General features: G+C 41.3%; 43 protein-coding genes. 32 read left to right on the forward strand and 11 right to left on the reverse strand.

The window, feature by feature from the left end:
- Positions 1 to 171: 171 nt before the first annotated feature.
- Positions 172 to 2043: an NAD(P)H-quinone oxidoreductase subunit F gene (locus PL9214_RS00500; RefSeq protein ID WP_072716900.1), complete on the reverse strand. Its 1872-nt coding sequence runs from the start codon at positions 2041 to 2043 to the stop codon at positions 172 to 174.
- 620 nt (positions 2044 to 2663) lie between these two features.
- On the opposite strand from PL9214_RS00500, the gene PL9214_RS00505 reads away from it, so the two are divergent.
- From PL9214_RS00505 to PL9214_RS00545, 9 genes are all read left to right on the forward strand, one after another.
- The gene (locus PL9214_RS00505) at positions 2664 to 2975 is read left to right on the forward strand and encodes a carbon dioxide-concentrating mechanism protein CcmK (RefSeq protein ID WP_072716901.1); all 312 of its coding nucleotides are present in this window, start codon (positions 2664 to 2666) and stop codon (positions 2973 to 2975) included.
- A gap of 184 nt (positions 2976 to 3159) precedes the next feature.
- Positions 3160 to 3498, forward strand: coding sequence for a carbon dioxide-concentrating mechanism protein CcmK (locus tag PL9214_RS00510; protein WP_072716902.1), 339 nt, complete (start codon positions 3160 to 3162; stop codon positions 3496 to 3498).
- Between the two features lie 87 nt (positions 3499 to 3585).
- On the forward strand, positions 3586 to 3888 hold the full coding sequence (gene ccmL, locus PL9214_RS00515; RefSeq protein WP_072716903.1) for a beta-carboxysome shell vertex protein CcmL: 303 nt from the start codon (positions 3586 to 3588) through the stop codon (positions 3886 to 3888).
- Between the two features lie 250 nt (positions 3889 to 4138).
- Positions 4139 to 5746: a beta-carboxysome scaffolding protein CcmM gene (ccmM, locus tag PL9214_RS00520; protein ID WP_072716904.1), complete on the forward strand. Its 1608-nt coding sequence runs from the start codon at positions 4139 to 4141 to the stop codon at positions 5744 to 5746.
- 40 nt (positions 5747 to 5786) lie between these two features.
- Positions 5787 to 6512, forward strand: a complete 726-nt coding sequence (ccmN, locus tag PL9214_RS00525) for a beta-carboxysome scaffolding protein CcmN (protein WP_072716905.1) — start codon at positions 5787 to 5789, stop codon at positions 6510 to 6512.
- Between the two features lie 83 nt (positions 6513 to 6595).
- A complete protein-coding gene (ccmO, locus tag PL9214_RS00530; RefSeq protein WP_072716906.1) occupies positions 6596 to 7363 on the forward strand; it encodes a beta-carboxysome assembly protein CcmO in 768 nt (255 codons plus the stop codon).
- A gap of 86 nt (positions 7364 to 7449) precedes the next feature.
- Complete coding sequence (locus tag PL9214_RS00535; protein WP_072716907.1) at positions 7450 to 11217, forward strand: response regulator; 3768 nt, start codon at positions 7450 to 7452, stop codon at positions 11215 to 11217.
- A gap of 11 nt (positions 11218 to 11228) precedes the next feature.
- Entirely contained in the window at positions 11229 to 12329 is a 1101-nt protein-coding gene (locus tag PL9214_RS00540; protein WP_072716908.1) for a hybrid sensor histidine kinase/response regulator, read from the forward strand.
- 24 nt (positions 12330 to 12353) lie between these two features.
- Positions 12354 to 14039 (forward strand): NAD+ synthase, encoded by a 1686-nt coding sequence (locus PL9214_RS00545; protein ID WP_072716909.1) that lies wholly within the window; start codon positions 12354 to 12356, stop codon positions 14037 to 14039.
- 79 nt (positions 14040 to 14118) lie between these two features.
- Here PL9214_RS00545 and PL9214_RS00550 read toward each other — a convergent pair whose 3' ends face one another.
- Positions 14119 to 15090 (reverse strand): NAD(P)-dependent alcohol dehydrogenase, encoded by a 972-nt coding sequence (locus PL9214_RS00550; RefSeq protein WP_072716910.1) that lies wholly within the window; start codon positions 15088 to 15090, stop codon positions 14119 to 14121.
- A gap of 326 nt (positions 15091 to 15416) precedes the next feature.
- Here PL9214_RS00550 and remA point away from each other — a divergent pair, with 326 nt between their 5' ends.
- The 3 genes from remA (at position 15417) to PL9214_RS29935 (ending at position 17798) form a co-directional block, all read left to right on the forward strand.
- Positions 15417 to 15683 (forward strand): extracellular matrix/biofilm regulator RemA, encoded by a 267-nt coding sequence (gene remA, locus PL9214_RS00555; RefSeq protein WP_072716911.1) that lies wholly within the window; start codon positions 15417 to 15419, stop codon positions 15681 to 15683.
- A 208-nt stretch (positions 15684 to 15891) separates the two neighbouring features.
- A complete protein-coding gene (gene gmk, locus PL9214_RS00560; RefSeq protein ID WP_072716912.1) occupies positions 15892 to 16449 on the forward strand; it encodes a guanylate kinase in 558 nt (185 codons plus the stop codon).
- An 11-nt stretch (positions 16450 to 16460) separates the two neighbouring features.
- Complete coding sequence (locus PL9214_RS29935) at positions 16461 to 17798, forward strand: GNAT family N-acetyltransferase (protein ID WP_083579836.1); 1338 nt, start codon at positions 16461 to 16463, stop codon at positions 17796 to 17798.
- Between the two features lie 453 nt (positions 17799 to 18251).
- On the opposite strand, the gene PL9214_RS00580 is transcribed toward PL9214_RS29935, so the two are convergent.
- On the reverse strand, positions 18252 to 19349 hold the full coding sequence (locus tag PL9214_RS00580; protein WP_186440271.1) for a trypsin-like serine protease: 1098 nt from the start codon (positions 19347 to 19349) through the stop codon (positions 18252 to 18254).
- Positions 19350 to 19896: 547 nt separating this feature from the next.
- On the opposite strand from PL9214_RS00580, the gene PL9214_RS31040 reads away from it, so the two are divergent.
- Positions 19897 to 20061, forward strand: a complete 165-nt coding sequence (locus PL9214_RS31040) for a hypothetical protein (protein ID WP_186440272.1) — start codon at positions 19897 to 19899, stop codon at positions 20059 to 20061.
- A gap of 175 nt (positions 20062 to 20236) precedes the next feature.
- Entirely contained in the window at positions 20237 to 21655 is a 1419-nt protein-coding gene (locus PL9214_RS00590) for a helix-hairpin-helix domain-containing protein (RefSeq protein WP_072716915.1), read from the forward strand.
- Here PL9214_RS00590 and PL9214_RS00595 read toward each other — a convergent pair.
- Positions 21652 to 24069 carry an ATP-dependent helicase gene (locus PL9214_RS00595; RefSeq protein WP_072716916.1) on the reverse strand — a complete coding sequence of 806 codons (2418 nt, stop codon included), beginning with the start codon at positions 24067 to 24069 and terminating at the stop codon, positions 21652 to 21654. The genes PL9214_RS00590 and PL9214_RS00595 overlap by 4 nt on opposite strands.
- A gap of 151 nt (positions 24070 to 24220) precedes the next feature.
- On the opposite strand from PL9214_RS00595, the gene PL9214_RS00600 reads away from it, so the two are divergent.
- On the forward strand, positions 24221 to 25102 hold the full coding sequence (locus PL9214_RS00600) for a DUF4349 domain-containing protein (RefSeq protein ID WP_083579838.1): 882 nt from the start codon (positions 24221 to 24223) through the stop codon (positions 25100 to 25102).
- Positions 25103 to 25203: 101 nt separating this feature from the next.
- Here the strand turns inward: PL9214_RS00600 and PL9214_RS00605 are convergent, their stop codons facing one another.
- From PL9214_RS00605 to PL9214_RS00620, 4 genes are all read right to left on the reverse strand, one after another.
- Entirely contained in the window at positions 25204 to 26298 is a 1095-nt protein-coding gene (locus PL9214_RS00605) for a RuBisCO accumulation factor 1 (protein ID WP_072716917.1), read from the reverse strand.
- Between the two features lie 145 nt (positions 26299 to 26443).
- Complete coding sequence (locus PL9214_RS00610; RefSeq protein ID WP_072716918.1) at positions 26444 to 27781, reverse strand: hypothetical protein; 1338 nt, start codon at positions 27779 to 27781, stop codon at positions 26444 to 26446.
- A gap of 123 nt (positions 27782 to 27904) precedes the next feature.
- Positions 27905 to 28684, reverse strand: coding sequence for a photosystem II electron transport protein, Sll1252 family (locus PL9214_RS00615; protein WP_072716919.1), 780 nt, complete (start codon positions 28682 to 28684; stop codon positions 27905 to 27907).
- A gap of 159 nt (positions 28685 to 28843) precedes the next feature.
- Positions 28844 to 29362, reverse strand: a complete 519-nt coding sequence (locus PL9214_RS00620; RefSeq protein WP_072716920.1) for a hypothetical protein — start codon at positions 29360 to 29362, stop codon at positions 28844 to 28846.
- Between the two features lie 690 nt (positions 29363 to 30052).
- Here PL9214_RS00620 and serA point away from each other — a divergent pair.
- The gene (gene serA / locus PL9214_RS00630) at positions 30053 to 31636 is read left to right on the forward strand and encodes a phosphoglycerate dehydrogenase (RefSeq protein ID WP_072716922.1); all 1584 of its coding nucleotides are present in this window, start codon (positions 30053 to 30055) and stop codon (positions 31634 to 31636) included.
- Between the two features lie 193 nt (positions 31637 to 31829).
- On the forward strand, positions 31830 to 32720 hold the full coding sequence (gene prmA / locus PL9214_RS00635) for a 50S ribosomal protein L11 methyltransferase (RefSeq protein ID WP_072716923.1): 891 nt from the start codon (positions 31830 to 31832) through the stop codon (positions 32718 to 32720).
- A gap of 75 nt (positions 32721 to 32795) precedes the next feature.
- Here prmA and PL9214_RS00640 read toward each other — a convergent pair whose 3' ends face one another.
- Together PL9214_RS00640 and PL9214_RS00645 are read right to left on the reverse strand one after the other, a co-directional pair.
- Positions 32796 to 33827, reverse strand: coding sequence for a glycerate kinase (locus tag PL9214_RS00640; protein WP_186440273.1), 1032 nt, complete (start codon positions 33825 to 33827; stop codon positions 32796 to 32798).
- A gap of 32 nt (positions 33828 to 33859) precedes the next feature.
- Positions 33860 to 34192 carry a DUF565 domain-containing protein gene (locus tag PL9214_RS00645; RefSeq protein ID WP_072716925.1) on the reverse strand — a complete coding sequence of 111 codons (333 nt, stop codon included), beginning with the start codon at positions 34190 to 34192 and terminating at the stop codon, positions 33860 to 33862.
- A gap of 54 nt (positions 34193 to 34246) precedes the next feature.
- Between PL9214_RS00645 and PL9214_RS00650 the strand changes: the two genes are divergently transcribed.
- Both PL9214_RS00650 and PL9214_RS00655 read left to right on the forward strand, forming a co-directional pair.
- Positions 34247 to 34855, forward strand: a complete 609-nt coding sequence (locus PL9214_RS00650; RefSeq protein WP_072716926.1) for a hypothetical protein — start codon at positions 34247 to 34249, stop codon at positions 34853 to 34855.
- A 114-nt stretch (positions 34856 to 34969) separates the two neighbouring features.
- Complete coding sequence (locus tag PL9214_RS00655; RefSeq protein WP_072716927.1) at positions 34970 to 36883, forward strand: ArnT family glycosyltransferase; 1914 nt, start codon at positions 34970 to 34972, stop codon at positions 36881 to 36883.
- On the opposite strand, the gene PL9214_RS00660 is transcribed toward PL9214_RS00655, so the two are convergent.
- The gene (locus tag PL9214_RS00660) at positions 36884 to 37333 is read right to left on the reverse strand and encodes an SRPBCC family protein (RefSeq protein ID WP_072716928.1); all 450 of its coding nucleotides are present in this window, start codon (positions 37331 to 37333) and stop codon (positions 36884 to 36886) included. It lies immediately after the preceding gene.
- Between the two features lie 84 nt (positions 37334 to 37417).
- Between PL9214_RS00660 and PL9214_RS00665 the strand changes: the two genes are divergently transcribed.
- From PL9214_RS00665 to cpcF, 13 genes are all read left to right on the forward strand, one after another.
- Positions 37418 to 38665 (forward strand): HEAT repeat domain-containing protein, encoded by a 1248-nt coding sequence (locus PL9214_RS00665; RefSeq protein WP_072716929.1) that lies wholly within the window; start codon positions 37418 to 37420, stop codon positions 38663 to 38665.
- Positions 38666 to 38848: 183 nt separating this feature from the next.
- On the forward strand, positions 38849 to 39865 hold the full coding sequence (locus tag PL9214_RS00670) for a LysR family transcriptional regulator (RefSeq protein ID WP_072716930.1): 1017 nt from the start codon (positions 38849 to 38851) through the stop codon (positions 39863 to 39865).
- Between the two features lie 129 nt (positions 39866 to 39994).
- Positions 39995 to 41101 (forward strand): anthranilate phosphoribosyltransferase family protein, encoded by a 1107-nt coding sequence (locus tag PL9214_RS00675; protein WP_072716931.1) that lies wholly within the window; start codon positions 39995 to 39997, stop codon positions 41099 to 41101.
- A 105-nt stretch (positions 41102 to 41206) separates the two neighbouring features.
- A complete protein-coding gene (locus tag PL9214_RS00680) occupies positions 41207 to 41791 on the forward strand; it encodes a molybdenum cofactor guanylyltransferase (RefSeq protein WP_072716932.1) in 585 nt (194 codons plus the stop codon).
- A gap of 202 nt (positions 41792 to 41993) precedes the next feature.
- Complete coding sequence (locus PL9214_RS00685; protein ID WP_072716933.1) at positions 41994 to 42335, forward strand: hypothetical protein; 342 nt, start codon at positions 41994 to 41996, stop codon at positions 42333 to 42335.
- An 82-nt stretch (positions 42336 to 42417) separates the two neighbouring features.
- Complete coding sequence (locus PL9214_RS00690) at positions 42418 to 43443, forward strand: ABC transporter permease (RefSeq protein WP_072716934.1); 1026 nt, start codon at positions 42418 to 42420, stop codon at positions 43441 to 43443.
- A 518-nt stretch (positions 43444 to 43961) separates the two neighbouring features.
- Positions 43962 to 44480, forward strand: coding sequence for a C-phycocyanin subunit beta (cpcB, locus tag PL9214_RS00695; protein ID WP_072716935.1), 519 nt, complete (start codon positions 43962 to 43964; stop codon positions 44478 to 44480).
- Between the two features lie 99 nt (positions 44481 to 44579).
- Positions 44580 to 45068 carry a C-phycocyanin subunit alpha gene (cpcA, locus tag PL9214_RS00700; protein WP_072716936.1) on the forward strand — a complete coding sequence of 163 codons (489 nt, stop codon included), beginning with the start codon at positions 44580 to 44582 and terminating at the stop codon, positions 45066 to 45068.
- Between the two features lie 165 nt (positions 45069 to 45233).
- On the forward strand, positions 45234 to 46049 hold the full coding sequence (locus tag PL9214_RS00705) for a phycobilisome linker polypeptide (RefSeq protein WP_072716937.1): 816 nt from the start codon (positions 45234 to 45236) through the stop codon (positions 46047 to 46049).
- 176 nt (positions 46050 to 46225) lie between these two features.
- Entirely contained in the window at positions 46226 to 47092 is an 867-nt protein-coding gene (locus PL9214_RS00710; RefSeq protein ID WP_072716938.1) for a phycobilisome linker polypeptide, read from the forward strand.
- Between the two features lie 83 nt (positions 47093 to 47175).
- On the forward strand, positions 47176 to 47418 hold the full coding sequence (cpcD, locus tag PL9214_RS00715; RefSeq protein WP_072716939.1) for a rod-capping linker protein CpcD: 243 nt from the start codon (positions 47176 to 47178) through the stop codon (positions 47416 to 47418).
- A gap of 216 nt (positions 47419 to 47634) precedes the next feature.
- Positions 47635 to 48471, forward strand: a complete 837-nt coding sequence (gene cpcE, locus PL9214_RS00720; protein ID WP_072716940.1) for a C-phycocyanin alpha-cysteine-84 phycocyanobilin lyase subunit CpcE — start codon at positions 47635 to 47637, stop codon at positions 48469 to 48471.
- A 49-nt stretch (positions 48472 to 48520) separates the two neighbouring features.
- The gene (gene cpcF / locus PL9214_RS00725; protein ID WP_072716941.1) at positions 48521 to 49144 is read left to right on the forward strand and encodes a C-phycocyanin alpha-cysteine-84 phycocyanobilin lyase subunit CpcF; all 624 of its coding nucleotides are present in this window, start codon (positions 48521 to 48523) and stop codon (positions 49142 to 49144) included.
- The last annotated feature ends 107 nt before the right edge of the window (positions 49145 to 49251 follow it).

Here is a 49251-nt window from a genome sequence, read left to right on the forward strand (position 1 = left end):
CAGTTATCAGTTATCAGTTATCAGTTATCAGTTATCAGTTATCAGTTATCAGTTATCAGTTATCAGTTATCAGTACCATTGCGCGTCTGTACGAGTTAAGAGTTAGCAGTTAATCAACTGTTTACTATTCACTTCTTGATTGATAACTGTTTACTGATAACTGATAACTGATTAAAATAGCCACAACATCAGTCCCACAAGTGCCCCAACACCGAGAGCAATGGTGAGCAGATAAAATTGGGATTGTCCAGAAATACTGTATTTTAAGCCTTCTCCACTAAATAGAGTTGCTAAACCAAACGCATTCACAATCCCATCAATAATATATCGATCAATCCAAGCACTTAAGGCAGAAATACGACTGACCAATAAGACAACGGTAACATTGTAAATTCGATCAATATAGAAATCGTAAGCCAGTAAATCCTGCAATTCTTTCCAAGGGAATTTAAAGGGTTTAGAACCCATTCCATATAAATAAATTGCTCCTCCAATGGCTACACCAATTAATCCCGATAAAATTAACAAAGGAACCGTTAATTGATACACAATTGTGGCAAACCCAGAAGCAGATGTTGCAACTAAGGGACTATTCCAAGTCAGTAATAATTGCCATTTTTGTAACATCAGGGGAACTAATAACGTGACAATAATCATAGCCACCATTGGTACAGCCATCGGCCAAGGAACTTCCGGGGCACGTCTGGTTTTAGGTTGAGGTTTTCCAGCAAAAACTAATCCGAAAACCCGGGTTAAATTCAACGCCGTTAAACAATTTACCAACAGCAACACTAAAATTAACCACAGGGGAACTGTCCAAAATCCATTCACCCAACGACGCATTGTCCAAAAGGTTCCCAAGGGCATTAACGCCACTAAACCTGCTGAACCGACAATAAACGCCATTGTCGTGGCGGGCATTTTTGACCATAAACCGCCCATTTCCGTTAAATCTTGGGTATTCGTGGTGAGAATAATGGAACCCGCACTCATGAAAATTAAAGATTTAGCGATCGCATGGGTGAATAATAATAACAAAGCGATATCAACTTGACTTTCTCCCACCGCAATAAAAACTAACCCTAAATACGCACTGGTGGAATGAGATAAAGCCCGTTTTATATCGATTTGGGCAATGGAAACCAGGGAAGCACCAATGGCTGTGATCGTTCCTAAAACCACTAAGGTTGTAGAGGCAATGGGAGATAACGCTAAAACCGGTTGTAGTTTAATTAATACATAAGCTCCACTGGCGACCACCACCGAATTCCGCAAAATCGAAGCCGGGTTAGGGCCCTCCATCGCTTCATCTAACCACAGGTTTAAAGGAAATTGAGCGCACTTTCCAATGGGGCCAGCAATTAAAGCTAAACCGAGTAACGTTGCTTGTAAAGGCATTAAGGTTGCCGTTTCTGCCCAGTTTTCCAAATCAGAAAAGCTCAAACTTCCCGCGAGGGTTGAAAGATAAACCACCCCCATTAATAGCAACACATCCCCCACCCGTTTTGTCAGAAACGCATCCCTAGCCGCAGTCACCACCAACGGTTGAGCGTACCAAAAGCCCACGAGAAGATAGGTCGAGAGCGTTAACAATTCGAGGAGAATATAACTGAGTAACAAAGAATCACTCAAGGCTAACCCACTAATGGCGGCTTCAAAGAATCCCATCAGGCTAAAAAACCGAGCCAGTGCCCAGTCTTTTTCCATGTATCCCAGGGCGTAACATTGAGCAATTAAACTCAGGCTGGTGACTAATTCCATTGACCCCACACTCACCGGGGAGATTTCCAGGGCAAAGGACAAGTCTAAATCAGTGGTATGTACCCAATGGATGAGGATTTGCTGAATGGGTTCATCCCAAGTGGTACGGAAAATCACCGAACCATGGATAAAGGCCAAAACCGTCATTAACAAATTAAAGTAGGCGGCGGGTCTTGGCCCAGTACGTCGCACCAGTCCCGTTGACCAAGGTAAGGTCAAGATTGCCCCAATTAAGCCATACAAAGGTATCCACCAACTGGTTTGGAGGAGAAAATCCGTCATGTTAAGTTAAATTAGAAAATTCTTATGAATTATCAATTTACTATATCAAGATTTTGCCTTTGGGTTTGTTCTCTGCCTTGAACTCTCCATTTTTATACTTTTTTATAGAGTCAAGTCAATATATGACTCTATTTAATAGAGCTATTATCTTTTTAACACGTTTTTATTTTTTAAAAAACTTAACAAAACTTAATCAAAGTTCAATATCAACAAAAATAATATTAAAAATGAGAAAATATAATGCAGATTAATATTGTCAAGGGTGTCACGATTCTCCTATTCTTAGAGAGGGAGGTTCGTTACTATTTCTGCAAATTGAAATTGTAGGTAATCTAAAGCCGTATTTGACAAAAAATTAAGGTACGGTAAGGCCTGCCGCAACCTTCTGGCTCTCATGAAAGCAGGGCTTATCTTCCATTCCCGCCTAACGGTATGGGGAGTCGCAATAGGAAAATATAACTATTGCCAAATCTAGGGATAAATAAGCCGTAAAATTTGACTTAGAGGCGAACTACAACCTAGAGTGTAGGCCTAAATCCGACGGTTCAATCTGTTGGGAAGTCACATATTGCTTAAAAATACATTGTAGTTTAGTCTGTTCATTAATTAGGAGTTAAACAATGTCAATTGCTGTTGGAATGATTGAAACCCTGGGCTTTCCTGCTGTCGTTGAAGCCGCAGACTCGATGGTGAAAGCTGCTCGTGTCACCTTAGTCGGATACGAGAAAATTGGCAGTGGCCGAGTCACCGTGATTGTGCGGGGGGATGTGTCCGAAGTTCAAGCATCCGTAGCGGCCGGAATTGAATCCGTCAAACGAGTCAATGGCGGTCAAGTGACTTCCACCCACATTATTGCCCGTCCCCATGAGAACCTAGAATATGTGTTACCAATTCGCTACACCGATGCGGTAGAGCAGTTCCGGTCTTACTAAGGCTAAGGACTCACAAATACCCCTTTGAATTGACAAACGTACAAGTTCTTAAAAGCAATTCCTGAACCGTGGCGCTGGCGCAGCACCAAAAGTCAATTTTAAGTTTTATCGGAATTTTGCTGTTGTACGACGGCATTCCGCGTTATTTCCGAACCGTTTTGATTGATTTTAGGAGTCAAATTTAATGGCGATTGCAGTTGGCATGATCGAAACTTTAGGCTTTCCTGCTATTGTTGAAGCCTCGGACTCAATGGTAAAAGCTGCCCGTGTTACCTTAGTGGGTTACGAAAAAATTGGCAGTGGCCGTGTTACCGTGATTGTGCGGGGCGATGTTTCCGAAGTCCAAGCATCCGTAGCGGCGGGAGTTGAATCTGTCAAACGAGTCAAGGGTGGAGAAGTTTTATCGACCCATATTATTGCCCGCCCTCACGAAAATTTAGAATACGTTTTACCCATCCGCTACACCGAAGCGGTGGAACAATTCCGCGAAATGATGGCTGGGCGTCCCATCAACCGTCCTTAATTTCCAGAAGATTTAAACCGTAACGTTTAGTCGGTGTATCCGACCCATTGTTACTGAAAATTTCCCTTTATTCATCCTCCAACTCTTATGCAAATTGCCAAAGTGATTGGCACAGTCGTCGGTAATCAAAAAGAACCCAGTTTACGCGGTTCTAAATTTCTCCTGGTCAGATTTGTGGATGAAAATGGAGAAGATATATCTAATGGATATGAGGTGGCGATTGATGCAGTCGGAGCCGGAGTGAGTGAGTGGGTACTGGTCAGTCGAGGCAGTGCAGCCCGTCAAATCGAAGGGAATGAAAAACGCCCCAGCGATGCGGCTATTGTTGCCATTATTGACACTATCAGCGTAGAAAATCGCTTGATTTACAGCAAAAGAGATCATTATTAACAGGAGAAAAAGTTGGGCAATTGAGAAGCCAGAAGCCGGAAATCTTGAAAAAGAACAAGGCTGAAAGGGTGTTTCCTTATAGGATAATTGAAATTTTGAAAAAAATTGAGATTTTGCACCCGAAATTCCAAAACTTTAGAAGTTCTTAAGTTTTAATTCCATTCCTTCTTAATCACCCATTTTAGCTTCTGAGATAACGAACCCTGAAAACGAACAACAAACAACTATTCGGTTAGGAGCAATTAAGATTATGGCAGTTCGTGGCCTAGCGGCACCTCCAACCCCTTGGTCGAAGAACTTGGCAGAGCCGAAAATCGATCCAACGGCTTATGTACATTCTTTCTCTAATATTATTGGTGACGTTCGCATTGGGGCTCATGTATTAGTCGCCCCCGGCACCTCCATTCGCGCTGATGAAGGTTCACCCTTTGCGATTGGGGAAAATAGCAATATCCAAGACGGTGTAGTGATTCATGGCTTAGAAGAAGGTCGGGTCAAAGGCGATGATGGCCAAAACTACTCCGTGTGGATTGGCAAGAATTCTTCCATTACCCACATGGCCTTAATTCATGGCCCTGCTTATGTGGGAGATAACTGTTTTATCGGGTTCCGCTCTACGGTGTTTAATTCCAGAGTTGGGAATGGTTGCATTGTGATGATGCACGTTTTAATCGAAGACGTGGAAATTCCCCCTGGAAAATACGTTCCCTCTGGTTCCATTATCACCAATCAGCAACAAGCCGATCGCTTACCCAATGTCACGGATGCCGATCTCAGCTTCGCCACTCATGTCATTGGTGTGAACCAATCTCTCAAAGCCGGTTATCAGTGTTCTGAAAACGCTTCTTGTATTAACCCCATCCGTAATGAATCTTCTGGGAATGGCAGTGGTCGCGATCGCTCCTATGCCAATCTCGGCGGTGGGAATTTATCCTCGGAAATCGTTCAGCAAATTGGCGATCTCTTAGCCAAAGGCTTCAAAATTGGCACAGAACACGCCGATGCTCGTCGCTTCCGTACTGGATCTTGGAAGAGTGGATCTCCCATCAATGGGAAGAGTACCGGGGAAGTCGTGGCTGCGTTAGAAGCTTGCCTGAGAGAACACACTGGAGAATATGTCCGTTTGTTAGGCATTGATTCCAAAGCCAAACGCCGTGTAGTTGAAGAAATTATTCAACGTCCCGATGGCCCCGTTGTTGCCAAATCCAGTAATGGTAAAGTCAGTGTTGCCGCCTCTGCTCCTTCCAGTTCTGCTAGTAGTGGCAGTTCTGATTTAGGAGCACAAATTGGAGATCTCTTAGCCAAAGGCTTCAAAATTGGCACAGAATATGCTGATGCCCGTCGCTTCCGTACGGGATCTTGGCGCAGTGGCCCCAGCATTTCGGGTTCAGGAGTAGCCGATGCCCTATCTAAATTAGATGCCATTATCAGTGAGCATCCTGGGGAATATGTGCGCTTGATTGGGATTGACCCCAAAAACAAACGCCGGGTGCTCGAAGAAATTATCCAACGTCCCGATGGCAAAGTGGTTAAAACCGCTTCAACTTCAGCCCCTGCATCCAGCAGTAGCGCCAGTGTAGCCCCGGTTTCCAGTGGCAAACTCGGCAACAACGTCACCGAGCAAGTGCGGGATCTGTTAGCCAAAGGCTACAAAATTGGCACAGAACACGCTGATGCTCGTCGCTTCCGCACCGGATCTTGGAAGAGTTGCTCTCCAATTCAATCGAACAATATCTCTGAAGTGATGAGTGCTTTAAACGGTTGTTTAAACGAACATAGCGGCGAGTATGTCCGGTTGATTGGGATTGACTCAAAAGCCAAACGTCGGGTACTGGAGGAAATTATCCAACGTCCCTAAGATCCAGTTTCCTGTTGAAACGCTAGAGGTTCCAGCAACAATGAACATATCGCCACCGCAACTCCTAAACCCTGACGTTTATGTGAGTGGCGATGTCACCATCGATCCCAGTGCAACCCTTGCACCCGGGGTAATCTTACAAGCGGCAACCGATAGTCAGCTTCGGATTGCTGCGGGAGTTTGTGTGGGCCGGGGAGTTATTATTCAGGCTTATCACGGTATCCTAGAAATAGAGGCAGGTGTTGTGTTGGGGTCGGGGGTGTTAATTGTGGGGGCGGGAACCCTGGGGGAAAACGCCTGTATTGGTTCAGAAACAACGATTTTTGAGAGTTCTATTGCCCCTCAACAAGTCGTTGCCGCGAGATCTGTGATTGGCGATTGCTCTGGTGAATTAGAACCCCAACAGGTATCTGTGCCACCGGAACCTCCGCTCACCCCATCACCGCAAATCCTTTCTGGTTTTGGTGAATTGTCCGATCCTCTGTTAGAGTTAGCTTCTTTTCCTTCAGAACCCCAAATAATTTCGGCTTTGGAGGAAAAGCCGGCTCAACCTTCAGATGTTTTATCGGTTCCTGCTGAACCAGAACCGGCGATTGCTCCTTCCCCCGAAAAATCGGAAGAATCCGCTCTGGTTCCTCAGTCCCCAGAATCGGTGGAACTGTTACCCCAGCCACTCCCTCCGATTATTTATGGCAAGGAACACCTCAGTCAGTTATTGGATACCTTACTTCCCCATCGCAAAGCCTTTAATAATCCCCAGAATTGAAGGGTGTTGGATGTTGGTTGTCGGTTAACCGTCAACACTCAACAGTCAACACCCCTCTTCCCGACCCATCGGAATGATTGAAAATGGACACAAACAGACAAAATTCCGGTTCTTCTGAACGCTCCGTTCAGAACGAATTTAGAGATATGGCTCTGGGTTTAGTTTCGACTCAGAGCTTCCCGGCGATTGTGGGAACGGCTGATATGATGCTCAAGTCCGCCGGAGTTCATTTAGTGGGATATGAGAAAATTGGGGGGGGACATTGTACAGCGATTGTCCGGGGAAAAATTTCTGAGGTACGGTTAGCGGTGGAAACCGGGGCGCAAACCGCTAAACAATTTGGTCAATTTATCTCTACATTAGTGATTCCTCGACCGTTTCCCAATTTAGAAATCGTGCTTCCCATTAGTTCCCGATTATCCCATCTCACTAACGGGGGGGCAAGTCATCGTTTGAGTAATCAGGCGGTAGGATTACTAGAAACACGCGGATTTCCGGCGATGGTAGGGGCGGCGGATGCCATGTTAAAAGCAGCAGATGTGCGTCTGATGTCCTATGAACGCATTGGGGCGGGGTTGTGTACGGCGATTATTCGCGGCCCGGTGTCCGATGTGGCGATGGCCGTTGAAGCGGGAATGTTTGAAGCCGAACGCATTGGCGAGTTAAACGCGGTGATGGTAATTCCGCGACCGTTGGAAGATTTGGATCAAACCTTACCGTTAGCCAGTTGTTGGATCGAACAACGTCAACCGTTGAGAGTACCCATTAATGTGAAGGAACCGGAGAAAGAAGTTGTTCAACTCCCCGATTTACAAAAGTTAGAGGTTCCGGTGGAAGAAGAATATTTTTAACAATCCCAAGACTCCTAAAATAGAGATCTAGGTTTCAAAAAAAAATATATATAATGTTCGGCGATTACTTGCATTTTGTCCACCAGATGCCGGATAGCAGTATCGTCTATCAGGGCGAGTACCATCCAGGATTGGTTATTCTTTCCATCGCCATTGCTATTTTTACCTCCTATACCGCCTTTTTGATGAGCCAGTTTGCTGAACGGGTTAGGGCTCAACACATTCGTAATACCCTGTTTTCCTTAAGTGGAGTGGCAATGGGAATCGGCATCTGGGCTATGCACTTCATTGGAATGCTAGGGTTTCACCTGCCTTGCGGTATCAACTATGATCCTGGGGTGACAGCCCTATCGATGGTTCCGGGTGTAGCTGCCAGCGTCTATGCGATGCACTTCATTACCCGTTCCCGCCCCAGTTTCAAAGTCTTGCTAATTGCAGGGACATTATTTGGGCTTGGCATTGGTACAATGCACTATACAGGCATGGCAGCCATGCGATTGGATGGCTTGATTCGCTACAATGTCTTCCGCTTCACCTTCTCAATTGTAGTCGCGATCATTTTAGCTGTAACCGCGCTGTGGTTCCGCTTCTATATGAGTCAACGGTTTTCAGTAGCAGCGAGTCGCTATACCTTAACCATTTCAGCCGTAATCATGGGACTGGCAACATCGGCTATGCACTATTCTGGAATGACTGCTGCTTATTTCCTGCCAAACTCCGTCAGTCATAACTCTATTACTGGCGTTGAACCCCATATTATTGTCATTACCGTCACCCTAGCCACTACATTACTCACAGGGATTGTGATGCTGGTGGTATTACATGAAACGGCATTGCAACGGGATCAAAGTAAGGCTTTGGCAGAAACGGAAGCCTGGTATCGAGGAATAATTGAATATGCTCCTGATGGGATGCTTGTGATTGACTCCAAGGGGATTATTATCCTGGCTAACACTTCCCTAGCCACCATGTTTGGATATGAGACTCATCAGTTAATCGGTCAGCCAATCCACAGACTGGGACTGGATGAAGTCTGTGCATACCATTTTGACTGTGCAAATTGTAACTCACACCTAGAACCCGCTTGTCAGATCGGCATTCACAATCGAGAAGTGCTGGGTCTGCGTTACGACGGTTCCTCCTTTCCCGTTGAAGTGGGACTTGCCCGTTTGCCGGCCTTGGGAGAACACGATATCAGTATATTTGCCTCAGTCCGCGACATTACAGCCCGTAAACAAGCTGAATTGGAAATTACTCGCCAGCGTGAACACCTTCAGTCCATTCTCGATAAAGCTCCGGTTGGAGTCGCGATCACCGTCGATGGCATTACCCGGTTTGCGAACCAACGTATTGCCGACTTGGTGGATCTCAAGATCGGGGACTCCCCAGCCAAAATCTATGTTGATCCCTCGGTTCGCCCTCAAATGCTGGCGGAACTGCAACGCCAGGGCATCTATGAAGGGGGTTATTTCAAAATGTATAGCCCCACTGGGGAGATTCGCGATATTATGGCCACTTTCATGGTCACGGAATACGAAGGGAAGCCCGGAGTGTTGGGGTGGCTAACGGATATTGGCAAGATTAAAGCCGCTGAGGAGGAAATGCGACGGGCAAAGGAACTCGCTGAGGAAACCAGTCGGGTTAAAGCTGATTTTCTGGCTAATATGAGCCATGAAATTCGCACGCCGATGAATGCTGTTATTGGCATGACTCATTTAGCACTGAAAACGGATCTAACTTCTCGTCAACGGGAATACTTAACTAAAATTCGAACCTCCAGCCAACACTTGTTGGGAATTATTAATGATATTTTAGATTTCTCGAAAATTGAAGCGGGTAAATTAACTATTGAGTCTATTGATTTTGAACTAGAAAAGGTACTGGAAAATGTTTCAACCTTAATTAGTGAAAAAGCCGCCGCTAAGGGTTTAGAACTGATCTTTGATATTGATCGAAATTTACCTCGAAACTTCATTGGCGATCCCTTACGTTTAGGCCAGATTCTGATTAACTATGCCAATAATGCCGTTAAGTTCACGGAAAAGGGTGAAATTGCCATCATCATCAGGCTCAAGGAATACCGTGATACTGATATTGTTCTGTATATTGCCGTCAAAGACACCGGAATTGGTTTGACTCCGCAGCAGTTAGGACAGTTATTCCAAGGTTTCCAACAGGCGGATACTTCCACGACTCGCAAGTTTGGGGGAACTGGACTGGGTTTGGCAATCTGTAAGCGAATTACAGAACTGATGGGAGGGGAAGTCGGTGTCGAAAGTGAATACGGCAAAGGTAGCACCTTTTGGTGTACGGTATGTCTACGCAAGAGCAATGCAACAGCACGGCGCTTAGTGCTGAGTCCTGACCTGGAAGGCAAGCGTGTATTAGTGGTAGATGACAATGAAAACGCCCGACTGGTGTTGATGGATCTACTCGAACAGATGAAATTTAAGGTTGATCAAGCCCGTTCTGGTTCAGAAGCGTTACAGGCTGTGGCGGAAGCTGATGCAGAACGTCGTCCTTACGAGATTGTTTTTCTCGACTGGCAAATGCCCGGTCTGGATGGGCTACAAGTGGTGCGTCGGATGCAAGACCTCCCTTTACAACATAAACCCCATCATTTAATTGTCACCGCCTACGGACGGGAGGAAGTGTTCAAAGCCGCCGAAACCCTGGGCATTGCAGATGTACTTGTTAAACCCGTCAATGCCTCTGTCCTGTTTGATAGTTTAGTGGGATTACTCGGTGGTAATATCGAAAAGGTCAGCACTCCAACCTCTAAAACCTCGACCCTTCTAGTTGACCGCCTCAAACAGATTACCAACGCCAAGATTCTGCTAGTTGAAGATAACGAAATCAATCAGGATGTGGCGATCGGGTTGTTAACCGATGCTGGATTTGTCGTTGATCTAGCCGAAAACGGACGGATCGCCGTAGAAAAGGTTCAGACGGGTGACTATGATATTGTGTTGATGGATATGCAGATGCCAGAAATGGATGGAGTGGAAGCGACTGCTGTGATCCGCAAAGATGCTCGTTACGATAGTTTACCGATTGTGGCAATGACAGCCAGCGTGATGCAGGACGATCGGGATCGATGTTTAGAAGTGGGAATGAACGATCATGTCGCCAAACCCATTGAACCGGAGCAACTCTGGAAAACGCTGTTGAAATGGATTACACCTCGTTCAGGACGAGATCAACATCCAGAACAACCTACCGCTATGCCTTTAAATTCAGAGGATGCCATTGTCATTCCATCCGATATTCTAGGTCTTGATACTTCGGAAGGACTGCGGCGGGTTCTGGGTAACAAGTCACTTTATCTGTCCATGCTCCGAAAATTTGCATCAGGACAGAAAACCGTTGTAGACAAAATCAGCCAAGCACTGGATACCCAGGACAAAACCCAAGCTGAACGGTTGGCTCATACCCTCAAGGGGGTTGCTGGCAACATTGGTGCATTTATAATACAGGAGGCATCTGCCTCCCTCGAAACAGCAATTAAACAAGACTGTTCTCGTTCAGAAGTTGATTCATTATTAGCCACAATTCGTGGCCCTCTGGAAACGTTGATCAACCAACTGGAGATGAAGTTTCCACCCAAAGCTGTTACTCCCCAAATGACCATAGACTTTGTAAAACTCGAACAGATTTGTACTCGACTGTCGGAACTCCTCGTTGAAAATGATGCCGAAGCCGCTGATCTGTTACAAGATCATACCGATTTACTAAGAAATGCCTTCCCTAATCATTACAGTGCCATTGAAGTTGGAGTGAATTCATTTGATTTTGATACAGCCCATACTGCGTTAGGATTGGCTAGGCAAGCTCTGAAACCATCACAGGGGTAATATAAAAGGATATGCACATCTCTCAAGGCCAGAATGAAAAAGCGACCATTTTAGTCGTAGATGATACCCCGGATAACCTGACTTTTATCAGTGGACTGCTGAAGGATGATTATCGGGTCAAGGTTGCTAACAATGGTGAAAAAGCATTGACAATTGCTCAGTCAGCTAATCCCCCTGATTTGATCCTCCTTGATATTATGATGCCTGGTTTGGATGGTTATGAGGTTTGTCGCCAGCTTAAGGCTAACCCACAAACTCAGGATATCCCGATTATCTTTCTGACGGCTAAATCGAGCATTGAGGATGAGCGTAAAGGCTTAGAGTTGGGCGCGACTGACTATATTACAAAACCTGTTAGCCCGCCAATTCTCATGGCTAGGGTTAAAACCCAACTCAGGCTAAAAGCATCTTATGACCATCTTCGAGACTTGCTGAGTTTCCGTGAAGATATGGTTAATATGATGGTTCATGACTTACGAAATCCAATTACCAGTATTCTCTTAGCCGCAGAATTGCTGATGAAATATTCCACCGTACCCCCCGAAAAACTTCAGAAAAAGCTGGATCAGATTTTGAAAGGGGTACGACAGCTGCGATCTTTGGTGGATGAATTACTTTTAAGGGCTAAATTAGAATCGAGTAAATTAGTTCTTGAACGTCAAGAGGTAGACCTGTGTGAACTTTGTACCTCGGCCATTACAGACTTACAAGAAATTGCCACTCAAAATAATTTAAAACTGATTGCCAAAATGCCTCAAGTGAATCACCGTCTGGTGAATATTGATCCCTCTCTATTTCGTCGCACCCTTGACAATTTGCTATCCAATGCGATTAAGTTTTCACCCCATGATAGTGAAATTATCCTCACAGTTGATTACCCAGGTGAACAAGGTGCTAGAGTTCAGGTTGCTGATTTTGGACCAGGGGTGAATGATAATTTACGACAAAGCATTTTTGAAAAATATGAAATTGGAACTCCCATGAAAGGAATTAGCCAAACTGGATTAGGTTTAGCGTTTTGCAAACTTGTGGCGGAGGCTCATGGCGGCAGGATTTCCGTTGTTGATAATACACCTCAAGGTTCAATCTTCATTATTGAAATTGACCATTAAATTTTCCTTTACTTCAGTTTAGTTATGAAAATTGCGATCGCTCAACTTAACCCAACGGTTGGAGACTTAACGCTCAATGCTCAACGAATATTAGACGCAGCAGAAAAAGCGGTTGAAGCGGGATGTCATCTATTATTAACGACAGAATTATCCTTAACAGGATATCCTCCCAGAGATTTATTAATTCGCCCGAGTTTTATTGAGGCGACAGAGAAAAAATTACAGCAATTAGCAATAGATTTACCTCCTAAAATTGCCGTTTTAGTCGGAACAATTCAACAAAATTTAGATTATCAAACAAAAGGTGGCAACCCAATTTTTAATAGTGCTGCATTATTAGAAAAGGGTGAAATTAAACAGTATTTTAAGAAACGATTATTACCAACCTATGATGTTTTTGATGAGGATCGCTATTTTGAACCGGGGTTAGAAAGTGATTTTTTCTATTTAGAAGAAAACTTGAAAATTGGGGTAACAATTTGTGAGGATTTATGGAATGATGAACTATTCTGGGGAAAACGCAATTATCCTTGTAATCCGTTTCAAGATTTAGCGAATTTAGATGTAGATTTAGTCGTTAATTTATCGGCTTCACCTTATCAAGTGGGTAAGCAAAAATTTAGACAATCTTTAATTAGTCATACGGCAAAACGCTATAATCTTCCGATTTTATATGCAAATCAAGTCGGAGGAAATGATGATTTAATTTTTGATGGTTGTAGTTTTGCCTTTAATAAAAATGGCGATAAAATTTTAAGTTTAAAACCCTTTGAGACGGATTTTGCCGTTATAGAATTTGATACCCAAACCCAAGATTTAGTTGCTAATTTTTCTCAAAATCAAGACATAAATTTAATTGAGAATGAAGATCAAGAAATTTGGTCAGCGTTAGTTTTAGGGGTAAAAGATTATGTGCATAAATGTGGATTTTCTAAAGTAGTTTTAGGGTTAAGTGGAGGGATTGATTCTTCTTTAGTTGCAGCGATCGCAACGGAAGCATTAGGCGCAGAAAACGTTTTAGGGGTATTAATGCCATCTCCCTATAGTTCCGATCATTCCATTCAAGATGCTTTAGAATTAGCCAATCATTTAGGGATTCAAACCCAGACTTTACCCATTGGCGATTTAATGCAAACCTTTGATCAAACCTTAGAACCGATGTTTACAGGAACATCCTTTGGACTAGCTGAAGAAAACCTCCAATCTCGCATCCGAGGAACCTTATTAATGGCGGTTTCTAATAAATTTGGGCATTTATTATTAACCACTGGGAATAAATCAGAAATGGCGGTGGGATATTGTACCTTATATGGTGATATGAATGGAGGATTAGCGGTCATTGCAGATGTACCGAAAACCCGTGTTTATTCCTTATGTTCTTGGCTAAATCAATATTATGGAAAAGAAATAATTCCCCATCATGTATTAGTAAAACCGCCGAGTGCAGAACTCAAACCCGGACAGGTGGATCAAGATTCTTTACCTCCTTATGAAATTTTGGATGATATTTTATATCGTTTAGTTGAAAAACATCAATCCTTGACTGAAATTGTGGAAGCAGGACAGGTCGAAACGGTCGTTAAAAAAGTGATTCGATTAGTGATGATTGCTGAATTTAAACGTCGTCAAGCCGCACCCGGATTAAAAATTAGCGATCGCGCTTTTGGAACCGGATGGAGAATGCCCATTGCTAAAGCCCTTAATTGGTAATATATAGCAACGCATTACAGTTGTAGAGACGCGCCATGTAGAGACGCGCCATGGCACGTCTCTACTTACTGTTCCCTAATCAATCAATATTAATGGTTTGTAACCCTTCATTAACCGTAATCACAATTTTGCCAACAGTTCGCCCCATTTCACTATAAGTATGAGCTTCAGCCAAATCACTTAAGGAATAGGTTCGATCAATGATTGTTTTAACTTTACCCGTTGCGATCAAATCTCGTAAAGCATCTAAATCTCGACGGCTGGGTTGAGCTAAGACTAATTTACATTTTTGGTTAGAAAAGAATAACGTTTGTAGGGTCGCTCCCATATTATCAACCGTTGGTAATGTTGAGATATAAATTCCATCCGGTTTTAGAACTTTTTCACAATTAAAAAAGGACTGTTTACCCACCGCATCAAAAATAATATCATATTGAATTTGTTGCTGAGTAAAATCCTCTTGGGTATAGTCAATAACGGTATGGGCTCCTAAACGTTTCACAATCTCAACATTAGCCGTCCCACAAACTCCCGTTACCTCTGCATTCATCACCGCAGCAATTTGCACCGCAAAGGTTCCGACACCACCAGACGCACCATTGATTAATACCCGTTGTCCCGGTCGCAATTGACCTAAATCTAACAACCCCTGTAACGCCGTCAGACCCGCCACCGGAACCCCTGCGGCTTCGCTATAGGTCATATTTTGGGGTTTATAGGTCAAATTGGTAGCATTTACAGCCACATACTCCGCATAAGCCCCTCCAAATAAGGGATTAACGAAGGTATAAACTTGATCTCCAACCCGCCAGCTTGTTGCTTTTTCCCCCACTTCCACCACTTCCCCAGATAAATCACATCCTAAAACTTTGGGGAAATTGTAGCCGGATAAGGGTTGTAATAATCCCTGCCTAATTTTCCAATCTACAGGATTAATACTACTGGCATGAATTTTGACTAAAACTTGATCCGGTTTAATCGTTGGGGTGGGAATATCTTCATAACGAAGCACATCGGGTGCTCCGTATTGATTGATAACAATTGCTTTCATAACCGTTTACATTAATAGGCAGAGAACACCTGTCAGCTTAACACATACTTCTGGAGATGGGGATTCAGGTTCTCTTGATTTTCATTAATATTTTGCTGTTTTTTGAGAGGAAAAATAGGGTTTTTGAATTCTATATTAACGGTTTTGTTCGGTAAAATATTCATTAAAATTAGTGATTTTTCGTATTTTAACTCAACAATAAAGGACAAACTCAAGAGAATAAAATCGGAACTTTTTAACCCATAAACAGTTGTAACTCCCTAAAATTCTCACTATCATGGAATTATGACGCAAAAACCTCGGCAAACCCTATAATTGAGATTTTTATGGATATTCAGTTAATCAATATTGGTTTTGGTAATATTATCTCTGCAAATCGGGTGATTGCCATTGTTAGTCCTGAATCGGCCCCTATTAAGCGTATTATAACCGATGCACGCGATCGCGGACAGTTAGTCGATGCTACCTATGGACGTAGAACCAGAGCCGTGATTATCACCGATTCTAGCCATGTGATTCTCTCTGCCATTCAGCCGGAAACCGTTGCTCATCGGTTCGTGATAGCGAAAGATGGAAATTCTCGCGATGATTAAGAAATTTATAGCAGGGAACAGGGAACAGTGAGTATTGCAACGGTTTTAGGATTTACGAATTGTCAAACACTTTAATGCGTAGCACTATAGTATCAGTCTTTGTTCTCAATACCCCTGGCGGTTGCTATATTTTTGATCTCTTGGTTTCCATCGGCATACCATGAGAAAATGGAAAGATTCCTATTCAGCGTGAATGAGTAAAAATTCTATGAAAAAAGGCCGATTAATTGTAATGACAGGCCCTAGTGGGGTCGGGAAAGGCACCTTGGTTCGTTCCCTGCTCAACTGTCATCCTGACCTGCATTTATCCATTTCCGTAACAACTCGTTCTCCCCGTCCGGGTGAAATTAATGGACAAGACTACTATTTTGTAGATCGACATCGGTTTCAAGAGATGGTAGAACAGGGAGAGTTATTAGAATGGGCTGAATTTGCGGGTAATTGTTATGGAACACCCTTAATCCCGGTTAAAGAACATATTGAAGCGGGAACATCGGTTTTATTAGAAATAGAATTAGAAGGGGCTCGTCAAATTCGGCGCACATTTCCTTCCGCTTTACGAATTTTTATTATGCCTCCTTCCATTGATGAATTAGAACGTCGTTTACGCGGTCGAGGTCAGGATTCTGAAGATGCCATTCGACGGCGTTTAATGCGAGCAAAAGCAGAAATGGACGCGGCGAATGAGTTTGATTTTGAAGTGATTAATGATGATTTGGATTTCGCGTTACAACGATTAGAATCTGTGCTATATACGCCTGTTTAAATTAAGGAAATATGCCAGAGGAAGAGGCTTTAAAACTCAACTTGGTCAATGGGATGGCAACAAATGTCAAGTCAGCTGAAGCTTATGCTAATTTAGGGCGTTTGCAGAGTCAGCAAGAACAATGGCAAGCTGCGATCGCAAATTATTATCATGCCATCGAATTAAATCCCAATTGCTCTTGGTTTTATCATCATTTAGGGGATATTTTCTTAAAACAAGAACAATGGCAAGAGGCGATTAATCATTATCGTCGCGCCATTGAACTGAATCCTAATTTTCCCTGGTCGTATCATAATTTGGGAAATGCTTTATTAAAATTAAAATCCTGGGAAGAAGCAATTCAGGTTTACCGTAAAGCTATTCAGTTAAATGCTCAATTTCATTGGTCTTATTGTAATTTAGGGGATGCGTTAGTTCAGCAAAAAAAGTGGGATTTAGCGATTACTTATTATTGGAATAGTTTGGTTGTTCTTCATCAAACCAATCAAGAACAGGATTTTGTGATTATTGCCACTAAATTAGGAGAAACCCTAGAATCTTGTTTACCGGAAACTGTTGATCTAGTGATCGCTTATTATCAAAACGTGATTCAGAAGAGTCAACAGTATCCTGAGTATCAAAATATTATTAATTTTCTAAATACTAATCTAAAATCATGGATTAAAATAGCAGATTTTTTCATCCATAAACATTGGATGAATGCTGCTTTAATTCTGTATTCAATGGCGATTGAAGTTTATCCTGATGAGCGGTTCATTAAAGAGAAATTAAAAACCATATCTCAGAAAAAGAATGATTTAGAAAAAACGATTGTTTTGTACCATCAAAATATTAGTAAAAATCCAAAAAAATGGTCTAAATATGATGATGCGATCGCTGCTAAACCCACTGTTAATTATTCTTATAATCCTTTAGCTGTGAATCAAAAAAACGGACAATTTATATTAAGTACGGATATCGATTTTGACTTAGACCAATTAGACCAACTCTTTGAAGCAGTGGGTTGGATGACTCGTTCCCATGAACAAATGAAAATTGCCCTAGAACACAGTTTTTTAGCCGTTACTCTTTGGTTTGTCAAAGATACCCAAAAACAATTAATAGGGTTTACACGGGCTGTTTCTGATCATGTTTATAATGCAACGTTGTGGGATGTGGTCATTCATCCCAATTTTCAAAGTCAAGGATTAGGAAAGACCCTAATTCAGTATACGTTAGAAAAACTGCGACAACAAAACATCGAAAATATCACCTTATTTGCAGGTTCAAAAGCGGTTAATTTCTATCATAATTTAGGGTTTATTACCGACCCTAATGGTATTAAAGGAATGTTTTGGGTTTCCCCCTAACTATTTTCAATTCCCAACCCCATCACACAGTTTACGATCTTGTTCCTCCACATCGGAACCATATTTTAAATAATCCCGAATTTGTTCACACACCTGACCCGTAAGGTATTGTTTTCTGCATGGGTCAGAATTAATTTTCTATCTTCGCTAAATGCTGCTGATTGAATTTGAGTTTGATGTCCTTTCAGTTCTGTTAAAATTGACCGTTTCGGTTCCAAACTTGGGCATTTTTATCCTCTGAAGTGGTAATAATAAACTGACTATGTTGCCAACAATTATGTTACTATCAGGGCTAAACTCAAAGTATCATGGCTATGCTTACTACGCAAGAGCTTGGTGCATAAGTTTAATTTGTACGACTCAAATGCTATATCAATGTCTAGGATTGCGTCTTCAGGCAAAAACCGAGTTTCTTAACAACTGTGGGTTAGAAACTCGGTTTCTAATACCTAGTCACGAAGATTGAGTCGTTTTATCTTTTCTTTGCTTGAAACGGGAATGAAGCACAAAAGCACCCAAAGTTAAGATAGTACCAAAGATCATATTTGGTTCGGGAACGGTCTTAGTTGGTTTTATTTTTCCCCCTAAAACATCATCAATATAGCTGGCATAAGTTGACACGCGAGTATCTACACCAAATTCTCCGAAACTAGTATTTAGAAGAATATTATCAATATCAGGAGGACTTGAACAGCTAGTGTAATTATCATTAGCACTACCCAAACAAAAAAACATGGATCCCATTCCTGCAATTAACCCATTAATGAATGTTGGGCCACCTGGGCTTGTTCCTCCATGAACCTCTTGCAAACCTAATCCTAAATCAGGAATACCGATGCTTCCAAATCCATCATTTTCGGGGTTGCCATTATCAAAATCATAGGCTAAAGATGTACCTGGGACGAATTGAGACGGATCTAAACTATTGAAAATTTCTCCCCCACTTTCATATAGATTTTTGCCGAAACGCTTGACTCCAAATGGGAATTTTGTTACGTCAAAACCTTGATTTCCTTGACCCGAAACCCCATATCCTACTTTAACACCAACTTGACCAACTTCATCGGTATTGCGATAAATATCGTATCGTTCGGCAGCTTCCGGTGCCACAGATGCGAGTTCAAGAATAGCGAGATCACCTTCAATTGACTTAAAATCAAAAACATCTTTCCAATTTGGGTGAATATAAATTTTATTAGCCTTGATGCCAATTTGACCTGTCGGTAAGTCAAATAATATCGTTGTATCAGTCGATAAACCAGGGGTAAAAGGGTTATCGAAACACTGGGCTGCTGTCAAAATATGTCGTCCTGAAGATAACAGCGAACCTGAACAACCAAACATTTCTGAACCAATTTTAATTGGTATAGAGACAACACCATTATATCCAGCTCCAGGCTTAACAATATAGTCATTAGGATCGCCTGAAGTTACTATAGATTCAGCTTTATTATTAATATCAAAAAGTACAAAAACTCCCACTAAAGATAAGGTAGTTGAGGCGATTGTAGAGACCAAAACGTTAAGCTTTTTAAAGATAGATATTGACATCAGATTTGTTCCATTCCTAATGTATTGCTCTTGTTCTAGGGCTACTATTGCAACCATTCTCAATTAGCCAACATCTGGTAGAAAATTAATGCAGGATGGTTATCCTGATCGAAACGGACTGGAGCGTTAACGAAGCTTGTAAGTATCTCTGAGATTCTTCCGCTATGCAGAGGCTTCGTAAACAGTGCGCTGTACTGCGACCTAACATGACTGTTCCCTGTAATTGCAACTGTATCAGAGTCAGCCTGGTTAACGAAACCAACTATTGTTTAGTTTTTAACCTAGCCAAAAGTATAGGTATGACCCCCACCCAGAGGCTAGTTAAAGACTCAACTCTTTATTCGAGGTTGTTGATAGAATTTATCTATATGCACCAAGAAGACCCCAAAGTCCGTCAACTTAAGGAAAAGATAGGAGGCGATCGCAACGGCTAATGCTAGTTGAAGAGGGCGATGAGTAGTCGCCCTAGCGAGGTGGCAACTGTAAGTGTGAGTTTAAAGGGGCGATCGCATTCATTCGGTGTGAGTTGAAGGGGGAAGGAAATCAGATGACTAAAACAACAGGGAGAATTTTGAGAAATGCGGATTTAAGGCATCAAAGTCAAATGGCGGTGCTACCATTAGAAGTGCTAGAAAAAGAACTGTATAGACTACTAACACCAGAAAATTTTAAACCGTTGGTTCCACATTGGAAGAATTATTTAAAAAGTTAAAAGCCCTGAGAGAGGGCAACACAGTATTAGGGGAAAAACTTTGTATCGATTAAACTCTCATCAAAAGGAGCAAATTATTGCTATAATATATTCTATAGTTTAATTGATCAATATCCCCATTTAGGGCTTCAACGTAAGAAGTTAAAAGTTGAACAAATTTTAGAGAGCTATAAAAATGGTTAAAATTATTAGTCGCAAATCTTTAGGAACCCAACCAGTTTATGATATTGGCGTAGAACAATATCATAACTTTATTCTGAGTAATGGTTTAGTTGCTTCTAATTGCTTCAATAAATCCCATTCCATGGCTTATGCCTATGTCACCTATGAAACCGCTTATTTAAAAGCCAATTATCCCGTTGAATATATGGCGGCTTTATTAAGTGCTAATAGTGGGGATACGGATAAAATTCAAAAGTATATTGAATCTTGCCAAAAATCCCTCGAAATTGAGGTTATCCCCCCGGATATTAATCTTTCGGGTATGGATTTTACCCCCTCCGATAACAGTATTATTTTTGGACTTTCAGCGATTAAAAATGTAGGGGAAGGTGCGATTGAACATTTATTAGCAGAGCGTCGAGAAGGGGGAGAATTTAAAAGTTATCCTGATTTATGCGATCGCATTAATTTACAAGTTGTCAATAGCCGTGCTTTAGAAGCATTAATTAAATGTGGTGCTTTAGATAAATTGAACCCCAACCGTCGCCAAGCTATTGATCATTTAGATAAATTAATTTCTTGGGCGCAAAGTAAAGCTAAAGATCGGGCTGTTGGTCAACAAAGTATCTTTGATCTTTTAGGGGGAGGAACAAATACAATTAACACCCATGAAGATGCACCAAAACCTGCAAAACTGGAAGATTTTACAGTTCAAGAAAAACTACAATTTGAGAAAGAATTACTGGGATTTTATGTTTCTGAACATCCTTTAAAATCCATCTTAGAATCTATTATTGTAGAGGAACGAGTTACTTTATCAGAATTAACGGGTAAAAAATCAAAAGTTAAAGTCGTTGTTGTGATTACCTCGATTAAACTGCATACCACTAAAAAAGGCGATCGCATGGCATTTTTACAAATTGAAGATTTAACCGGACAAATGGAGGCGATTGTTTTCCCCCGAACCTATCAAGAAATAAAGACTTTTCCGGGTGAAAATGATGTGGTTTTAATTACAGGAAAAATTGATAAACAGGAAGATAAAACTCAGTTAATTATTGATGAATTGCAATTCGCCAATACTCTCCCTCGTCATGAAAAACTCCCAACTCCTTTATTAGAAGATTTGGAAATAGAGGAATCAGAATTTATGGTGCTTTTACATTTAAAAATTGAGGAAATTTATGATTTAACTCGCTTGCAAAAACTTCATGCACTCCTCAAAGAACAATCATCGGGTAATCAACAACAAGCTAATATTCCTATTGTGGCTACAGTGAAGGGAGAATTCCAACATAATTATAAAGGGGTTTGTTTAGGTCGTGACTTCTGGATACAAAATGCTGAAGCCACTCTGAATTCCTTAAAATCTGCTGGGTTTGATGCTGAAATTAAACCGAAAATAGAACCAACTCTTTCTTCTATTTTTTAATATTTCTCTAAAAAATGTTGAGGAAATTGTTGTTTTAAAGCAATAAAAACCGGACAGGGTTTTTGTTCTTGCTGATTTTCGGGTTTATGCCAAGTGTAGGGAGCAAAACGAGACGCAGACATCCATAAAAAACGTTTAGCTCTGGTCATGGCGACGTAGAGTAAGCGATATTCTTCGGCAATTTTTAAATCCTTGGCTTGTTCCCAAGCGGTAACAACATCAGGAATTAATTCTTGTCCGTGAGATGCGGCTCGAATTTGAGCACGAGCGACTTCAGAAAGGGTTAATTCTCCTAGAAATTTCGTTTGCGGTAAAACTCGTAAATTCCCCGGAATAGTAGACTCTTGTAAAAAGGGAAGAAACACATAATCCCAATCTAATCCTTTGGCTTTGTGCATGGTAATTAAAGTTAATTGACCGTCACGGGTGTAGGGACTTTCTTTAGAAGTTTCTTCATCAATATCAACGGGTTCAAATCGTTCTGAACTGACAATATCGTTTAAAACATCTAAAATAGTTCCCATAGAATGGCTACCAAAAGTTTTTTGACCAATGCGTTCAGCTAATTTATCGGCTGTTGCTAATTCCGTTCGTTCATAGCGCAGGGATAAGGCTAAAAAAGAGATTAATTGATAGGGAGGAAGTTCTAAACGCGCTTGCAATAATTGACAACAAAAATAACGACATTGACGAATTTCTGGAGACTGAGGCGCATCCAGTGGGCCAGGATAAAGAAATTCTTCAGGATGAATTGCTATTTTATTATAATCTAAATTCGGAATTAAATTGCGATCGCCTAAGACTTTTAACGCTAATTTTAAATAATCCGGTGAATGGGGCCGATCTAAAAATTGTAATAAGGCTAACATCTCTTCAGGAATTTTAGAATTTCGTGCCTGTTGAGACGCATCATAAATGCGGATTTTAGTTTTAAAATCTTCGGGTATCTTAATATTGTATGATTTGGGGTTATTTAAAACGTTAGAAATAAACTCTCCTTGTTTATTTTCTCGAATTAAAATAGCAAATTTTCCTTTAGGCTCATGATTAAAAATTGTTACAATCCGTTGCACAATCCACTCAACGGTTTGATAAATATCCGCAGGTTCACACAGTTCTAAGCCTCGATCATAAGCGGGTGGATTTGCATTGGGTTGAGGGTCATTCCATCCCACTAACCGAATCATTTGCTCTCGAAAAGGTTGTTCATTTCCTGCTAATTTGGAGCGATTGACCCACGATAACATATAATTAGCCGCATCAATAATAATGCAGCTACTTCTTCCTGCCTGATCCATTGTCGCTAATTTTTGTAACCGTTCACATTCATTACAAAAATTCCGAAAATAAATGGGATCAGCAGGAGTAAAAGTTGAGTTAATCGCTTGATTAGGATCACCGACTCGAACTAAATTTAAAGTCTCTAAATCATCACTAATTGACTCAGAAGACCGGGCTAAAATTCTCAAGAGTTTACTTTGCAGAGGCGTAGAATCTTGAGCTTCATCTTCAAACACAGCAAATACTTGATTTTGCCAAACTTGACGCACTGCTTGATTTTCTAAGACTTGCAAGGCAGCTAAAATCATTTCATCATAATCAATTAAATTCAGCGATCGCAATAAATTTTGATAATTTTCATATAACCCCCCAGCAATTTTTAAAATCTCATAATCATCAGGAATTTGTTCGCTAATTTGGTTTAAATCTTCCGGTTTTAACCCTGAACTTTTCGCTTCTTGAATCACTTTCCAAGCCAAATTCGGTAAAATTTCTGTTCGTAAAACTGATTGCCTCCTTAAGCGTTCTGTTTCTTCTCCATCAAATTGAACTCCCTCAATTAAGCGTTGATAATGACGAGGATTTGCAGCAATCCACTGTTCAACACAGGTGCGAGTAATGCGATTACTGGGAGTGGGTAAAATTAAAGTAACATTCTCTAAATTTAATCCCGATAATTCAGGATGCCTTAAGGCAATATTGAGAGCTAAACCATGCAAAGTATGAACAACAAATCCGCCTAAAGGTAATTTAAGTTCTTTGAGTTTTTCTATAATTTTAGCCCGAATATTAGCAGCGGCTGAACGGGTAAATGTGACAATCACTAATTGATGACGAGCGTGGAGTTGATAATGAGCGATCGCTAAAGCAGCAGCAACCGCCATTCCTGTTGATTTTCCCGCACCCGGAACCGCAGAAATCGCTAATGGCCCTCCATTCCAATCCGCCATTTGTTGTTGACCAGGACGTAAACTTTGATAAATTTCTTTAATTTTTTCGGATCGAAAAGCACGAACTTTCTCAATATTTTCTAAAGAATTCGTTGTTGTGCCATCAGAAACCGTCAATTCCGTTTCTGGGGTTGATATAGAATCGGAGGAGGAAACTTGATCCAGGTCAAAATCGTCTGTCATTTTAGGCTCAATCTTAAAGGAGTTATTAACAATAAAAGGTTAAATTAGACATATTGTTATAGGGATATCGCTTAAAATTTTATCAGGAAACAGTAAATTTTAAAAGGATATTGCTGTAATATCGGGTTCTTTTTTTGAGGAAGGTAACGCCATGAATACTAATCAAATGGGCTCTCGGACAGCATCAAAGCTAGGATTTTGTCTAGGATTAATGGTATCAGTTTTAGCTTTATCCAGTTGCAGTCAGGCGAATAAAGCGACAATGAGTTCTCCCGCTAGTGCGCCTTTAGCCCCAGCAGATACCCGCGAAATGGCTAATTCTGCACCGGAACAAACGACCCCAGAACCTAAAAAACAATCTCAACTGATTAAACGTGCTCAATTGACCTTAGTAGTGGAATCAATTCATCAAACGACAGAATCAATTACTGCTATTATCCAGAAACAGCAAGGAGATATTTTAAAATTTGAAGCTCAAAAATCTCCCGATAATAGTCAGCGTCAAACGGCTTATTTAGAGTTTAGAGTTCCTCAACAACGGTTAGAAACAACGTTAAATGCGTTAGCAAAATTAGGAACGGTGGAAAATCAAATGATTACAGCCGAGGATGTTTCCGATCAATTAGTCGATTTTCAAGCTCGACTACGAAATTTACGCAAATCGGAAGAAATGATCTTAAAAATTATGGAACGTTCGGGTTCCGTTGGGGATGTTCTCAAAGCCGCGAATGAATTAAGTACCATTCGGGAATCCATTGAACGCATTGATGCTCAATTAAGAAATTTACAAAATCAAGTTGCTTATTCCACAATTAGTTTAACCCTTGAATCGCCCGTTTCTGCTGCTTCTACTTCTGATAATTTGGGATTAAGAATACAAGAAACTTGGGGAAGCGCAACTCATACAATGGGAGAATTTACTTGGTTATTAGTAGGATTAACTTTATGGTTATTAGCCTTTAGTCCTTATTTATTGCTTCTGGGAAGCGCAGTTTATGGTTATCGTTGGTATCGTCAAAATAAAATAAAATAAAGTTAAAATCCTGAACCGTTTATAAGATTTTGGGGTAAATCGCGAGCGAGGACGCTCGCACAACTTAAAAACTCGGTTTCTTCCTAAAACTCAACCCTTAATTATTCATCAGTTTGCCAAACATCATGAATTTGATCCTCATCTAATACTTTTTTGGGGCGGACTACCAAAAGCAATTTTCCGAGTAATAAGATTGACGGGTTTTCATCAAACCATTGTAATTCTAAATACTCGGAGCCTTCTACTAAGAAATAGGCATCAGTATCCCATTCCCGTTGAGCGCGATCTACAATCATTAAAACAGGTTCCGATTTATTCGGTAAGGGATGGGGTAAATTAGCACTATTTCCTAAAATGGCAACGGGATCTTCTGCTTTCATCACCACTTGCCATCCTGGAACAGCTACCCAGGCGGCGTTTCCTGACGATTTAACCATACGAAATGTACCGATTTCTTCCATTAAAGGAACAGCATTAAAGTCCGATAATGAAATCGGAAATTCACCCGCAACTGGAATTAAACGAGGGATATCTTCTTCCGTTTCTAAACGATAAATCGGTAAACGAGGAGCAGAGCGTTTTGTCGTAACTGAAAAATCGGTTAACAGTTGTTCAATTTTTTCTCTGGCGGTTTGGGAATGAACATATTTTAACCCCTTTGCAATTAACCGTGAGCGTTGTTGTAAATCATGATGTTGTCGTGAGGCTTTCCAAGCGTAATAAGCTAAAATATCCCCAGGATGATGAGAAAAACCGTCTGGAGCAGTCGAAAATCGAGAAAATTCTTTGATTGCTTTTGCTAATTCTTTCGCTTCATCGGCATCTAATTGACGCTGATTTGCAAATTCTGAAGCCCTGACTCGTTCCGCTTGGTTCAGAATCCGAAATTCATATAAAATATCACTTCCTTTGCGTTGAAAATAAGATTGAATTTCAAGTGCTAAATTGCCTTTGACTAAAGAGCTAAAAACCTGTGCCGCCACAATCACTTGATTTTGTTGAATGGGTTCAAACCCGGTTTCCTCAAAAATTTGTTGGGGATTGTAACCGGATTTTTGTAATTGAGCACAAGCTTCACCCCACTCGACCCAATTTCCTTGTTTACGACGTAATAACTGTATTAAATTTACTGTGTCCGTCGAAGAATCTGGTGTCGCGGAGAGAGAATCAGAAGGATTCTGTGGTGTTTGAGTCATAATTATAGAGGTTAATTTTCTGGAAAACCGTCTGAAAATATCAACTTTTTGTCTGAATTTTTAATGTATCATAAAAGATGGAGAATTATAAACCTGATTTCTTCAAAATTAATAGAGCGGTACAGAAATCAGCAAAATTGTCAAATCAATTTAGAGATAACTTATCCCAGGTATGTTGGGCTGAACGTAATAAATTCTGAGATTCTTGACTAACTGTTGTTCCTGCTGGAACCTGTTCCAAGGTATTAATGATATCGGTTAATTGACTCATTAAAGCACCAATATCAGGATCTTTAGAACGAGCTAATTTTTGCCATTGAGCAATAGCAGATTTTGCTTGTTTAACTAACTCAACAGCATCTTTTTCAGTTTGTAACCGAGTTTGAGATATTCCTAAATTTGTTGTATATTCTGCTAATTTTTTCTGAGCTTCTGAATAGCTGGGGTTTTCCGTCGGAATTTGTTCTAACCGACGAATTGCCTCCTCCCATAATTTAATCAGTTGTTGCCATTCTTGAGCAGTGTGAGGCGGATTTTGAGAAGCTTTTGCAGCTTGACTTGCAAATTGCATCGCCGCATCAATTAACGTATTTCCTTTAATACTTCCCGCCACAAATCCAAGTTGTTGTTGAAAATCCCGTTGCGCTGTTGCTAACTGTTTTTGAGCTAATTTTCCTGCTAAGGTTTCGGGGGGAATTTTCTCTAATTGATCAATCGCAGTTTGCCAAACTTTAATGGTTTGTTGTTGTTCATTTCCAGGGGGAAGTTTTTGGAATTTTTGCTGTGCTTCTTGAATGGATTGTTCGGCTTTTGTATATTCCTGATAGGCATTTTGTTCTTGAAAAATTTTAGATTCCATTCGTCCTATATTCTTGCGAGCATCTTCATATTCATCGAAGGTAAATCGCCACATACAACCCATAAACGAACAATACGCTTGAGGATAATAGCCTAAAAACCAAACTGGTAATTGATCCAGATGCTTTTGAGCTTGTTTAACTTTTCCAACCCCTAATTCAATATCAGCAATGGCTGTTGCTTGATTGACTAATTGATCGGATTGTTCAACTAATGACACCGCTTGTCGATAGTTATAATCCATATTAATATAGCTCGGAAGTAATAAAATGGGAAAGGTTTTAGCCACCGGAAAACGAATCATGGGATAAGGTAAATTAGCCAGAGCAACTAATCCTACAAATCCGCCTAAAACAGCCATTCCCAAAACAATTTTAGGAAAAATTCCAGGGGGACGATTCACTTTTGCTGCTTTTTTTAAAACGGATTCGCTAAAGTTAGGAAATTGATCATAAACTAAATCTTTTAATTCATCTAAAGTCAGGGAATCTCCTGATTGTAACCGCATTTTTTCTAATCGTTTTAGAACAATTTTCGCTCCCACGTCTCCAACTAAATCTTTTTGAGAACACTGTTTAACTTCTTGTTGTAAAATTTCAAAAGCTTGATCATAAAGTCGTCTCATAACTCATATCCTCTTAACTTTATAAAGCAATCCTATGAAAAGGCTTATAACAAAAATTAATCATCAAATCCAAATTCTTTCTATTCCCTATTTCCTGTTCCCTGTTCCCTGTTCCCTCTTAATTTATTGATACCGAGTTAATTCCACTCGATATCGTTGTTTTTTGGTAATCACAATATCCTTGACCTCTAAACGTCCCTTTCCCCGAATTGCAATTAAATCACCGGATTTTACTTGATAACTTGCTTGGGTGATTTCCTTCCAATTCACCCGCACATCTCCCCCATCAATTAAACTGACCATTTTGCTGCGTGACATTCCAAATCCAGCAGAAGCAACTGCATCTAAACGCATCGAAGCTTCTACCGTTGTTAAGTCTTTCTTTTTAGGTTCTTTAACCTTTAATTCACTCGGATCAATGCGCTGTGTTTTTACCGGAACAGAACGCACTTGGGTCAAATTTAATTCCAAAAAATCCGCTAATTCTGGAGTAACAATCGTTTGAGCACCACGCTCTCCTAAAACAATAATATCCCCCGTTTTATCACGGACAATTCCCGTTCCTAACATCGAACCTAAAAAGTCTCGATGGGTGGCTGGATCAAAGAGAAAATTTCCCGAAATCTCTAACACCACAACGCTAACCTGGGAAGAATCCAAAGGCAGATCAGATCGAGCAATTCCTAACCGTTTTCTTTCTGCTTGAGGATAACCTCCCCAGGCAACCATCTGCACTTCTGTTAATCGACTAAAAACCTTTTCTGATTCCGCCAATTCAGGAGGAGACAGAAAATCCGTTAAGGTAATTTCCCACGTTTTAAGTGCTTGTTCTGCCAGATCGAGAACCCGTGCTAAACTTTCTCGATTTTCAATGCCTTTTAGAAGTTCATCTCTCGGTAACATTAGGTGATTTTAAGTGAACGGGAATAGAACAATTATTGGTATTGATGATAGCATTTTTAACAAAAGTTCAATCCATTTGGACTCGATAAACTTTTCTCCAGAATCATTAGAAATACCTAGAGACAAAAGCAACAAATCCCAGGATAGAATGGCGCCCATTTAAACTATTGTATCTCCCACCGTATAACCTTGCAGATTTTCCGGTTCTAAGGGTCTTAAAACGCGAGTGGCTCTCCGCATTAAGGTTTCTGAACCCGTGACCACCACTAAATATTTTCCAGCATTGAGGCGGTTACGATAGGGTAACGCATCCCCTCCCCCAACAATTAAACCCACGCCGCCGCCAGCGACTACACTGCCTAACCCCCCGGAAATCGCACCGAGAACCGCACCAATTAAATGATTTCCAACCTGTCCCGCCCAAGCGAAGGTATCTAATCCTGTAATTAAACTAAAGGTAAATCCTGCCACAAACCCAAAGGGAATTAACCAAGTTGCCATTAATTTCACTTGTTTAATCGCACTTTCATTGGGATCAATTAAGCCAAATTCATCCGCCGTTTTATAGCCTTTTCCTAAAATCGTGATTTGAGTTGGGGGAATTCCTTCTTTCTCTAATTCCAGATAAGCCGTTTCTGCTTGTAGGCGATCAGAGAGGACAGTCACAAGATAGTTCATAAAAGTAGGATGGGAGTGTGGAAACTCAGCGTCTTCAGACCTGAGAGGAAACACGACTCAGGGGAATTTATTCCCCGTGAATATTGGATTGGGAACCGACAAAAATTGTTTTATTTGCCGATTCCCGGTTTTTTTGGGATTTCTCCCACTCCTATTGCTAGGGTAATGTTAGCTTCGCCAATGTTATCGGTCGGTAACTATCTCAAAAGCACTATTTTACCCCTCGTAAAACTGTTTAACTTTTAAGTTCCAGAGCAACAGACTAGCTACGCATCTATTGGTGGGTTCTTGAACACTTGCCGATAACGTAGTCAATTAAGACTATAGCTGGTCAGCTATCCAAAGAGGAGGCATGAAGCCCCGTCTCTTTAGAGCGGGGTGCTGACAGGAGAATCTGAAAATACACCATTAATACTATTGCTAGTCTACACAATCCTTACCCCCCTACCCCTCAAACCCAAGCTGCCTCACCTTTGCTCTCTCCCCCACCCAGAGCAAAACCAAATTTTTTCCAAGGATTCGCAGTGGATAGACCCCATTAACAGTTAAAATAACCTACTGCGGTATTTACATAGACCGTTAATTTGGGAGAGAGAATAGATCATGAAGACTCTCTCGAACATCCCCCTAGCGGATTTTGTCAGGGGGTGAGATCTCGATTCCTGCTATTGCAACCCATTTTCCTAAATCATGCCGAAGGTTCTTGTCTCCGATTCGATTGATCAAGTTGGTATAGACATCCTCTGCCAAGTCGCTCAGGTGGATGTCAGAATAGGTTTACCCCCAGAAGAACTGGTGCGGATTATTCCAGAGTATGATGCTTTGATGATCCGGTCTGGAACTCGTGTAACCCAAGAAATTATTGAAGCTGGCGATAACTTAAAAATTATTGGTCGCGCGGGTGTGGGTGTCGATAATGTAGACGTTCCCGCCGCTACCCGCAAAGGGATTGTTGTTGTCAACTCCCCCGAAGGAAATACCATTGCTGCGGCTGAACACGCTTTGGCGATGATGCTGTCTCTGTCTCGCTACATTCCCGATGCTAACCAATCTGTTAAAAGTGGAAAGTGGGATCGTAAAAGCTTCATTGGTGTAGAAGTTTATAAGAAAACCCTAGGCATTGTGGGTTTAGGTAAAATTGGTTCCCATGTCGCGACGGCGGCTAAAGCGATGGGGATGAAATTATTAGCTTATGATCCCTTTATTTCCCAAGAACGGGCGGATCAAATTGGCTGTCGGTTAGTGGACTTGGATTTGTTGATTCGCGAGTCCGATTATATTACGCTGCATATTCCCAAAACCAAAGAAACCTATCATCTGTTTAACGCGGACATCTTCTCTAAAATGAAGCCGACAGCCCGCTTAATCAACTGTGCTAGAGGGGGGGTGATTAATGAAGCCGATTTAGCCGTCGCCTTAACAAATGGCCAACTAGCCGGGGCTGCCCTCGATGTCTTTGAGAACGAACCCCTAGAAGCCGATTCTCCTCTGCGGGAATTGGGATCTAAAATTGTGCTCACCCCTCACCTGGGAGCCTCTACAGAGGAAGCCCAAGTCAATGTGGCGATCGATGTTGCCGAACAAATTCGGGATGTGTTACTGGGCTTACCAGCCCGCTCTGCGGTGAATATTCCAGGGTTGTATCCCGATGTTTTGGAAAAACTCAAACCCTATCTGCAACTGGCTGAAACCCTAGGTAATTTAGTCGGTCAGTTAGCCGGAGGTCGGGTAGACTTCCTGGATGTGCGGTTGCAAGGGGAACTGGCTGGAACCAATAGCCAAGCGGTGGTTGTGGCAGCCCTCAAAGGGTTACTGTCCAAAGCTTTACGCGAACGGGTGAACTATGTTAACGCCAGTATTGAAGCCAAAGAACGGGGAATTCGAGTGATTGAAACCCGTGATGCTGCCTTGACGGACTACACGGGATCACTGCATTTAGAAGCGAAGGGCTCATTAGGTAGTCATTCGGTGACGGGAGCTTTATTAGGGGATCAGGAAATTCGGATTACCAGTGTTGACGATTTCCCGATTAACGTGCCCCCGACCCGCTTTATGTTATTTACGCTTCACCGGGATATGCCGGGAATTATTGGCAAAATTGGCTCCCTTTTGGGCAGTTTTAATGTCAATATTGCCAGTATGCAAGTCGGACGTAAAATCGTTCGGGGTGAAGCTGTTATGGTTTTAAGCCTTGATGATCCCTTACCTGAAGGACTGCTGGCGGAAATCATGAAAGTTTCTGGTATCCGCGACGCTTATACGGTAACGCTTTAATCAGTAATCAGTTATCAGTCATCAGTTATCAGTGGCAGCCATTGACCGTTGATTAACTTTTTACCCGGACGAATCGCCTAGGATATCAACTCGCGATTGTTAAGTCTAATGAGTGGGTAGAAACGGGCGATCGCAAATCTCTACACTGATGACTGATGACTGATGACTGATAACTGATAACTGATAACTGATTATGGCTAATAGTTGGTGGGAAATTAAAGTATTGTGTGATCCGACGCTAGAGGATGCGGTCTTTTGGCGGTTGGAATCCTTTGGTTGTCGGGAAACAGCTTGTCAAATTAAAAATAATTCCTGCCTGATATCGGCTTATTTACCTGAAGAAAAAGCCCATTTACTGGATTTAGCAGCGCTTTCTTTATTGTTGCGTCAAGATGCTCTGTGCTTAGAAATCCCCATTCCTGCGGTAACTTGGGATTTAATTGATGAGCAGGACTGGTCAACGGCTTGGAAACAACATTGGGAACCGACCCCTATTGGCGATCGCTTTTTAATTTATCCAGCTTGGTTAACCTTACCCGAACATTGTGATCGAATTTTATTACGCTTAGATCCAGGGGTTGCCTTCGGAACCGGAACCCACGCCACGACTCAACTGTGTTTAGAATCTTTAGAAATGCGATTAGGGGGAGAACCCACCCAAGCGGTGATTGCAGATATTGGTTGTGGTTCGGGTATTTTATCAATTGGGGCAATTTTATTAGGCGCATCAAAGGTTTATGCGGCTGATAATGATCCGTTAGCGACTCGTTCTACGAAAGAAAATTGTGAATTAAACAAAATTCCACCGGAAAAAATTATTATTCAAGATGGAAGTATAGAACAGATCATTTCGGTGGCAGAACAACCAGTTGATGGTATTGTTTGTAATATTTTAGCAGAAGTTATTATTGATTTAATTCCTCAATTTAATGCGATCTCTAAGAAAAATACTTGGGCGGTTTTAAGCGGTATTTTAATGGATCAAGCTAAACCCATTGCAGATACTTTAGAGCAAAATGGTTGGGTTGTCGCTACCTTATGGCGTCGGCAAGAATGGTGTTGTTTTAATATTCGGCGATCTTAATCAGTTATCAGTTATCAGTTATCAGTTATCAGTTATCAGTTATCAGTTATCAGTTATCAGTTATCAGTTATCAGTTTACTGGTTTCTGGAAATATTGGCAAGGGAATGATCGGGGTTGATTTCTACAATTAAATTAACTAACTTAGGATTTTTAATTAATGGATTTATAAATAATTCGGGATGTAGGGCTTTCCAAAAATAATCAACAAATTGACTGATTTCTGCATCGCTCATGCCTGATTTTCCGGTTGAAATCATGTCATGTTCAGCTTGAATTCTCCATTGTTTTGATAGTTTATAATCGACCGGATTTAAAATCATTAATTGATCTAATTTTTCCCATAAAGGAATATATTGTTTTAACTGTTCATTCATATCCCTGGCAAATTGTTGATCGGTGAGGGTAATAATGGGTTCAGGTGCAGAATTAAATTGTTGTGGATCAATGGGTCTACATCCCACGAACCAGCCTTCAAATAAAATAATATCAATTCCTGTAACAAATTCCGATGAAATGCGATCACCTGCACCCTGCCATAATGACTTATCAAATCGAGGAATAGCAATGGTTTGATTCGGTAAGGGTTGACGCAATTGTTCTAACACCTGTATTGCCAATTCAACATCATGGGTTCCAGGTGGCCCCCGCCAAATTAACCGGGGATCGACCCTTTGTAACTGTTGACGTTCTAAATAAGTTTTATACAGATCGTCTAAGGACAAGCTGATTGTGTCATAGTGAAAAAGAGACAAAATCTGAGTTAAGACTTTCGCTAGAGTTGTTTTCCCTGTCCCTTGTCCTCCTAATATTCCTTGAACCAGAGGACGACCTAACTGTTGACGAGACTCAGCCAGTTGGGTCGCAAACGGAAGCCAAAACTTCCAGAGGGTTTCTAACTGTTGGGATAATATAGGGAAATCAAGATTCTCTTGAAAAAGTCTATAAAAAAGATGCGATCGCCCTTGTAATTTCCGCCTAATATTTTCCGGTGTGATTCCCCACAATATCGCTTGTTTAGAATCAGACAGTTCCCACTGTTCTAAAAGCTCTAAATCTGTGGAATGGGGGGGTTGTCCATCAGCCCAAGCTTGCAAAATTTCTATCATAGACAATCACAGAAACATAAAAAATGTTAGTTTTATGAACCCAACATGAATGCTAACAAAAATAACCCATAACACAAACCCATTTTGAGTGCATTCAGGTTTTCAACCCAAAAGGATTGTCGCAAACGGTTGGGACTACTGTAGGCTAACCAGTTGACCCCTTCTACTAGGATAGAGACCATTAAAGCCACAGTTACATCTATATTTGCATTTTGTCCCGCAATTGCAGAAATAGCCAGTGCTAGGGCAAAACCAAATAACAAACTAATGATGAGGAGCGAAATCCGTCGCCAAGGATTTAACAACCATCGTCGGAGTAGTGCATTGATAACAGTTACAAGCCGATTGAGACGGGTATTTTGCATAAAAGACGGTGTAGAGAGTAATGGAATTAATGAGCGGGTTTAAAACGAAAGATTATGAAAGCTAAACTGTATCCAGCCTTTCTAATTACTGGAACTATTTTATTAACTTTAATTAGTTTAAGGCAATTCTTATTTCGCTATTGTGTCCAGTCAACGGAACGAAAATCTTCCGAACAGGTGGCCTTATCTCTCTCAGCCCCCCTCTCAACAACGTTTCCTAAAACCTCTATTCCAGCGCCACCTGCGTCAGAAAGACCCCCTGTTCCTTCTCCCAAATTGGGGAATAATCCCCCCAAACTGTCACCTCCTGCCATTTCCACAAACCATCACCAAGGGTCATTCCGAGTCAGTAACCTCACGGAACATCCGGTGCGTGTAGCCTTACTCACTCGTTCATCTGTGGGCAACACCGAACCCGTCCATTGGGATTTTGCGCCGGAAGAAGGCAGTCAAGAAGGGTTGATTTTGTCCCTCCCAGAAAAAGATTTAATTCTCAAATCTGGCGATATTTTGATTGTTTTTGCACCGGATGGTTCTCGCTATTACTGGGGGCCTTATATTGTCGGGGAAACCCCCTTCCCAGTCTGGAAGCCTGAAAGTAAGGAATGGCAGTTGGTCATACAACCCACTAGGACACTGGATGAATTTTCATCTGGAAAATAGGCAATAGTAAGATTATTTCGGTTGCCCAAATAGGTGATAATAACTAATTGATATATTGAGTTGGGTGTTAGTCAACAGCCAACAGTCAACAGTTACCACCTGTGTCCTTCCCCCATGAAACTAAGTTCAGATCGAGAGATTAAAACCCTTTTTTCAAATCAAATTAAAACCCGTTGGTTTCCATTTCTCCTGGCGATTTTGGGGTTGGGTTTAATCAGTGGGTTGGCTTTTTTTCAGAATTTAGGAAATCTGGGTTTATTGGATGAAACCGAACCTTTATTTGCAGAAGCTGCCCGTCAAATGTTAGTTACAGGGGATTGGATTACCCCGTATTTTAATGAAGAAACTCGTTTCGATAAACCGCCTTTAATTTATTGGTTAATGGCAATTACTTATCAAATAGTTGGGGTCAATGAATGGGGGGTTCGTCTCCCTTCAGCAGTTTCGGCTTTTATTCTAATTGGTTTGGGATTTTATACATTAAGTTATTATGTTGAGAAAACGCAATTTTATACCGTTAAAAGACAGGAAATACAAGGCTTAATTTCTCCCGTTTACAAACCTCGTTTCATGACAGTTCTTTTGCACCCTTTACCTTGGATGGGGGCTATATTGATGGCTTTTAATCCTGAAATTGTGGCTTGGGCAAGAATTGGGGTTTCGGATATGTTATTAACAGGTTGTATGGGGTCAGCTTTATTGGCTTTTTTTCTAGGATATGCAACTGATGAAGCGAAAATATCTGAGTTAGAATTTCAAGAAGATTCTTCTGTAGGATTTAAAAATTTAACTCTACCCCAAAATCGAGCAAATTATTGGTATTTAGCTTTTTATATTTTAGTCGCCTTAGCGGTTTTAACAAAAGGCCCTGTGGGAATTGTTTTACCTGTTTTAATTATTGGTTCATTTTTAATTTATATTGGAAAAGGATACGAAGTTTTACAAGAAATGCGTCCTTTGCAAGGAAGCTTAATTTTTGTTGTGATGACTCTACCTTGGTATATTTTAGTAACTTTGATTAATGGTAAAAGCTATATTAATTCGTTTTTTGGTTATCACAATTTTGAGCGATTTACTAGCGTCGTTAATCACCATGCGGCTCCTTGGTATTTCTATTTTATTGTAGTTTTAATAGGGTTTGCTCCATTTTCTGTCTATTTACCCATTGCGATCGCTTCAACAAAATTTTGGAAACGCCGAGCTTGGAAACGTCAATCTCGAATTCAACAATTGCCATTATTTTCTGTTTTTTGGTTTGCTGGAATTTTTATATTTTTTACTATAGCTGTTACCAAGCTCCCCAGTTATATTTTACCTCTGATACCTGCTTCAGCTTTATTAATTTCTCTATTTTGGCACAATTTAATAAAAAACAATCATCTCGTTAATCCTAATGTTAGTTTGGCTGGTGCTATTCCTAAAGCGTTTTCTCTATCTATCATTTTCAATATTCTCTTGGTTTTTAGTGCTTCAGTTGTTAGTTATTTTAGTAAAAACTTGCTTGGATATGATGCAGATATGCCCAATTTTAGGACGGATTTACAAACCTCTGGACTCCTAAATCGATCTGCTTTAATCTGGGGAATAACCACATTAGGAATAATAATAAGTTGGTGGAAACGGCGAATTTCAGGACTTTTTATTGTTAATATCCTAGGATTTATCGTCTTTTTTATCTGGGCAGCAACTCCTACCCATAGTTTACTTGATCACCATCGTCAAGAACCTTTAAGACATCTCGCCCAAACCGTTGTACAAGAGCGAAAATTAGGAGAAGAATTAATGATGGTTGGCTTTAAAAAACCCAGTTTAGTTTTTTATACTCAACATCCAGTTCAATACGCTTCTGAACCGACTGATGCGATTAACTATATTAACAGCCCAGAGGTTCAAAATTCTTCCCCTAAAACTATTTTAATTCTTGGACATCCCCGTGAATTAACGAATATTGGATTAAAACCGAATCAATATAAAATTCTTGATCAAGCAGGTTCCTATCAACTCATTCGAGCTAATATTAGGTTTTAGTTAACCCGTCTCACATTCTTTTTTTGTGACTTGATGACGATATTGAAACATATCTTCTAAGCGACTATTGACCCACCAGCCTAATATTTTTTCTGCCAATTCTCCGCCGGGTAGAGAATAAGTAATGTTATCGGTGAGGCGAGTTTTACCATTTTCAGCAATAAATTGATGTCGATGTACCCAACTTTCTACAATTCCTTCTTGTTGTTCATCGGTAAATAACTCAAAGGGTTTACATTCGGTATGAACCGCTACCCATCGCACCGGAATAAACCCTAATAATATTCTAAATTCCGAAATTGCTCCTACTTCTAAACCCCCTTCCCGACGCACGATTTCTACAGGTTGCCAAGGAGGAGTTAACAATTGCAATATATCCGGTCGGGTATGAAACTCCCAAACGACTTCTACAGGCGCATTAATCAGGGAAGAATAGTGAAAGTGTTGCATGAATGTTCTACAATTATAAGAGTTGTTGGTTCTCGATTAACAGCCAATAGTCAACAGTCAACCATTAACAATTAGCGATTAACAGTGATTGATTTTTCAGAACAAAATCCCGAAGCTGTACTTAATTTAGTTTTAACTCAGTTAGAACAGGGAGATTTTCAACAGCGATGGGAAATCAGTAAAATTTTACCTGATTTAGGAACCATTGCCCTAGAGCCTCTTCTCAATATTTTACAAGATGAAACGACTGATGTAGAAATGCGTTGGTTTGTGGCTCGAATTTTGGGACAGTTTAAATCAGAATTAGTCGTCGAACCTTTAATTAATCTGCTCAAAACTGCTAAAATAGAGGCAACAGAAGAAGAACTATCACTTCAGGAAATAACGGCTATTACGTTAGCCAATTTAGGAACTTCAGCCATTAAACCCCTCATGGAATTATTACAAAAAGAGGAGTCTAAACGATTAGCTACAGTTGCCTTAGCTCAAATTCGCCATTCTGAAATTATTACCCCCTTATTAACGGTTGTTAATGATTCTAATCCTGAGATTCGAGCGATCGCGATTGAAGCGTTAGGAAGTTTTCATGATCCCAGAGTCATTCCAGTTTTATTAGAGGCTTTAAATGATCCGGTTGCTAATGTGAGAAAAGAAGCAGTTATTGGATTAGGGGTAAGAATAGATTTATTAGAAAATATTAATTTAGTCGAGAAACTTAAACCTTTATTATGGGATATTCGACCGGAAGTTTGCCAACAAGCTCAATTAGCTTTATCCCGTTTAAAAACTGATGAAGCAGCAACAGCATTATTTGAACAAGTACAATCTCCTAATGTTCCCCTGTCTTTAAAAATAGATGGGGTTCGTTCATTGGGATGGATTGAAACGCCTCAAAGTTTAAGTTTTTTAAAGGAAATTATTTTTAGCTTCCATCCTGGATTTAATCTGAATGCGCCTAGTCTTACACCTGTAGAAATCACTTTAATTCAAGAAATTATTCAGGGGATAGGGCAGATTAAAATGATAGAATTGCGAGAACAAGCTGCTCAAATTTTGATTAATTTAATTAATTGCCATCATCCCGCTATTTCTGATCTTAAAATCAAACAATTAATTGCAGTAGGATTAGGAAAATTAGGATTAATATCTGCTCTTGAGCCCTTAATCCAACTTTTAGCTGATGCCAATCCCTCAGTTCGGTATCATTGTATTTCAGCTTTTAAGCAAATTAAGTCTGAACAAACTTATCAATATTTACAAAATTTATTAAATCAAGAAAATATTAATCCCGATATCAAACAAGAGATTTTAAAAGCGTTATCCGAATGGTAAATTAACTGGGTAAGCTCTTCAGGGGTTACTCCAATTCTTGATCAATTCCGAGGTTTAGGATGAAATTATCAAACCTGTATCAATCTCTACTAAATGGAATGAGTAAATCTATTATTGTTGATTAGTAATCAGTCATCTAACTGTTTACTGATAACTGATAACTGATAACTGATAACTGTCTGTATGCGTTTAGAGCAACTGCAATCTTTTCTGTCTGTTGCTGAGACGGGAAGCTTTCAACAAGCAGCACGCAAATGCGGGGTCACTCAATCAACCATTAGCCGACAGGTGCAGGGACTAGAGGAAGAACTGGGTTTACCTTTATTTCACCGCACGGCTCAGGCTAAATTAACCATTGGGGGTGAACGCTTTTGGCCCTATGCGCGCAAAATTTGCCAAACCTGGGACAGTGCGAAAGAGGAATTAGCGTCTCTGCTGATGGGAAAACAACCTGAACTCTGTGTTGCAGCCATTCATTCGGTTTGTTCCTCTTATTTACCCCCGGTTTTGCAGAAGTTTTGTTATGCCTATCCAGAGGTTCAGTTGCGGGTGACATCCTTGGGAAGCGATCGCGCGTTAAAAGTGCTTAAGGATGGATTAGTTGATATCGCCATTATTATGAATAATCGTTCTTTTACAGCCAGTGCAGAACTTTTAGTCGATATTCTCTATCAAGAACCCATTGAAGTCTTAATGGCCAGTAACCACCCGTTAACTCAATATTCTCAAGTTCCTTGGCATGAGTTAACTCGTTATCCGCAAGTGGTTTTTAAAGATGGTTATGGAATGCAGCGTTTAGTTCAAGAAAAGTTTACTCAAGCTGGAGCCAAGCTGAATGCAGTTTTAGAGTTAAATACATTGGATGGGTTTCGAGGGGTCATTCGTCAAGGCGAACTTATTGCTTTATTGCCCTATTCTGCCTTACTAGAAGCACGAACTGATCCCACCTTAGCTGTTCGTGGGTTAGCACCCCTACCCTTTGCCAACTCTAAACCTTTAATCGCGAGTTCTACTCCCTCTATGTTAATTCCTGCGGACGGGGATACAACTTGGACTCGTGAAGTGGTGATTGTCACCACACCTGATCGAATGCAAATTCCCCCCATTGCTTATTTTTGGCAACTGGTTCATGAGAGTCTTCCTGATCAACTCGATGGATCAATTAATTCTTTGAATCCCGAAACCCCTCTGTCGAAATAATAAAAACGCTACGATTAAGCTGAAGTTCAAAAATAGGTTGTCGGTTGTCGGTAACAGTCAACGGTCAACCGTCAGTAGAGATGTGTCATGGCACGTCTATACACAGTCAACAGTCAACACCACATCGGTATGAGTGATCGATTTAGAGAGTTACTTCGTCAAGTGGGTAGTGGAACCCATACCAGTGAGGCGTTGAGTCGTTCCCAAGTGGCAGAAGCCTTGAGATTAATGTTATTGCAGGAGGCAACTCCGGCTCAAATTGGTGCCTTTTTGATTGCTCATCGCATCCGACGTCCGACCGGTGAAGAATTAGCCGGAATGTTAGATGCTTATGAAGAAATCGGCCCTCAACTTCAGTTGGTTGCTTCTGCGCCAATGGTGTTGGGTTGTCCCTATGATGGTCGGTCTCGCACGGCTCCTTTTGCTCCCTTAACGGCTTTAATTTTAATCACCGCAGGGGTTCCGGTAATTTTACATGGGGGCCAACGAATGCCAACTAAAGAAGGTATTCCTTTAATTGAAATTTGGCAAGGGTTGGGGGTGGACTGGTCTAAATTATCCTTAGTACAAACTCAACAGATGTTTACACAGTTGGGTTTAGGGTTTGTTTATCTTCCTCAACATTTCCCAGAAGCCGAACGCTTAGTCACCTATCGTCGAGAAATTGGCAAACGTCCTCCGTTAGCAACAATGGAATTGATGTGGAAACCTTATTTAGGACAAGCAACAGTGGTTTGTGGGTATGTCCATCCCCCGACAGAAACCCTGTTTCGAGAAGCCTTTCAATTGCGGGGGGTGACGGAATTTATTACAGTCAAAGGATTAGAAGGCAGTTGTGATTTACCCCGCGATCGCACTTGTATTATTGGGTTACGTCAACCGAGCCTCGGAACAAAACAGATTAAAGACTCTACCCCAGTAGAAGGACAAAATTCTCATCCGACGGGAGAGGATGTTTTCTTGGAACGGTTATTATTGCATCCCCGTGATTATGGGTTCGCAGGGAAAGAAATTCCTCTACCCTCGACTTCGATTTTAATTGAACAAATCCAAGGGGTTTTAGCGGGTCACAACAGTGAATTCATGAAAGCAGCCCTTTGGAATGGGGGCTTTTATTTGTGGCGTTCTGGGGTTTGTCCTAATTTAGAATCGGGATTATCCGAAGCTGAATCTTTACTAACGCAAGGGAAAGTTCACGCTAAATTGCAGGAAATTCATCGTTTAGGACATTTTTAAACCCTGAAACCCTTTCACTTCTTACTGTTCCCTGTTCCCTGTTCCCTGTTCCCTCTTCAAGTAGCGCTATAGAGAACTTTAGCCCTAGGTATTACCTCAAGACCCATGATCAATCATCTTTCAATTGCAGCTTTAATTCTGGCAGGGGGCCAAAGTTCTCGCATGGGTGAGGATAAAGCTTTTGTCCTGTATGAAGGAAAACCTTTGCTTCAGCGAGTGTATCAAGTGGCGGCTACTTGTAGCCAAAAAGTATATATTGCTACACCTTGGCCGGAACGCTATCAAACCCTATTAACGGAAGATTATGAAGTTCTCTTAGAGACGGAACCGAACCAAGGGCCGTTAGTTGCATTGTGCCAAGGATTATTAGAAATTCCCTTTGATTGGATTTGGTTATTAGCCTGTGATTTACCGTTGTTACAACCTGCGATGATTCAACGGTGGCAAAGTCATTTAACGGTTGTTTCTGATACGGTTTTAGCGGTTGTTCCTCAAAGTCAGTCGCGATGGGAACCGTTATGTGGGTTTTATCGCCGTTCTGCTTATTCCCAGTTACAAGCTTTTATGGCTCCAGGGGGAAGATCTTTTCAACGATGGTTAACTCATATTCCTGTGGAACCTATTTATCTGTCTGAAGAAGAATCACAAATGTTGTTCAATTGCAATCGACCCACTGACTTAAAACCTTAATAAATCCTAAAATCCTGAATTAAAATTTCAATCAAAAATTAATCTTTTTTCTGGTTTTGAGGTAGAGAAAACCCTACTTGTAAATTTTTACAAAATCTGCATTACAATCAAAAAAATCTGGGTAACTTGTAAGTAAAATTACGTTCTTTACCCTGAAAACTTGGTATAACCAACGGACATTAAAAATGGACAGGAGGAACCTATGCCATACACCTTCGATTTAGTGGGTGTTTCTCCCATTCTTTCTTTTTTTTATCAACAACAAGAATTAACCGAACAACCCGCCCCAGGGGTTGAATACTTGGGAAATCGTAAATGTACCCTGGATACTTTTATTGAATCTGTACAGACAGTTTCTTCTCAACGGGGCTGGAATGTTGATCAAGCTGTTGATACGGTAATTCAGTTTTGGATGAACAATGCCGACAGCATTCAATATTGGAAAACTCGCCTAGAAGATGCTGGACAGGAAAACCTCTTAGTCGCCAGAGTCGCTGACCTCAAATTTCTTCGCAATACCTTTGAATCGTTACTTGGACATTAAAGGTTGACAGTTGACTGTTAAAGGTTGACAGTTGACTGTTAACTGACAACTGATAACTGATAACTGGTAACTGATCACTGATATGTCTCGTTCGAGAGCTTTACAATATTACGTCTTTACTCGTTTACTGCTGGCTCCCCTGATGCTGTGGACAATTACCACAGTGGTTTTTCTGCTGCTACGCGCTACCCCTGGTGATCCGGTAGATGCGATTCTGGGTTCCCGTGCGCCGGAAGCAGCCAAAGAAGCCTTGCGATCGCAATTGGGTTTAAAGGGTTCTTTGTGGCAACAATATTTCGACTATATGGGGAAACTCCTCCATTTCGATTTAGGAACGTCCCTCACCAGTCGCGGACAAACGGTTTGGGAAATTATTCAAGCTCATTTTCCGGCAACAGTTGAACTGGCTCTATTTAGTATGATTATCGCTTTAGTGGTGGGAATTACTGTTGGGGCAGTGGCAGCCTCCCATCCTGATACGGTTTGGGATACGGGAGGGCGTTTATTTGGAATCATTACCTATGCGGTTCCTCCCTTCTGGGCCGGGATGCTGTTTCAGTTAATATTTGCGGTGCAGTTGGGTTGGTTTCCTTTAGGAACTCGGTTTCCGGTAACGGTTCCGGCCCCTGAAGGTTGGAGTGGATTATATACCCTGGATAGTTTGTTGACGCTTAATTGGATGCAATTGGGGGTATCACTGTATTACTTGTTTTTACCCTCTGTAACATTAGGGTTATTGTTAAGCGGTATTTTTGAACGAATTGTGCGGGTGAATCTCAAACAAACGTTAAAGGCGGATTATGTGGAAGCCGCTAGGGCTAGAGGGATTCCCGAATTGCGAATTGTTGTGGCCCATGCGTTGAAAAATGCCATGATTCCGGTGATTACGGTTTTGGGTTTAACCTTTGCCGCGTTATTGGGGGGAGCAATTTTAACGGAAGTGACCTTTTCCTGGCCAGGACTCGCTAATCGGTTATATGAAGCGATTAGTTTCCGGGATTATCCGACGGTGCAGGGGATTGTTGTGTTTTTCGCAGCCATTGTTGTTGTTGCCAGTATTCTGATTGATGTTCTCAATGCCTGCATTGACCCACGAATTCGATATTGAGGTAGGTTGGACAGCCATTAAGCCTTCTACAGAGTCTCCGACCTTAAGGTGCGGAGATTTTTTTTGACGGTTGACCGTTGAGTGTTAACAGACGACAGGCTACAAAGGGATTTTCTGGGCTAATCAGGGGTTAAATCTGTATTATCTCTCTTGTAAAATGAGTATTTTTACTTAAGTAAAATCATGGATTTCTGATGGGAATCTTCATGAAAGATACACTTCTTAATAAATTTTAACGCAACAATTTGCGATAGCGTTGTATAACTAATATCTGAAGGGCAAAGACAACAGCCAAATGTTAGTCTCCCAACAATTGATTAACATTTGATTAAAAAAGTTTACTGTCCTTTCATAAAATGGTGTAAAGTTTCTAAGGTTCCTCTAAGTAAGGCTACGGTTGCTCCCAAAAAGTAGCAAAAGCCAAATTAGAGAGGCTCTCAGGAGTCGCGAACAAAAAAACTCATCATTTCACTTTGAGTCGAAAACAAAGTTAAGCAAGTCAAGTAGGAGATTAATCCATGTTTGATGCCTTCACCAAGGTAGTTTCTCAAGCTGATACACGCGGCGAACTGTTAAGCGCCGGCCAAATCGATGCCCTGAACCAATTGGTTGCCGAAAGCAGCAAACGTTTGGACGCTGTTAACCGCATCACCGGTAGTGCTTCCACCATCGTTGCCAATGCTGCTCGCTCTTTGTTTGATGAGCAAGCCCAACTGATTGCTCCTGGCGGTAATGCTTATACCCACCGTCGTATGGCTGCTTGCTTACGTGACATGGAAATCATCTTACGTTATGTCACCTACGCAGTTTTCGCTGGAGATGCTAGCGTTCTTGATGATCGTTGCTTAAACGGTCTGCGTGAAACCTACCTGGCTTTAGGCGTTCCTGGTGCTTCCGTTGCTGTTGGCGTTGGCAAAATGAAAGATGCCGCTCTGGCTATCGTCAACGATCCCGCAGGAATCACTCCTGGAGATTGTAGCGCCCTGGCTTCTGAAATCGCCAGCTACTTTGATCGCGCTGCGGCTGCTGTTGCCTAATTTTTCAAAAATCTGATTTTCATAAATCCATAGAAGTCTAATTAAATGACTTCAATTTGTACCTCAACTTTGTAAACCACATCGGGAGATAATTCAAGCATGAAAACCCCCCTGACTGAAGCAGTAACCACCGCCGATTCTCAAGGCCGTTTCTTAAGCAGCACTGAACTGCAAGTGGCTTTCGGACGTTTCCGTCAAGCCAAAGCCGGCTTAGAAGCTGCTAAAGCTCTGAGCAATAAAGCCGATAGCCTGGTCAGTGGTGCTGCCCAAGCAGTGTATAACAAGTTCCCTTACACCACCCAAATGCAAGGGCCCAACTACGCTTCTAGCGAACGTGGTAAAGGCAAATGCGCTCGTGACATCGGTTACTACCTCCGGATGGTCACCTACTGCTTAATTGCTGGTGGTACAGGGCCCATGGACGAATACCTGATTGCTGGTGTTGATGAAATCAACCGGACTTTTGAACTGTCTCCTAGCTGGTATGTTGAAGCTCTGAAGTACATCAAAGCCAACCATGGTCTCAGCGGTGACGCGGCTGTTGAAGCCAACTCCTACATTGATTATGCGATCAACGCTCTGAGCTAGACAAGCTCGCGTTTGATGCTCGGAGCGGTAAGTAGCTGTTAGCAACTGGGTTAACGGTTGTTTAGCGCTCCGGGCATCTTTGATTATTGGGGTTTGTCTCCCACATTAACAAAGTTTTCTTTTTTGTCTTCTCAATTTTGAAGATCTCTTACGGAGCATAAAGCTATGGTTGGCTTGCTTGAGGGTAGCCGACTTGGTATCCGGGCTTTCGAAGAAACAAAACCCGTAGAACTGCGCCCCAACTACACGGAAGCAGATGTGCAAACCGTGATTGTGGCAGCATATCGTCAGGTGATGGGCAACGAACACCTGATGTTACGGGAACGGCTCACAAGCGCGGAATCTTTACTCCGCCAAGGACAAATTACCGTTCGGGATTTTGTCAGAGCTATTGCTTTATCCGAGCTTTACCGGACTAAGTTTTTTTACCCTAACTTTCAAACTCGGTTTATCGAGTTAAATTACAAACATCTTTTGGGCCGTGCGCCTTACGATGAGTCAGAGATTGCGTTTCACGTTGATCTCTACACCAGCGAAGGTTTCGAGGCAGAAATCAACTCTTACCTCGACTCTCCTGAATATCTGGAAAACTTTGGGGAAAATATCGTTCCCTATTATCGGGGATTTTCTACCCAAGACGGGCAAAAAACCGTTGGTTTTAACCGTTTATTTACCCTTTATCGTGGGTATGCCAGCAGCGATCGCGCTCAAAACCAAAAGCAAAGTCGTTTAACTTGGGAATTAGCTCGGAATTTAGCTTCTCCGATTCAAACTCCTGCTAGTGGGCAAAGCTTAGGAGGTACGACAGGCGGTAATCGTGGACAACTTTACCGCCTCACTGTTATGCAAAAAGCAACACAGTCGCTACCCCAGGTGCGTCGTACTACCACTGAATATACCGTACCCTATGACCAACTGTCTACTCAGTTGCAGCGAATTCATCGTGCTGGGGGACGGGTGATGAGAATTACGTTGGCATAATCTCATTCATTAAAACCTGAATGCCGGTTTGTGCTTAAGGGGTTAGAGTTCTAGCTGACTGTTCATCGGGCAAGCTTGGACTCTAACCCTCTAGGTAACAAACCTTTCAACCGGAATCGTTGCACGCTACATTCGCAACTCAATTCTAACTCACGTTAATAAGAGGAGGATTTTAGGTGGCTATTACAACAGCAGCATCTAGGCTCGGAACAACTGCGTTTCAAGAAGCGCCTCGTGTTGAACTGCGTCCAGATTGGAGCAGAGACGATGCCCAACAAGTCATTCGTGCGGTTTACCGCCAACTTTTGGGTAACGATTATTTAATGAGTTCTGAGCGCCTCAAAAGTGCTGAATCTCTGTTGTGTGATGGCAGCATCACTGTGCGGGAGTTTGTGCGCTCCGTTGCTAAATCGGAACTGTACAAAACCAAGTTTTTCTACCCGAATTTCCAAACCCGTGTAATTGAACTCAATTACAAACATTTATTGGGTCGTGCCCCCTATGATGAATCTGAAGTGATTTTTCACTTGGATTTATATCAAAATCAAGGTTATGACGCTGATATTGATTCTTATATTGATTCAGCCGAATATCTGGAAAGCTTTGGGGAAAATGTGGTTCCCTACTATCGCGCCTTTGAAGTTCAACGGGGACAAAGAACCGTTGGCTTTACTCGCATCTTCCGGTTGTATCGGGGTTATGCCAATAGCGATCGCTCTCAATTAGAAGGAAATGCCTCCCGTTTAGCCACAGAACTGGGTTCCAATAGTGTTTCTACCATTGTTGGCCCCTCCGGTGGTAACGAAGGTTGGTCTTATCGGGCTTCTGGACAAGCTGTGGTTCCAACCACTGGATTTAGTACCGGTGGTGTCTTAGCACAAGGCCGTAGTTATCGGGTGGAAGTGGCTGGAATTCGTGAACGTCGCTATCCGAAAGTTCGTCGGAGCAGCAAATCTTTTATTGTTGCTTACGAACAGTTATCTCCTTTACTTCAGGAAATTCAACGCCAAGGTGGGAAAGTAGCCAGCGTCACTCCTGTGTAGGATTGCTGAAAAACCAGGGATTGCTAATCTAGCGATCCCTTTTTGTCAAGTTTGTAGAACTGTTTTTGGATAAATTTAAACTCATGTTAGGTCAAATTGCTGTTGGACAATCATCGAGTTCCCCATCGGGAAATCGCTTTTTTCGCTACGAAGTTGTCGGTTTACGTCAATCCAATGAAACTGACAAAACGGAGTATCAGATTCGTTCTAGCTCCAGCCAATTTATTACTGTCCCTTACAACCGCATGAACCAAGAAATGCAGCGTTTAACGCGGATGGGAGCAAAAATTGTGAGTATTCAACCTTTAACTTCCAGTCCTGAATAATCGTGATTATTCTCTAGTTCAGTTGTTAGAAATTCAGACCGAAATTTAACAAGTGAATAGACCCTAGTTTAATTTTTAAATTAAAATCTGTGGTTAGTTGTTTAAAACGTAAAACAGCTAACCATTTTTTTATATTAAGTCAGAAACAAAATTCAATTTCTACTATTCCGTCCCCAGGATTTTCATGGTAAGGTTGAGAAAAACAGAATTTAACCTATGGACAATTTGGGATACGAATCATCGGATAAAAATATTGCTCAAGCGGAGGAATCTTTAACCATAGAACAAGCGATCGCTAATCTTCAGCATGAAGAATTAGGACGTCGTTATTATGCAGCTTGGTGGTTAGGGCGTTTTCGCGTCAATGAACCTGCGGCGGTAGATGCGTTAATTCTAGCCTTAAAGGATGAATCTGATCGCACGGAAGAAGGAGGTTATCCCTTACGCCGAAATGCAGCCAGAGCATTAGGAAAACTCGGCGATAAACGAGCAGTTTTAGCCTTAATTGAATGTTTAGATTGTTCTGATGTTTATGTGCGGGAAGCAGCGACTCAAGCCTTAGAACAGTTAGGAGATGAGCGTTGTATTTCCGGCTTAATGAACTTATTAGAAGGGGGAGTCGCAGTTGCTCAACGTGTCCCTGGAAAACCCTATTTAGTCCAACCTTATGATGCAATTTTAGAAGCATTAGGAGCTTTAAAAGCGACGGTTGCGATTCCTTTAGTTCAACCCTTTATCGAGCATCCTATTCCTAAAGTTCAGTATGCAGCACTGAGAGCCCTGTATCAATTAACCGGAGACAATAGTTATGGAGAACGGTTAATTGAGGCGTTAAAAGGAAATGATTTAACATTACGTCGCACGGCTTTAATGGATTTAGGTGCAATTGGGTATTTACCAGCGGCAAAAGCCATCGCCCAAACCTTAGCAGAAAATAGTTTAAAATTAATTGCGTTAAAAGGTATTTTAGAACATCAATTCATAGATAGTGCTGATTTTAGATTATCTGAATCAGCCATTGAAGTGATGGAATTAATGGATTCTCTTTTATAAAAAACTACCCTTATTTTTTACCTAAAACCTGAAAGCGAAACTTAAGATTATGAGTGTACAACCCTTAATTCAAGCTGTTGAACAAGCTGATTCTGCTGCCTCTTTATTGAAAGCGGTTGTTTCTTTAGTAAAAGCTAATTCTATTGAATCAATTCCCACATTAATTAACGTTTTAGGTTATAATAATCCTGGGGCTGCGGTGGCTGCGGTTGATGGATTAACTCAACTGGGTGAACCTGCGGTTATTCCTTTATTAGAACAATTAGATGGTTATAATTATGGGGCAAGAGCTTGGGCGGTTCGTGCCTTATCGGGTATTGGTGATCCCCGTGCATTAGAAGTTTTATTAGAATCTGCTGGAAGCGATTTCTCCTTAAGTGTTCGTCGCGCCGCCGCCAGAGGATTAGGAATGATTCAATGGGATAAATTACCCCCAGAACAAATTCCTGATGCTCAATTTAAAACTTTAATGATATTACAAAAAACATCACAAGACCCGGAATGGATTGTCAGATATGCAGGGGTTTTTGGTCTACAAGGTTTAGCAATTGCTCTGCATGAAACCCAGCCTGAATGGTTCGCTAAAATTAAAGAACAGTTAGAATATATCGTGAATAATGATGAAACGACTTCTGTTCGAGCCAGGGCAAAATGGGCGATTCAAAAATTATAAAGCTACGCGCTAGGGAACAGGGAACAGGGAACAGGGAACAGGGATAATACTTCTGGCTGTTTCATATCAGTTTTAAATTATTACAATCTATTTGGGATTGCTATATT

This window comes from Planktothrix tepida PCC 9214 (genome assembly GCF_900009145.1).
GTDB classification, from domain to species: Bacteria; Cyanobacteriota; Cyanobacteriia; order Cyanobacteriales; family Microcoleaceae; genus Planktothrix; species Planktothrix tepida.

What these genes read in the sequence shown, in the direction of transcription:
- PL9214_RS00595 (WP_072716916.1), bottom strand. Translation starts at nt 24,069, where the DNA reads ATGACAGACGATTTTGACCTGGATCAAGTTTCCTCCTCCGATTCTATA.
- PL9214_RS00685 (WP_072716933.1), top strand. Translation starts at nt 41,994, where the DNA reads ATGCCATACACCTTCGATTTAGTGGGTGTTTCTCCCATTCTTTCTTTT.
- ccmM (WP_072716904.1), top strand. Translation starts at nt 4,139, where the DNA reads ATGGCAGTTCGTGGCCTAGCGGCACCTCCAACCCCTTGGTCGAAGAAC.
- PL9214_RS00540 (WP_072716908.1), top strand. Translation starts at nt 11,229, where the DNA reads ATGCACATCTCTCAAGGCCAGAATGAAAAAGCGACCATTTTAGTCGTA.
- PL9214_RS00610 (WP_072716918.1), bottom strand. Translation starts at nt 27,781, where the DNA reads ATGAGACGACTTTATGATCAAGCTTTTGAAATTTTACAACAAGAAGTT.
- prmA (WP_072716923.1), top strand. Translation starts at nt 31,830, where the DNA reads ATGGCTAATAGTTGGTGGGAAATTAAAGTATTGTGTGATCCGACGCTA.
- PL9214_RS00535 (WP_072716907.1), top strand. Translation starts at nt 7,450, where the DNA reads ATGCCGGATAGCAGTATCGTCTATCAGGGCGAGTACCATCCAGGATTG.
- ccmL (WP_072716903.1), top strand. Translation starts at nt 3,586, where the DNA reads ATGCAAATTGCCAAAGTGATTGGCACAGTCGTCGGTAATCAAAAAGAA.
- cpcD (WP_072716939.1), top strand. Translation starts at nt 47,176, where the DNA reads ATGTTAGGTCAAATTGCTGTTGGACAATCATCGAGTTCCCCATCGGGA.
- PL9214_RS00505 (WP_072716901.1), top strand. Translation starts at nt 2,664, where the DNA reads ATGTCAATTGCTGTTGGAATGATTGAAACCCTGGGCTTTCCTGCTGTC.
- PL9214_RS00550 (WP_072716910.1), bottom strand. Translation starts at nt 15,090, where the DNA reads ATGAAAGCAATTGTTATCAATCAATACGGAGCACCCGATGTGCTTCGT.
- PL9214_RS00600 (WP_083579838.1), top strand. Translation starts at nt 24,221, where the DNA reads ATGAATACTAATCAAATGGGCTCTCGGACAGCATCAAAGCTAGGATTT.
- ccmN (WP_072716905.1), top strand. Translation starts at nt 5,787, where the DNA reads ATGAACATATCGCCACCGCAACTCCTAAACCCTGACGTTTATGTGAGT.
- PL9214_RS00670 (WP_072716930.1), top strand. Translation starts at nt 38,849, where the DNA reads ATGCGTTTAGAGCAACTGCAATCTTTTCTGTCTGTTGCTGAGACGGGA.
- PL9214_RS00675 (WP_072716931.1), top strand. Translation starts at nt 39,995, where the DNA reads ATGAGTGATCGATTTAGAGAGTTACTTCGTCAAGTGGGTAGTGGAACC.
- cpcF (WP_072716941.1), top strand. Translation starts at nt 48,521, where the DNA reads ATGAGTGTACAACCCTTAATTCAAGCTGTTGAACAAGCTGATTCTGCT.
- PL9214_RS00605 (WP_072716917.1), bottom strand. Translation starts at nt 26,298, where the DNA reads ATGACTCAAACACCACAGAATCCTTCTGATTCTCTCTCCGCGACACCA.
- PL9214_RS00660 (WP_072716928.1), bottom strand. Translation starts at nt 37,333, where the DNA reads ATGCAACACTTTCACTATTCTTCCCTGATTAATGCGCCTGTAGAAGTC.
- PL9214_RS00580 (WP_186440271.1), bottom strand. Translation starts at nt 19,349, where the DNA reads ATGTCAATATCTATCTTTAAAAAGCTTAACGTTTTGGTCTCTACAATC.
- PL9214_RS00590 (WP_072716915.1), top strand. Translation starts at nt 20,237, where the DNA reads ATGGTTAAAATTATTAGTCGCAAATCTTTAGGAACCCAACCAGTTTAT.
- cpcB (WP_072716935.1), top strand. Translation starts at nt 43,962, where the DNA reads ATGTTTGATGCCTTCACCAAGGTAGTTTCTCAAGCTGATACACGCGGC.
- cpcE (WP_072716940.1), top strand. Translation starts at nt 47,635, where the DNA reads ATGGACAATTTGGGATACGAATCATCGGATAAAAATATTGCTCAAGCG.
- gmk (WP_072716912.1), top strand. Translation starts at nt 15,892, where the DNA reads ATGAAAAAAGGCCGATTAATTGTAATGACAGGCCCTAGTGGGGTCGGG.
- PL9214_RS00655 (WP_072716927.1), top strand. Translation starts at nt 34,970, where the DNA reads ATGAAACTAAGTTCAGATCGAGAGATTAAAACCCTTTTTTCAAATCAA.
- serA (WP_072716922.1), top strand. Translation starts at nt 30,053, where the DNA reads ATGCCGAAGGTTCTTGTCTCCGATTCGATTGATCAAGTTGGTATAGAC.
- PL9214_RS00510 (WP_072716902.1), top strand. Translation starts at nt 3,160, where the DNA reads ATGGCGATTGCAGTTGGCATGATCGAAACTTTAGGCTTTCCTGCTATT.
- PL9214_RS00705 (WP_072716937.1), top strand. Translation starts at nt 45,234, where the DNA reads ATGGTTGGCTTGCTTGAGGGTAGCCGACTTGGTATCCGGGCTTTCGAA.
- remA (WP_072716911.1), top strand. Translation starts at nt 15,417, where the DNA reads ATGGATATTCAGTTAATCAATATTGGTTTTGGTAATATTATCTCTGCA.
- PL9214_RS00645 (WP_072716925.1), bottom strand. Translation starts at nt 34,192, where the DNA reads ATGCAAAATACCCGTCTCAATCGGCTTGTAACTGTTATCAATGCACTA.
- PL9214_RS00615 (WP_072716919.1), bottom strand. Translation starts at nt 28,684, where the DNA reads ATGTTACCGAGAGATGAACTTCTAAAAGGCATTGAAAATCGAGAAAGT.
- PL9214_RS00650 (WP_072716926.1), top strand. Translation starts at nt 34,247, where the DNA reads ATGAAAGCTAAACTGTATCCAGCCTTTCTAATTACTGGAACTATTTTA.
- PL9214_RS00620 (WP_072716920.1), bottom strand. Translation starts at nt 29,362, where the DNA reads ATGAACTATCTTGTGACTGTCCTCTCTGATCGCCTACAAGCAGAAACG.
- PL9214_RS00640 (WP_186440273.1), bottom strand. Translation starts at nt 33,827, where the DNA reads ATGATAGAAATTTTGCAAGCTTGGGCTGATGGACAACCCCCCCATTCC.
- PL9214_RS00545 (WP_072716909.1), top strand. Translation starts at nt 12,354, where the DNA reads ATGAAAATTGCGATCGCTCAACTTAACCCAACGGTTGGAGACTTAACG.
- PL9214_RS31040 (WP_186440272.1), top strand. Translation starts at nt 19,897, where the DNA reads ATGACTAAAACAACAGGGAGAATTTTGAGAAATGCGGATTTAAGGCAT.
- PL9214_RS29935 (WP_083579836.1), top strand. Translation starts at nt 16,461, where the DNA reads ATGCCAGAGGAAGAGGCTTTAAAACTCAACTTGGTCAATGGGATGGCA.
- PL9214_RS00690 (WP_072716934.1), top strand. Translation starts at nt 42,418, where the DNA reads ATGTCTCGTTCGAGAGCTTTACAATATTACGTCTTTACTCGTTTACTG.
- cpcA (WP_072716936.1), top strand. Translation starts at nt 44,580, where the DNA reads ATGAAAACCCCCCTGACTGAAGCAGTAACCACCGCCGATTCTCAAGGC.
- ccmO (WP_072716906.1), top strand. Translation starts at nt 6,596, where the DNA reads ATGGACACAAACAGACAAAATTCCGGTTCTTCTGAACGCTCCGTTCAG.
- PL9214_RS00680 (WP_072716932.1), top strand. Translation starts at nt 41,207, where the DNA reads ATGATCAATCATCTTTCAATTGCAGCTTTAATTCTGGCAGGGGGCCAA.
- PL9214_RS00500 (WP_072716900.1), bottom strand. Translation starts at nt 2,043, where the DNA reads ATGACGGATTTTCTCCTCCAAACCAGTTGGTGGATACCTTTGTATGGC.